At 39.4% G+C, this 57,671-nt stretch carries 53 protein-coding genes, 11 tRNA genes and 1 pseudogene (1 of these 65 only partly in view); 21 read left to right on the top strand and 44 right to left on the bottom strand.

Annotation, left to right across the window (positions count from 1 at the left end):
• The 6 genes from H5161_RS00615 to H5161_RS00640 all read right to left on the bottom strand — a co-directional run bounded on the left by H5161_RS00615 (position 1) and on the right by H5161_RS00640 (position 869).
• A tRNA-Thr gene (locus tag H5161_RS00615) sits at positions 1-76 on the bottom strand.
• Positions 77-178: 102 nt separating this feature from the next.
• A tRNA-Phe gene (locus H5161_RS00620) sits at positions 179-254 on the bottom strand.
• 132 nt (positions 255-386) lie between these two features.
• A tRNA-Thr gene (locus H5161_RS00625) sits at positions 387-462 on the bottom strand.
• A 57-nt stretch (positions 463-519) separates the two neighbouring features.
• A tRNA-Phe gene (locus H5161_RS00630) sits at positions 520-595 on the bottom strand.
• Positions 596-646: 51 nt separating this feature from the next.
• Positions 647-722, bottom strand: a tRNA-Thr gene (locus H5161_RS00635).
• 71 nt (positions 723-793) lie between these two features.
• Positions 794-869 (bottom strand) — tRNA-Phe (locus H5161_RS00640).
• Positions 870-1,200: 331 nt separating this feature from the next.
• Here H5161_RS00640 and H5161_RS00645 point away from each other — a divergent pair.
• Positions 1,201-3,954: a hybrid sensor histidine kinase/response regulator gene (locus H5161_RS00645; protein WP_182768505.1), complete on the top strand. Its 2,754-nt coding sequence runs from the start codon at positions 1,201-1,203 to the stop codon at positions 3,952-3,954.
• Between the two features lie 70 nt (positions 3,955-4,024).
• Here the strand turns inward: H5161_RS00645 and H5161_RS00650 are convergent, their stop codons facing one another.
• Both H5161_RS00650 and mutY read right to left on the bottom strand, forming a co-directional pair.
• Positions 4,025-4,297, bottom strand: a complete 273-nt coding sequence (locus tag H5161_RS00650) for an oxidative damage protection protein (protein WP_002962543.1) — start codon at positions 4,295-4,297, stop codon at positions 4,025-4,027.
• A gap of 35 nt (positions 4,298-4,332) precedes the next feature.
• Positions 4,333-5,394, bottom strand: coding sequence for an A/G-specific adenine glycosylase (gene mutY / locus H5161_RS00655; RefSeq protein WP_182768506.1), 1,062 nt, complete (start codon positions 5,392-5,394; stop codon positions 4,333-4,335).
• A 161-nt stretch (positions 5,395-5,555) separates the two neighbouring features.
• Between mutY and trmB the strand changes: the two genes are divergently transcribed.
• From trmB to arcA, 4 genes are all read left to right on the top strand, one after another.
• Positions 5,556-6,281: a tRNA (guanosine(46)-N7)-methyltransferase TrmB gene (gene trmB, locus H5161_RS00660; RefSeq protein WP_007582957.1), complete on the top strand. Its 726-nt coding sequence runs from the start codon at positions 5,556-5,558 to the stop codon at positions 6,279-6,281.
• 62 nt (positions 6,282-6,343) lie between these two features.
• On the top strand, positions 6,344-7,369 hold the full coding sequence (gene rsmC / locus H5161_RS00665) for a 16S rRNA (guanine(1207)-N(2))-methyltransferase RsmC (protein WP_024605357.1): 1,026 nt from the start codon (positions 6,344-6,346) through the stop codon (positions 7,367-7,369).
• A 151-nt stretch (positions 7,370-7,520) separates the two neighbouring features.
• A complete protein-coding gene (locus tag H5161_RS00670; protein WP_182671521.1) occupies positions 7,521-9,125 on the top strand; it encodes a sensor histidine kinase in 1,605 nt (534 codons plus the stop codon).
• A gap of 499 nt (positions 9,126-9,624) precedes the next feature.
• Positions 9,625-10,341: a two-component system response regulator ArcA gene (gene arcA / locus H5161_RS00675; protein ID WP_002962549.1), complete on the top strand. Its 717-nt coding sequence runs from the start codon at positions 9,625-9,627 to the stop codon at positions 10,339-10,341.
• Between the two features lie 16 nt (positions 10,342-10,357).
• Here arcA and arcB read toward each other — a convergent pair whose 3' ends face one another.
• Positions 10,358-12,676, bottom strand: coding sequence for an aerobic respiration two-component sensor histidine kinase ArcB (gene arcB / locus H5161_RS00680; RefSeq protein WP_182768507.1), 2,319 nt, complete (start codon positions 12,674-12,676; stop codon positions 10,358-10,360).
• Between the two features lie 231 nt (positions 12,677-12,907).
• Between arcB and folE2 the strand changes: the two genes are divergently transcribed.
• From folE2 to H5161_RS00700, 4 genes are all read left to right on the top strand, one after another.
• Positions 12,908-13,828: a GTP cyclohydrolase FolE2 gene (gene folE2, locus H5161_RS00685; protein WP_002962551.1), complete on the top strand. Its 921-nt coding sequence runs from the start codon at positions 12,908-12,910 to the stop codon at positions 13,826-13,828.
• 115 nt (positions 13,829-13,943) lie between these two features.
• Positions 13,944-14,540, top strand: a complete 597-nt coding sequence (locus H5161_RS00690) for a DUF2726 domain-containing protein (RefSeq protein ID WP_002962552.1) — start codon at positions 13,944-13,946, stop codon at positions 14,538-14,540.
• Between the two features lie 122 nt (positions 14,541-14,662).
• Positions 14,663-15,370, top strand: a complete 708-nt coding sequence (mtnN, locus tag H5161_RS00695; RefSeq protein ID WP_024597687.1) for a 5'-methylthioadenosine/S-adenosylhomocysteine nucleosidase — start codon at positions 14,663-14,665, stop codon at positions 15,368-15,370.
• Positions 15,371-16,315 (top strand): regulatory signaling modulator protein AmpE, encoded by a 945-nt coding sequence (locus H5161_RS00700; RefSeq protein WP_182768508.1) that lies wholly within the window; start codon positions 15,371-15,373, stop codon positions 16,313-16,315.
• Positions 16,316-16,379: 64 nt separating this feature from the next.
• On the opposite strand, the gene tyrS is transcribed toward H5161_RS00700, so the two are convergent.
• Positions 16,380-17,579, bottom strand: coding sequence for a tyrosine--tRNA ligase (tyrS, locus tag H5161_RS00705; protein ID WP_007585427.1), 1,200 nt, complete (start codon positions 17,577-17,579; stop codon positions 16,380-16,382).
• A gap of 323 nt (positions 17,580-17,902) precedes the next feature.
• On the opposite strand from tyrS, the gene H5161_RS00710 reads away from it, so the two are divergent.
• Positions 17,903-19,216, top strand: coding sequence for a peptidoglycan DD-metalloendopeptidase family protein (locus tag H5161_RS00710; RefSeq protein WP_024597684.1), 1,314 nt, complete (start codon positions 17,903-17,905; stop codon positions 19,214-19,216).
• A 90-nt stretch (positions 19,217-19,306) separates the two neighbouring features.
• Here the strand turns inward: H5161_RS00710 and H5161_RS00715 are convergent, their stop codons facing one another.
• From H5161_RS00715 to H5161_RS00735, 5 genes are all read right to left on the bottom strand, one after another.
• Positions 19,307-19,483 (bottom strand): hypothetical protein, encoded by a 177-nt coding sequence (locus H5161_RS00715; RefSeq protein WP_007583822.1) that lies wholly within the window; start codon positions 19,481-19,483, stop codon positions 19,307-19,309.
• 13 nt (positions 19,484-19,496) lie between these two features.
• Positions 19,497-20,468: an aldo/keto reductase family oxidoreductase gene (locus H5161_RS00720; RefSeq protein ID WP_182768509.1), complete on the bottom strand. Its 972-nt coding sequence runs from the start codon at positions 20,466-20,468 to the stop codon at positions 19,497-19,499.
• A gap of 142 nt (positions 20,469-20,610) precedes the next feature.
• On the bottom strand, positions 20,611-21,741 hold the full coding sequence (locus H5161_RS00725) for a sodium ion-translocating decarboxylase subunit beta (RefSeq protein ID WP_002961942.1): 1,131 nt from the start codon (positions 21,739-21,741) through the stop codon (positions 20,611-20,613).
• Between the two features lie 13 nt (positions 21,742-21,754).
• Positions 21,755-23,536: a sodium-extruding oxaloacetate decarboxylase subunit alpha gene (gene oadA, locus H5161_RS00730; protein WP_149603191.1), complete on the bottom strand. Its 1,782-nt coding sequence runs from the start codon at positions 23,534-23,536 to the stop codon at positions 21,755-21,757.
• An 11-nt stretch (positions 23,537-23,547) separates the two neighbouring features.
• A complete protein-coding gene (locus H5161_RS00735; protein WP_002961940.1) occupies positions 23,548-23,793 on the bottom strand; it encodes an OadG family protein in 246 nt (81 codons plus the stop codon).
• Positions 23,794-24,312: 519 nt separating this feature from the next.
• Between H5161_RS00735 and H5161_RS00740 the strand changes: the two genes are divergently transcribed.
• The 3 genes from H5161_RS00740 to H5161_RS00750 all read left to right on the top strand — a co-directional run bounded on the left by H5161_RS00740 (position 24,313) and on the right by H5161_RS00750 (position 25,337).
• Entirely contained in the window at positions 24,313-24,486 is a 174-nt protein-coding gene (locus H5161_RS00740; protein ID WP_002961939.1) for a DUF1328 domain-containing protein, read from the top strand.
• A gap of 58 nt (positions 24,487-24,544) precedes the next feature.
• Complete coding sequence (locus H5161_RS00745) at positions 24,545-24,736, top strand: hypothetical protein (protein WP_002961938.1); 192 nt, start codon at positions 24,545-24,547, stop codon at positions 24,734-24,736.
• A gap of 133 nt (positions 24,737-24,869) precedes the next feature.
• On the top strand, positions 24,870-25,337 hold the full coding sequence (locus H5161_RS00750) for a YcxB family protein (RefSeq protein WP_165744115.1): 468 nt from the start codon (positions 24,870-24,872) through the stop codon (positions 25,335-25,337).
• A gap of 50 nt (positions 25,338-25,387) precedes the next feature.
• Here H5161_RS00750 and csrA read toward each other — a convergent pair whose 3' ends face one another.
• The 8 genes from csrA to H5161_RS00790 form a co-directional block, all read right to left on the bottom strand.
• Complete coding sequence (gene csrA, locus H5161_RS00755) at positions 25,388-25,579, bottom strand: carbon storage regulator CsrA (protein ID WP_004587515.1); 192 nt, start codon at positions 25,577-25,579, stop codon at positions 25,388-25,390.
• 91 nt (positions 25,580-25,670) lie between these two features.
• On the bottom strand, positions 25,671-26,888 hold the full coding sequence (locus tag H5161_RS00760; RefSeq protein WP_024597680.1) for an aspartate kinase: 1,218 nt from the start codon (positions 26,886-26,888) through the stop codon (positions 25,671-25,673).
• A 6-nt stretch (positions 26,889-26,894) separates the two neighbouring features.
• The gene (gene alaS / locus H5161_RS00765; RefSeq protein WP_182768510.1) at positions 26,895-29,495 is read right to left on the bottom strand and encodes an alanine--tRNA ligase; all 2,601 of its coding nucleotides are present in this window, start codon (positions 29,493-29,495) and stop codon (positions 26,895-26,897) included.
• Between the two features lie 19 nt (positions 29,496-29,514).
• Entirely contained in the window at positions 29,515-29,967 is a 453-nt protein-coding gene (locus tag H5161_RS00770) for a regulatory protein RecX (protein ID WP_182768511.1), read from the bottom strand.
• Positions 29,967-30,755, bottom strand: a complete 789-nt coding sequence (locus tag H5161_RS00775) for a BPSS1780 family membrane protein (protein WP_024595741.1) — start codon at positions 30,753-30,755, stop codon at positions 29,967-29,969. Before H5161_RS00775 ends, H5161_RS00770 begins: the two co-directional genes overlap by 1 nt.
• An 81-nt stretch (positions 30,756-30,836) precedes the next feature.
• Entirely contained in the window at positions 30,837-31,460 is a 624-nt protein-coding gene (ribA, locus tag H5161_RS00780) for a GTP cyclohydrolase II (protein ID WP_007583803.1), read from the bottom strand.
• A gap of 326 nt (positions 31,461-31,786) precedes the next feature.
• The gene (locus tag H5161_RS00785; RefSeq protein ID WP_182768512.1) at positions 31,787-32,236 is read right to left on the bottom strand and encodes a low molecular weight protein-tyrosine-phosphatase; all 450 of its coding nucleotides are present in this window, start codon (positions 32,234-32,236) and stop codon (positions 31,787-31,789) included.
• Between the two features lie 34 nt (positions 32,237-32,270).
• Positions 32,271-32,777 carry a DUF3087 domain-containing protein gene (locus H5161_RS00790; RefSeq protein WP_024606258.1) on the bottom strand — a complete coding sequence of 169 codons (507 nt, stop codon included), beginning with the start codon at positions 32,775-32,777 and terminating at the stop codon, positions 32,271-32,273.
• A gap of 156 nt (positions 32,778-32,933) precedes the next feature.
• On the opposite strand from H5161_RS00790, the gene H5161_RS00795 reads away from it, so the two are divergent.
• From H5161_RS00795 to H5161_RS00810, 4 genes are all read left to right on the top strand, one after another.
• Positions 32,934-33,569, top strand: a complete 636-nt coding sequence (locus H5161_RS00795) for an energy transducer TonB (protein ID WP_182768513.1) — start codon at positions 32,934-32,936, stop codon at positions 33,567-33,569.
• 14 nt (positions 33,570-33,583) lie between these two features.
• On the top strand, positions 33,584-34,192 hold the full coding sequence (locus tag H5161_RS00800) for a sigma-70 family RNA polymerase sigma factor (RefSeq protein WP_259398662.1): 609 nt from the start codon (positions 33,584-33,586) through the stop codon (positions 34,190-34,192).
• Positions 34,179-34,802 carry a hypothetical protein gene (locus H5161_RS00805; protein ID WP_182768514.1) on the top strand — a complete coding sequence of 208 codons (624 nt, stop codon included), beginning with the start codon at positions 34,179-34,181 and terminating at the stop codon, positions 34,800-34,802. Before H5161_RS00800 ends, H5161_RS00805 begins: the two co-directional genes overlap by 14 nt.
• A 61-nt stretch (positions 34,803-34,863) precedes the next feature.
• Positions 34,864-35,334 (top strand): DUF4760 domain-containing protein, encoded by a 471-nt coding sequence (locus tag H5161_RS00810; RefSeq protein WP_182724689.1) that lies wholly within the window; start codon positions 34,864-34,866, stop codon positions 35,332-35,334.
• A 70-nt stretch (positions 35,335-35,404) separates the two neighbouring features.
• On the opposite strand, the gene H5161_RS00815 is transcribed toward H5161_RS00810, so the two are convergent.
• Both H5161_RS00815 and H5161_RS20280 read right to left on the bottom strand, forming a co-directional pair.
• A complete protein-coding gene (locus H5161_RS00815; protein WP_182738657.1) occupies positions 35,405-35,713 on the bottom strand; it encodes a DNA-binding transcriptional regulator in 309 nt (102 codons plus the stop codon).
• Positions 35,706-36,079, bottom strand: a pseudogene (locus H5161_RS20280) (type II toxin-antitoxin system RelE/ParE family toxin). The gene H5161_RS00815 and the pseudogene H5161_RS20280 overlap by 8 nt, the downstream one beginning before the upstream one ends.
• Before the next feature lie 185 nt (positions 36,080-36,264).
• Between H5161_RS20280 and H5161_RS00825 the strand changes: the two are divergent.
• Positions 36,265-36,774, top strand: a complete 510-nt coding sequence (locus H5161_RS00825; protein ID WP_182694113.1) for a hypothetical protein — start codon at positions 36,265-36,267, stop codon at positions 36,772-36,774.
• Between the two features lie 282 nt (positions 36,775-37,056).
• Here H5161_RS00825 and H5161_RS00830 read toward each other — a convergent pair whose 3' ends face one another.
• The 15 genes from H5161_RS00830 to xerD all read right to left on the bottom strand — a co-directional run bounded on the left by H5161_RS00830 (position 37,057) and on the right by xerD (position 51,295).
• Positions 37,057-38,799: a potassium/proton antiporter gene (locus tag H5161_RS00830; protein ID WP_182768515.1), complete on the bottom strand. Its 1,743-nt coding sequence runs from the start codon at positions 38,797-38,799 to the stop codon at positions 37,057-37,059.
• Between the two features lie 237 nt (positions 38,800-39,036).
• Positions 39,037-40,413, bottom strand: coding sequence for a Na+/H+ antiporter NhaC family protein (locus H5161_RS00835; RefSeq protein WP_182768516.1), 1,377 nt, complete (start codon positions 40,411-40,413; stop codon positions 39,037-39,039).
• 191 nt (positions 40,414-40,604) lie between these two features.
• Positions 40,605-42,263, bottom strand: a complete 1,659-nt coding sequence (pbp4b, locus tag H5161_RS00840; RefSeq protein WP_182768517.1) for a penicillin binding protein PBP4B — start codon at positions 42,261-42,263, stop codon at positions 40,605-40,607.
• Between the two features lie 9 nt (positions 42,264-42,272).
• Positions 42,273-43,448: an exo-beta-N-acetylmuramidase NamZ domain-containing protein gene (locus tag H5161_RS00845; RefSeq protein ID WP_182768518.1), complete on the bottom strand. Its 1,176-nt coding sequence runs from the start codon at positions 43,446-43,448 to the stop codon at positions 42,273-42,275.
• Between the two features lie 212 nt (positions 43,449-43,660).
• Positions 43,661-43,737, bottom strand: a tRNA-Arg gene (locus H5161_RS00850).
• A gap of 115 nt (positions 43,738-43,852) precedes the next feature.
• Positions 43,853-43,929: transfer RNA gene (locus H5161_RS00855), tRNA-Arg, on the bottom strand.
• A 51-nt stretch (positions 43,930-43,980) separates the two neighbouring features.
• Positions 43,981-44,057: transfer RNA gene (locus H5161_RS00860), tRNA-Arg, on the bottom strand.
• Between the two features lie 73 nt (positions 44,058-44,130).
• Positions 44,131-44,207: transfer RNA gene (locus H5161_RS00865), tRNA-Arg, on the bottom strand.
• Positions 44,208-44,245: 38 nt separating this feature from the next.
• Positions 44,246-44,338 (bottom strand) — tRNA-Ser (locus H5161_RS00870).
• A 128-nt stretch (positions 44,339-44,466) separates the two neighbouring features.
• A complete protein-coding gene (locus H5161_RS00875; protein WP_010553261.1) occupies positions 44,467-44,649 on the bottom strand; it encodes a hypothetical protein in 183 nt (60 codons plus the stop codon).
• Between the two features lie 322 nt (positions 44,650-44,971).
• A complete protein-coding gene (lysS, locus tag H5161_RS00880) occupies positions 44,972-46,507 on the bottom strand; it encodes a lysine--tRNA ligase (protein WP_002961420.1) in 1,536 nt (511 codons plus the stop codon).
• A gap of 26 nt (positions 46,508-46,533) precedes the next feature.
• A protein-coding gene (gene prfB, locus H5161_RS00885) for a peptide chain release factor 2 (protein ID WP_100218355.1) occupies positions 46,534-47,632 on the bottom strand; the annotation gives its coding sequence in 2 pieces (ribosomal slippage) (positions 46,534-47,556 and positions 47,558-47,632; 1,098 coding nt in all).
• Between the two features lie 144 nt (positions 47,633-47,776).
• A complete protein-coding gene (recJ, locus tag H5161_RS00890) occupies positions 47,777-49,498 on the bottom strand; it encodes a single-stranded-DNA-specific exonuclease RecJ (RefSeq protein WP_182695430.1) in 1,722 nt (573 codons plus the stop codon).
• Between the two features lie 78 nt (positions 49,499-49,576).
• Positions 49,577-50,305, bottom strand: coding sequence for a bifunctional protein-disulfide isomerase/oxidoreductase DsbC (gene dsbC / locus H5161_RS00895; protein ID WP_002961417.1), 729 nt, complete (start codon positions 50,303-50,305; stop codon positions 49,577-49,579).
• Positions 50,306-50,368: 63 nt separating this feature from the next.
• Entirely contained in the window at positions 50,369-51,295 is a 927-nt protein-coding gene (gene xerD, locus H5161_RS00900) for a site-specific tyrosine recombinase XerD (protein ID WP_182768519.1), read from the bottom strand.
• A gap of 94 nt (positions 51,296-51,389) precedes the next feature.
• On the opposite strand from xerD, the gene fldB reads away from it, so the two are divergent.
• Positions 51,390-51,911 (top strand): flavodoxin FldB, encoded by a 522-nt coding sequence (gene fldB, locus H5161_RS00905; RefSeq protein ID WP_182768598.1) that lies wholly within the window; start codon positions 51,390-51,392, stop codon positions 51,909-51,911.
• 333 nt (positions 51,912-52,244) lie between these two features.
• Here fldB and H5161_RS00910 read toward each other — a convergent pair whose 3' ends face one another.
• From H5161_RS00910 to H5161_RS00925, 4 genes are all read right to left on the bottom strand, one after another.
• Positions 52,245-52,712: a YHS domain-containing (seleno)protein gene (locus H5161_RS00910; RefSeq protein ID WP_002961413.1), complete on the bottom strand. Its 468-nt coding sequence runs from the start codon at positions 52,710-52,712 to the stop codon at positions 52,245-52,247.
• 137 nt (positions 52,713-52,849) lie between these two features.
• A complete protein-coding gene (locus tag H5161_RS00915) occupies positions 52,850-53,296 on the bottom strand; it encodes a DUF2147 domain-containing protein (RefSeq protein ID WP_182711816.1) in 447 nt (148 codons plus the stop codon).
• Between the two features lie 155 nt (positions 53,297-53,451).
• On the bottom strand, positions 53,452-55,161 hold the full coding sequence (locus H5161_RS00920) for a DUF4153 domain-containing protein (RefSeq protein WP_182724696.1): 1,710 nt from the start codon (positions 55,159-55,161) through the stop codon (positions 53,452-53,454).
• A gap of 61 nt (positions 55,162-55,222) precedes the next feature.
• On the bottom strand, positions 55,223-55,921 hold the full coding sequence (locus H5161_RS00925) for a tRNA1(Val) (adenine(37)-N6)-methyltransferase (RefSeq protein ID WP_182768520.1): 699 nt from the start codon (positions 55,919-55,921) through the stop codon (positions 55,223-55,225).
• 75 nt (positions 55,922-55,996) lie between these two features.
• On the opposite strand from H5161_RS00925, the gene srmB reads away from it, so the two are divergent.
• Together srmB and H5161_RS00935 are read left to right on the top strand one after the other, a co-directional pair.
• On the top strand, positions 55,997-57,223 hold the full coding sequence (gene srmB / locus H5161_RS00930) for an ATP-dependent RNA helicase SrmB (RefSeq protein WP_002961405.1): 1,227 nt from the start codon (positions 55,997-55,999) through the stop codon (positions 57,221-57,223).
• Positions 57,224-57,496: 273 nt separating this feature from the next.
• Positions 57,497-57,671 carry the 5' portion of a BON domain-containing protein gene (locus tag H5161_RS00935; protein ID WP_010553266.1) on the top strand. The gene runs 146 nt beyond the window's last position, so 175 of the gene's 321 nt are visible here — the first part of the coding sequence; its start codon is at positions 57,497-57,499; its stop codon lies beyond the right edge, outside the window.

Here is a 57,671-nt window from a genome sequence, read left to right on the forward strand (position 1 = left end):
TGGTGCCGACTAACCGAGTCGAACGGTTGACCTACTGATTACAAGTCAGTTGCTCTACCAGCTGAGCTAAGTCGGCACACAAAACTGTGTGCTAAGGCACGTTCAATTTTAAAGATTGAGAACTTTTATAAAGCACTTAAAATAAAAAAACCTTGCATAAGCAAGGCTTTTCAATAAATGGTGCCTCGACGCGGAATCGAACCACGGACACGAGGATTTTCAATCCTCTGCTCTACCGACTGAGCTATCGAGGCACATAAACTGTGCTAGTTACAGATTAACGAAATTAACCTTTAACTTAATAAATGGTGCCGACTAACCGAGTCGACGGGTAATTTGAACAGACTACTGATTACAGTTTTTCTTTTCAAACTACTTTAAATAAATGGTGCCGACTAACCGAGTCGAACGGTTGACCTACTGATTACAAGTCAGTTGCTCTACCAGCTGAGCTAAGTCGGCACACAAAACTGTGTGCTAAGGCACGTTCAATTTTAAAGATTGAGAACTTAAAGTAAATGGTGCCTCGACGCGGAATCGAACCACGGACACGAGGATTTTCAATCCTCTGCTCTACCGACTGAGCTATCGAGGCACATAAACTGTGCTAATTAATTGTGATACTTTACAATTAACTTTATATAAATGGTGCCGACTAACCGAGTCGAACGGTTGACCTACTGATTACAAGTCAGTTGCTCTACCAGCTGAGCTAAGTCGGCACACAAAACTGTGTGCTAAGGCACGCGTAATAATGTTTAAACTGTTGATTAAACACCACTACTTTAATAAATGGTGCCTCGACCCGGAATCGAACCAGGGACACGAGGATTTTCAATCCTCTGCTCTACCAACTGAGCTATCGAGGCACTTAAACAGTGCTAATTAAAAATCTTAAAAGATTTTCAATGCAATTCCCACTCATCTCTACCGACTGAGCTATCTGGGCGTGCGGCGTATTAAACGAGTTTTGCCCTTACAAGTCAACTTTTTTTTTATTCTTTATAACTGTTTGAACGGTTTTCAGACAACTCAGTGTGTTTTTTATTAATAACGTTCATTTTTACCACAAATCGAACTATAAATATAAATAAATCAGACTAAAACCGTAGTGAATTATTTTTTGTAAATGTTACGATTAGCTTAGATACGTACGATAGGGACTTATCGTAGTAAAATCACATCAATTGGAAACAATCAATGCAGAGTAAATTTTCATCGCCAGTCAAAGGCTTATTACCTCTTTTTTTAATCATAAATATTGCAGTAACAGCGCTTGCTATTATTGCCCACTCATTTTATTCACAAACTGAAGTTAAGACAGCCCAACCTGCATCATCTGTTAATATTGTAACGCTTGCCGATAGATTAGACTTACCTATGGTTGATGCATTAACTATGTATGGTCAAGGTAAAGTAAGGCAGTTACTTGATTTAACGTCGTTATTAGATGATGACTTTGAATATACTCTATATCGCTTCAATGCTACATCAGATACTCAGTTGGTATATAGCAGCAGTAAACCTGCTATCGCTTCAATTAAAACTGAAAAGCATCTAGTAGAAGAAGGCATCCTACATCACTTACTGCTGTTAAACGATCAACCTATTGGCGAGCTTATTATTAAGCAAAACCTACCAACCGCTCCTTTAAGCGCTCAAAACTCTCAAGTTATTGCCTACATTATTGCGATAGCAAGCGTAGCTGCATTATTTATATTTACTTTAATGTTTAATATGTACATTAATAGTCGCTTACGAAAAAGTACTGACACTCTTACACAAGAGCTGCAGGCAATCACCGAAAATGCTAATTACAATAGTAGTGTTGATGAGCAGCTTGATATTGGTTTAGGTGTAGTGGCAAAAAACATTAACTTACTGCTACAAAAAGTACAGACTGCGATGAGTGAGAATGACGCCGCACAAAAAGAGCTTTATAAATTACAAAATGGCCTAGAAGCCGAAGTGCAAAATCGTACTATAGCGCTTGAGCAAGCCACATTAAAAGCAGAGCGAGCAAGCGAAACCAAAACGACCTTTTTAGCCACAATGAGCCACGAAATAAGAACACCGATGAATGGTGTTATAGGCACTATTGATTTACTGCGCCAGACCGAACTTGATGGCGCTCAACATCGTTTAAGTACAATTATTCGTGAATCAGCATTTTCTTTATTGAGCATTTTAGATGATATCTTAGATTTTTCTAAAATTGAAGCTGGAAAGCTAAATATTGACCCGATCCCATTTTCGGTAACCGATACCATTGAAGAAGTTGCTCGAGTGCTCTCATCAGTTGCTAAAAAACGTGAGCTTGATTTAGAACTAGCAATAGCACCAGATATTCCAGTCAACCTTACCGGTGATAGTGTGCGTGTACGTCAGGTGCTTTATAACCTATGTAGCAACGCAATTAAATTCACTAGCACTGATGAAAAAACCCAAGGCCATGTAAAAATATCAGTAGAGGTGGTTCATAATACCACTGATCACTTTACCTTACGCTTTTGCGTCACTGATAACGGTAAAGGCATGTCGCAGGCGCAATTACGCGAAATATTTAATCCATTTATTCAAGCCGAAAACTCAATTACCCGAGAATATGGTGGCACCGGTTTAGGTCTTTCTATTTGTAAAAGCTTAACTGAGCTTATGCTAGGTACTATTCATGTAACTAGTCATACCGGAATTGGCAGTGAATTTACAGTAGAGCTGCCCTTTAGCACATCGGGTAAAATTAAGTACGCACATAAAGGTGCATTAAATGGTAAGCAAATTGTTGTAGTTAGTAATCACCTAGAACGTGAAAAAACAATGTACCGTTATTTATCGTTCATGGGCGCTAAAATAATTTATGCACACACAGAAGAAGAAATTGAAGAGCACCAGCATTCACAAGATATTATTTGGGTGGCTGATGGCATAGACAATATGGATAAAACTAATGCGCTGCTAAGACGTTTATTTTATTCATTAGAGGACTATAACCAACAAGTTGTTGTACTAAGTAAGCTTGATGAAGCAGCTATAAATCATAAAAACATTTTTTATATTAATGCTTCTCCTCTATGTAAATCTAACTTTATGCTTTCTATATTGGTGGCTGCAGGGTTACATACACCTAAGCAAATTAAAAAAACCAAAACACTTAATAACTATTTAAATGTTGAGCAGGCACGTAATTCAAACAAATTGGTTCTACTTGTTGAAGATAACCTTCTAAACCAACAAGTCCTCACCGATCAACTACATATACTGGGCTTTGGCGTTGAAATAGCGAACAACGGTGAAGAAGGCCTAGATATGTGGAGAAAAGGTGATTACTCACTTATTTTAACCGACTTACACATGCCTAAAATGTCGGGTTACGATATGGTCGAAAAAATCCGTAATGAAGCAGAGCTATTAGAATCGATTGATGCACAGCCTTACATTATTGCAGTAACAGCAAACGCACTTAAAGGCGAAAAAGAGCGCTGTTTAGCAGTAGGTATTAACGACTTCATTACCAAACCTATAGAGCTAAACGCGTTAGAAGAAACTCTAAAACGTTGGAGCGATAAACAAAGCCAAAACCCAAATGTAGTTATTCATCAAACTATGGCACTACCTATTGATATGGAAGCTGTTGCTAAATATGTAAACGGTGATAACGCTAAGCAAATTCGTTTTTTCAAAATGTATTTAGAACAAAGCCAAGGCTTAATTAAGAGTATTAATTCCGGCGTTATGGTTAACGATTTAAATGAGATTATTGAAGGGTGTCATCAATTAAAATCGATCTCCAAGACAATTGGTGCCCAAACGGTGGCAGAACTTTCAAGTGCATTTGAAGATAAATGTAAAGAAGGTGAACTCACAACCGATGAATTAATAGAGTTAAGAGATAAGCTGGAAATTGAATACTCTAAAGCTGCTCAATTTTTAAAGGAACAAATTAAAATATCTTAGCAAGAAGATGAGTTAAATGAATAAATAAACATAAAAAAAGGGCTTAATAGCCCTTTTTTTATTTAAAACATTACTTTTCAGGCGGTCGATAACCTTCAATTTCTACATCTTTATTTTCAAACAAAAAACCAACCATTTGCTCTTCTAAAAATGTGCGGTGTTCTGGGTCCATCATATTTAAATGCTTTTCGTTAATAAGCATTGTTTGTTTATGTTGCCACTGAGCCCACGCTTCTTTAGAGATGTTATTAAAAATCTTTTCACCAATTTCACCAGGGTATAACTGAAAGCCAAGCCCTTCGGCTTCTTTTTGTAACTTTTGACAAAATACTGTACGTGCCATGATTGATTCTCTCTAACGCTAAATATGGGGCTATTCTATACTATTGCTGTAATTTGTTTAACCAACTTTTTAGTTGGTGCTGCTAGGCCAACCTCTATTGATTGATCAAGCGGATACCAGATTAATTGCTTATCGTTTACCACATCAGGAGTTTTCTTAACATTGAGCACATGCGGGTTAATCCTCAGCTCAAAATGTGAAAACACATGAATAAACGCTTCAAGCTCTACTAAGTCGGCTTCTAGGCCTTGCTGAGCTAAAAACATTTGAAGCTCTTCGTACTCATAAAATTCAAAAAAGCCAAACAATCCGCCCCAAATACCGCTGTTAGGACGTTTTTCCATAAGCACTTTATCACCACACTGAATAATTAACTGATGACAACTCTTTTTAGGAACTGCTTTTTTAGGTTTTGAATGTGGAAACTCTTTTACTTTACCTGTATTAAAAGCACCACAGCCTGAGTTTAATGGGCAAGCCTCGCAATCAAACCGGCTGCGTGAGCAAACACTAGACCCTAAATCCATCATAGCTTGATTAAACTCAGTAACATTATCTTTAGGCGTTAACTGCTCTGATAAATGCCAAAGCTGGTTTTCGACTTTTTTAACGCCGTACCAGCCCTCAATCATAAAATAGCGCGCTAAAACTCGCTTCACGTTCCCATCTAAAATAGGGTGATGCTGTCCAAGCGACAATGATAAAACAGCCCCTGCAGTAGAGCGCCCTATTCCAGGTAAATCCATTACTTCCTCAAGTGTTTTCGGAAACTCACCTTGGTATTTGTCACGCACTATTTTAGCTGTTTTGTGTAAGTTACGCGCACGAGCGTAATACCCTAAGCCGGTCCAGTGATGCAGTACTAAGTCTTCATCCGCATCAGCTAAAGCGATAATATCTGGAAAGCTTTGCATAAACTTTTCAAAGTATGGAATAACAGTAATAACTTGGGTTTGCTGCAGCATCACTTCAGACACCCACACTTTATAAGGTGTTTTACCTAGCTGCCACGGGAGTGTTTTACGCCCATGAAGGTGATACCAATCAACAACTTGATTAGAAAACCAGTGTGACTGTTCTTTATTTAAATCCAACATTTTTAACTTTTACTGATGCCCAATGGCGGCTCAGTCTATTGCAGTTAACAAAAAGATCAAGCTATACGGGGTGTAAAACCAGCTAATACTTGTGATTGCGGCCTCGGTCAGGGATAATATGCAACCATTTTTAAACACATTGTTTTTGTCAGGCCAATAATATGAGTGAATCAAGCAACACTAACCTTGAGCAAGCTAAGCAAGAAGGTAAATACATCCGCACCATTCGCAGTTTTGTAAAACGCGAAGGTCGATTAACCAAAGGCCAAGCCGCTGCAATCGAAAAATGCTGGCCAACAATGGGCCTAGAGCATAAAAACGGTATGCTTGATTTAAGCGAAGTTTTTGGTAACAACAACGATGTAGTAGTAGAAATTGGTTTTGGTATGGGTAAGTCGCTTGTCGAAATGGCAACAAATGCCCCTCACCTAAACTTTATCGGTATTGAAGTACACCGCCCAGGCGTTGGTGCTTGTTTAATGGATGCCGATGAAGCAGGCATTACCAACTTACGTATTTTTGAACACGATGCAGTTGAAGTACTTGCAGATTGCATACCTAATGAAAGCTTAACAACACTACAACTATTTTTCCCTGACCCTTGGCATAAAAAGCGTCACCACAAACGCCGTATTGTACAAACTGAGTTTGTTGAAAAGCTAAGAGCCCAACTTAAAATGGGTGGCGTTTTTCATATGGCAACAGACTGGGAAAACTATGCAGAGCACATGCTCGAAGTAATGAACGTAGCTCCTGGTTTTAAAAACCAATCAGAAACAAATGATTATGTTCCACGTCCAGATTTACGCCCGCTTACTAAGTTTGAGCAGCGCGGACACCGCCTAGGTCATGGCGTGTGGGATTTAATGTTTGAGCGCACAGAATAATTAAATTTAATTACTCACTTTTACTTTTATAAAACTAAATATACTGTAAGGCAAAGCCATTTATGAGCGTACTAACCAACCCAAGTTTACTGTTACTTCGTAATAGCGAGGCACTAACGGGAAAATCTATCTTGGTGGTCAACTTTGTTCAAGATGGCTTTTTAACAGAGCTTAAAAGACTTAATCCGCAAAGCAAAGTAACTGCGTTTAGCTACAACCATGCTAACGGAGAGTTTGCTAAAAACACCAAAGATGTTGATGTTCATGTAAGCCACACAATACCTGGTAACGACTACGATTTAGTTATTCTTTACTACCCTAAATCAAAACCAGAGTTATTAATGGCACTTGATAATATTCGATCTGCCATTACTGATGATGCCGAACTATTAGTAGTAGGTGAAAACAAAAGTGGTGTTAAGTCAATTGAAAAGCAATTAGCTGGTAAAGCTGAGTTTAGTAACAAGATTGATTCAGCTAAGCACTGCGTTCTTTACTCATTTGCTGAAATTTCTAAGCACCCTCACTTTGATATTACGACTTACCATAAAAAGTTTGTTGTTAATGTTGCCGACACTGAATTTACAGCTATTAGTGTTCCTGGAGTGTTTAATCACGGTAGTTTAGATATAGGAACGAAAGTTCTACTGGAAAACGCACCGACAATTAAGCAAGGCAAAGTTCTCGACTTTGGTTGTGGCGCTGGTTTAATAGCAACTTTTTTAGGGCTTCATAATCCAGCACTTGAGTTTGTGTGTAGTGATGTAAGTGCGCTGGCAACTTATGCAACACAGCAAACCCTAAAGCTTAACAACATCAATGGTGAGGCTATATTAAGTGACGGCCTTAAAAGCATTAATGGCAAGTTTGATTTAATTATTAGCAATCCACCTTTTCATACTGGTATTGCAACCGACTACACAGTAGCAGAAACATTTTTAGCTAATGCAAAACAGCATTTAACTAAATTAGGGAAGCTAAATATTGTTGCTAACAGCTTTTTAAAGTACCCGCCTATTTTAGAAACTCAGTTTGAAAGCTATCAAACTGTATTTAAGAACAATAAATTTGCTGTATATAGCAGCTAATTTAAACTTGTAAAATGATTGAGCACAAACGTGCTCAAGCTAACTTTCGAATAAATATAAGAATTAATTTAGTTTTTTTCCTTCATTTTTCCACGTCTTTGCTAAACTAAAACTCTAAATAATTAAATTTAACTCAGGCGATAATGAAATAATGCCTAAAAAAGTTCATCAAAGTAGCATTCGAAAAGCACTCATTAATTTGATCATGCTTATTACAGCGATTTGCTTATCGTTATCTATTTCTATCTCTACGTATTTAAGCGTGAAAGAACAAAAGCAATTAATAGTTAATAAGCTTGTTATTCTTTCTGAAATTGTAGCTTTTGATGCTGGGCAATCGGTAATTGAAGATGATCGTAAAACAGAAGAAAAACGCCTCAAGTCATTTGAAAAGATCCCTCTTGTAAAAAACATACATATTTACTCAATAGAAAAAGCATCCCAAAAGCCTGTTTTCTTTATTAGTTTTAATGCTAAAAAAACACCTCCTGTGCCACTGAGAATAGACAGTGTAGAAGAGCTAAAAACACCACGAATTACCAGTGACCATATTGAGCTAACCCGCCCTATTTACGATAACGAACAAGTAGTAGGTTATGTGTATATGCGAGGAAGCCTCGAGAGTTTAGAGGTTTATATTGAGAGAAAAATATTAATAGACGTGTTATTAACATTATTAATTCTGGCGGTTGTTTACTTTATTGCTATTAAAGTTCAACGACGTATAGCTAAGCCAATAGAGCAATTAAGCATGTTATTGCAGGATGTGTCTAAAAATCATAACTACGATGCACGCGCACCAGTAACTGATGTAAAAGAAATAAGTGCTCTTTCAAATAGTTTAAATATCATGCTTACGCGTACAAAAAAACAACTTGAACGCCACGAAAAAGATAAGCAAGAAATCAAACAACTAAACCTAAGCCTTGAAGAAAAAGTAAACCAACGAACAATCGCCCTTAGAGAGGCAAATCAAGAGCTTTTATCAACTCTTGAGCGGATGCATCAATACCAAACACAAATTGTTGAAAACGAAAAAATGGCATCTTTAGGGCAAATGGTTGCAGGTGTTGCCCATGAAGTTAACACACCAATAGGGCTAGGTATTACCGGTTCTACGTTACTTAGAGATAAACTAGCAGACATACAGCAAAGCTTTGATGACAAAAAACTGACCTCAAGCCATCTAAAACGCTTTATAGATGAAGGTATTGAAAACTTAGATTTAATTTACCGCAACTTAAATCGTGCAGCTGACCTTATATCTAACTTTAAAAAAGTAGCGGTTATTCAAGATGACGGTGTAAATACCTATATTAATGTGCACAAATTAATAAGTGATGTTTTAACGTCGATTCAATCTGAATTATTGCCCAAAAAGCCTGTTGTCACTATCAACTGTCCGACCGACTTGGCTATTCATAGTAAATCTGAACCTCTACAACAAGTTTTTCAGCAGTTACTTATGAACTCTGTAATTCATGGATTTATAGGTAAAGAAAACAATGAAATTCGCTTTGACGTAGAACTCGTCGGGAAAAAATTAACAATCGTTTATTCTGACAATGGTCAGGGCGTTGACAAAAATATTAAAAATAGAATTTTTGACCCATTTGTAACTTCAAAGCGCGGGCAAGGTGCAAGTGGCTTAGGCATGCACTTAGTTTATAACCTAGTAACACAAGCACTTGGCGGAAGAGTGATGTTTGATCTTGAAGAAAAACGCGGTGCTCGCTTTATAATTACTATTCCTTAAATAAAGATCATTAAAAAGTGCATATATTTAAAATTTATCCTTGAATTAGCATTTAATGACCTCATTAATGAGGCATGTGATAAGTGCGTAACATTATTTAATTGCTTTAAATAAATATTACCAAGCGATTTATGAACTTTTTTATCTTTGCTGTATCACATACATTGATGAAAGGTTAAAAGGTTAAAAAGTGATATAGTTTTGCTTTGAATTAGTCTGATTATTTTAAGTACCTTATTTAATTGAATGATATGTCAATTATCAAAGGAAAATGGCTTCGACTTTATGATTCAAATAGCTACATCCATGTATATATCAATTAAACAGTAGTTTTTGCACTGCCCTTTTTTAGTAGACTTTGGACACCCTACTGTTTTATTTTTATCCAATTTGTTTTTTCCTTGTTAACAAATGGGTATAATCCTATAATCTCTAGTAATCGGTTATAAATTAGTCACCGATTTTTTATAAATAATATATTCCAAAAGGTTAATTAATAATGCAAACGCCAGTCATTCTAATCGTAGAAGATGAAGACGTAACTCGACTGAACCTAGTTAGTTTATTTGAAGCTGAAGGGTACAAAGTTATTGAAGCCATTGATGGCGATGATATGCATGACAAGCTTACAAATAACGATGACGTTAATCTTGTAGTTATGGATATCAACCTTCCTGGTAAAAACGGTCTTATTTTAGCCCGTGAATTACGCCAAAAGCGTAAAGTAGGTCTTATATTCCTAACTGGTCGTGACAACGATGTTGACCGTATTTTAGGTCTTGAAATTGGCGCAGATGACTACGTTACTAAACCGTTCAACCCGCGTGAATTAACTATCAGAGCTCGCAACCTTATTACTCGTACTGCCTTAGGTGGTGAAGAGTCAGCTCTAGAAACAAATGGTGTTATTACGTTTAATGGTTGGGAACTTGATGAAAACAGCCGTTGTCTTACTTCTCCAAATGGCGACGCTAAGCGTTTACCTAAAGGTGAGTACAGAGCACTTCGTTTAATGCTTGATTCTCCAGGTCGCATTTTCAGCCGTGAGCAATTAATTAAGCATATGACAGGCCGTGAGCTTCGCGCAAATGACCGTACTGTTGACGTTACTATTCGTCGCATTCGTAAGCATTTTGAAAGTGATAACTCAACGTCTGAGTTAATCAGCACCATCCATGGTGAAGGTTACCGTTTCATTGGTAAAATTGACGCTTAATTAGAGCTAATTAGTTTCACTCTAATTGCTGTAAAAATAAATGAAGGGCTTTTTGTCCTTCATTTATTTTATCTGCCAGAATATCTAACCACTGCTTTAACACCTCATCAGATTCATCAATCGCACCATGTTCCATTATTTTGGCATGAAGCTGCACATCATTAAGACCTACTGAGCCAGCCGCACCTTTGAGTTTATGCGCTACTGATTCATACTCTTCTCTATCACCAGTATTTAATGAAGTAAGTAACTCTTGCTGATATTGTGGACTTAGCTTTTCGAATAGCTGACTACTGCGGCTAAACACAACTAAGCCCATCGAATTGACAAAGTCTTCTATTGTTTCCATATCTAATAAGTGTGCATCAATGCCTTTAAGGGCTTCTTCACTTACTTTTAACAGCGGCTCTGTGCATTCACTTTGCTTAATTCCAAATAAATCAGCCAGCATTTTATCAAGCTTCACCGTGTTAATTGGTTTAGCAAGCGCCCCTTGTATTGATATGCCTTCAAGCTCTTCCTCAGCACTACGAACATTGGCCGTAAGTGCCACGATAGGTAATTTATCAAAATGACTATCTGAGCGTATTTGCTTGGCAACTACGTCACCATTTATATCAGGCAATTGCATATCAAGTAATACTAAATCTAAGTCATCTTCAGTTTCGACAAACGAGAGTGCATCTTCACCGGTTTCAGCCCACAACACCTCATGCCCGCGTTGCTCTAATAAGTTTGTAGCAATTTCGGCGTTAAGAGGTACATCTTCTACTAGTAAAATATACAAACCACGACCAACATAACTTTGCTCTGTTGGTGCTACACATAAACTAAGCGGTATTTGAACTGTAAAGCAACTTCCTTCGCCCTCAGTACTATTTACTGTAATTATCCCTTTCATCGCACTTACAAGTGCCTTAGTTACAGCCAAACCAATACCGGAACCTATTGCGTTAGTCCCTTTTAAATCTGGCGCTTTGTAATACATATCAAATATATGAGCAAGCTGCTCTGGCGGAATACCTTGGCCGGTATCCGATACTTTCATAACTAACCATGGGCCTTCAACTCTGTTTTCTCGGCTACATTCAAGTGTTACCTTTCCTTGCTGTGTAAACTTAACGGCATTATTAATTAAGTTCCAAACAACTTGGCGTAAGCGAGTTGGGTCGAGCTGTGCGTAAATATCCAGCACCCCATTGCGCTTAATATCAAACTCTAGCTCTTTTTGCTCCGCGATTAAGCCCGCAAAGTTAACAACGTCATTTATAAAGTCTGATACGTTAATAGAGTTGGTCACTATATCGAGCTGATCTCTATCTATTTTGTCTAAATCAATAATATCGTTAAAAATATTGCCGAGCGTTTCAGCACTCGAAAATATAGTATTACCCCAACTACGCTGCTGTTTGTTTAAGTCAGTATCAAGCAGCATTCGTGTTAAACCAACAATACCATTGAGCGGTGTACGTAGTTCATGGCTTAATGTGGCAATAAACTTACCTTTGTCTTTATAGGCCGTTTCGAGCGCTTGAGCGGCCTCCTTACGACTTGTGATATCACGACCAAAGCCCAGTAGACCAATGTAATCACCTTCATCATTTATAAAAGGTAATTTACGCAGCTCAAACCAACGCGTTTCGCCATTTACCTCATAACCCACATCAATGGTTAGTGCTTTATGGCTTTGCTCTACTTCTTTATCGGTTTTCAAAACTTCAGATAAAAACTGACTAGGGAATATTTGCTCAACCGTTTTGCCAATTAGTTCGCTACTTGATTTGCCCATTACTTCTTCAAACATTTTATTACAACCAGCAAACACGCCATTGTTATCGCGGTAATAAAATAAATCAGGAGATGAATCAACTATTGAGCGCTGCAGCATGCTTTGTTGAGCAAGTTCTTGTTGTGTTTTTTTACGCTCAGCAATTTCTCGTCGTAGTTCTTCAATAGCGCGGTGCTTGGCATGAAATGCCATTTTACGCTCATCAATTTCGATGTTTAGACGGTTAATGTTATCTTTTAGGGTTTGATTTAAAAGCTTTTCTTGCTTGGTGGCGCTATCTAAATAAGCATATGAGGCATCTAGTTGTCGAATTGAATTAAGCAACACACTTATTATTAAAGGAGACACTACAGCCGTAAAAAATACCACGGCTAAAATATCAACAAGGTGTAATTCGCCTATCGCCACATAATAAAACATGCTCGATAAAATAAGAGATACAGTTAAAAATAAAGTGTAACAAATAGCAGCGGTTTTAAATTCACCAAATCGCGTTATTGAGCTGGAAAGTACCCGAGCCCAAGGGCTCAAAGAATAATCGGTCATACGTAATTTTATCTCTTAGCTGTGTACTTAATATAAAGAAGGCAATGCGTATGTATAAACATACCATTTTCCCAGATTTTAGCATTTTTCTCCTACCACTACTCACGTTGTGCGATAAAAACAGAATTTTTCATGTTTGATTTAGCTCATCTATTAAACTCATCATTTCAGCAATAAATTATTTAGTGTAAAATGCCCCGCTTTATTATCCCCAAAATACGAGTAGCGCACATGCAAACCAATATGCCAGATATAGCAGACACTGCACCCGCTTTACAAACAGGTAAATTAGACTGGGTTGGCATGGGCGAAATAGAACTGCCATTTATTTTTGAATCCCGAGACTTATCTCCAGTTACAGTAAACGCCAAAGCGCGTGCATTTGTAAATTTACATAAAGAAGATGCCAAAGGCATTCATATGTCACGTCTATTTTTGGCACTTGATCTGCTTTCAACCGAGCAGCAAGTCAATCCGCAAACGATAGCGCAGGCACTCGATACCTTTATAACTAGCCACGAAGGGCTGAGCGATAAAGCACAAATTGAATTTAAATTTGAATTACCGCTACGCCGTAAGTCACTATTAAGTGGTAAAGCGGGCTGGAAAAGCTACCCAGTTGTACTTACCAGTACAATTGAAAATAACGTTATTAGCTACGAGCTAACCGTAGATGTTACTTATTCTTCAACGTGCCCATGCTCTGCTGCACTTGCGCGCCAGCTTATACAAAACGCGTTTAACGAAAAGTTTAACCAAGAAACGTTAAGCCAAAAAGATGTGCACGAATGGCTAGGCACTACACAAGGCATTGTAGCTACTCCCCACTCGCAGCGCTCTATTGCCAACGTAAAAGTAAAGCTTGATAGCAACATTCAAGAATTTGACGTAGTTACGCTAATTAACACTCTTGAAGCTGAGCTTAAAACACCAGTACAAGCGGCAGTAAAACGTGAAGATGAGCAAGAATTTGCCCGTTTGAATGGTCAAAACCTTATGTTTTGTGAAGATGCAGCGCGTAAAATTAAAGCATTGCTAGAGGCAAACAATTACAGTGATTATTGGCTGCAAATAAACCACTATGAATCACTGCATGCACACGATGCTGTAGCTATTGCAGTAAAAGGTATTAAAGGAGGCTACAAAGCTTAATCGCTGTGTAGCTATTGCTTGTAAACCAGTCGGTAATTATTTTATAACCCATATTTTTTAGGCACGTAAATTGCTTTGTTTGAGCAGTGTCAATTTGTTGTTATGGAGTTACCGTATGGAATTCGCTTTATTATTAATCCTAGTATTAGTTGTCGGGGCCTCTGTTGTTGCGTCAAAGTTTAATGACGATGGCGGAAACCCGTATCCTTTTACTCGCAAGCAAACTGTTTTTACGCAGGTTGAAGGCGCTTTTTTAAATCTTCTCGAGCGTGCTGTTGGCGATCAATATAAAATTGTTAGTCGCGTTAAGTTAATCGACGTTATTGACTGTAAGCAAGGCCTTTCAGTAAAGTCTAAACGTGCTGCTTTAGCTAAAGCTAAAAATAAGCAACTCGACTTTGTATTAATCGATAAAGAAAAACTAACAATCATTGCTGCTGTTGACCTAGTTAACAATGCCAACAAAGATGGCCACAAAGCTCAACGCGACTGGTTTGTAAACGGTGCACTAGAGTCTGCGGGCATTCCACATATTCGTATGAAAGTTAAATCGGGCTACCGCCCTTCTGAAGTACGCGATGCAATTATGTTTAAACTTGGTAAGCCTGCAGCAACACAAACTCAGCGCCCTGTTCGTAATCGCTCACATAAGCCAGCGGTACTTTCACCTTCTCAAGCTAAAGCGCAAACCACCGCGTTAGCTGAAATTTAAAAAACGAATTAAATACTCTCCTAAAAAGTATTTAAAGCGAGCTCATAAACAAGCTCGCTTTTTTGTTTTTTATTGTTAACTTCACGTATAATCAAGTGATTCAAACTCAGGAATTAAACTTTATGAATGTTGGTATTATTGGCGCAATGGAGCCAGAAGTTAAAATTTTACGTGAAGCTATGCAAAACCCACAAATTTTAACTAAAGCAGGTTTCACTTTTTATACTGGCGAGTTGGCTGGTAACACGGTGACACTTGTTCAATCTGGTATTGGTAAAGTCGCATCAACTATTGCAACTACCTTACTTATCGATAACTTCAAACCTGATTGCATAATTAACACAGGCTCAGCCGGTGGATTCGATCCTTCTCTTAGTGTTGGCGATGTCGTAATTTCGTCAGAAGTACGTCACCACGATGTAGACGTAACTGCTTTTGGCTACGAAATTGGCCAAGTACCACAAATGCCGGCAGGCTTTGCAGCACACCCTAAATTAGTTGAAGCAGCACAGCAAACTATCGAACAAATCAGTGATGTTAAAACACTCGTTGGCTTAATTTGTACTGGTGACACATTTATGTGTGACCCTATACGCATTGATAAAGCACGTAGTGATTTTCCTACAATGCTTGCTGTTGAAATGGAAGGCGCTTCAATTGCACAAACGTGTTTTACGCTAAACACACCATTTGTTGTAATTCGCTCAATGTCTGATATTGCTGGTAAAGAGTCACCACAATCATTTGAAGAATACCTAGAAACAGCATCAATCAACTCATCTAAAATGGTTGTTGCACTTTTAGAAAAGCTTACAGCAGTATCTCTGTAAATGCTTAGCAATATTGTTCAAAATCACTTGGACTTTATTGCCTTTATACTAGCGCTCCTTGCTGAGCGCTTTATTCCCCTTATTAGCTGGTATCATCCTAATACCGCGTTAAATGCTGTTTTTAGTGCTATTGGCAAACGTATATACAAAAGCAAAGAACCTAAAAGCTATCAATATTTGGCAGCTATACTCGCAAGCTCACTTATTTTAAGTGTTATTCTCATTATTATAGTGTTACTACTCGAGTTTGCTTTTTACCCTGAATTACTCGCAGGTCTTATTTTATATTTATGCCTAGAAAGTAAGAGCATTGATAAAAAAGCACTTCGCATTGCAAAGCTAACTAAACAAAATCAAAAATCCACAGCGCGCGAATTACTAAAGCCACTGCTTGCCCGTGAAGTTAATAGACTTTCATCTGCTGGTATTATCAAAGCATTAATTGAAAGCTTAATACTGCGCACCGCTCGATACTATTTCGTAGTCATATTTATATTTTTAGCATTTGGCCCTATAGCTGCCCTTGCCTATCGGTTACTTACCTTAATACAACAAGCCTGGCGTAGTGATATCCCCCCAAATAGTTACTTTTTAAAGCCGCTTAAAACACTCTTGTTTATTATTGAATATATTCCCATGCGCTTACTCGCTTTAACTATTGCAGCAAGTCGAGCAAGCAAACAAAGCATGCATTATATAAAGCATTATGGCAGGCATTTTTATCAAACAAATACAGGCTGGCTCTTAAGCACATGTTCTGCATCGCTTGGCGTGCAGCTGGGCGGGCCTGCAGTTTATTTAGGTACTCGCTTTAATAAAATGCGTATTGGTACTGATAGACTACCTACACCCGAGGATGTACCTGTAATAATTAATAGGTTAAATCAGGCCCGTGTATTTTGGTTGTTAGTAATAGCCAGCATTGAAATATTAAAATTGATTTAAAGGGCTCAAAATACGAGCACAAAAAAAACCAGCCGAGGCTGGTTTTTTAGTTTTTAAACTGTGCTTAAGCTACAGTGATGTTTGCAAACTTACGTTTACCTACTTGGTAAATAGCCGTTGTGCCTTTTGCTATCTCAAGTTTGGTATCAGTGATTTTATCTTCACCGTTAAGTTTAACTGCACCTTGCTTAATCATACGCATTGCTTCTGATGTACTTACTACTAAATTTGCTTCTTTAAGCAAGTTAGCAATTAAAATAGTATCTTCTGCAATAGTGATTGTTAGCTCTGGGATTTCATCTGGTAACGCTTTTTTCTGAAAACGCTGAATAAAATCATCATGTGCACCTTGTGCATCAGCTTCACTATGAAAACGAGCAATTAGCTCTTTAGCTAGTTCAATTTTAATATCGCGCGGATTCGTACCTTGCTCAACACGTTCTTTTTGAGCTGCAATTTCTTCAATAGAAAGCGCACTTAATAAGTCGTAGTAACGCCACATTAGCACATCACTAATTGACATTATTTTACCAAACATATCGTTAGGTGCATCAGTAATACCAATGTAGTTACCAAGCGACTTAGACATTTTTTGAACGCCGTCAGTACCTTCAAGTAATGGCATCATTAATACTGTTTGCGGCTTTTGACCTTCTACTTTTTGTAGCTCACGGCCCATTAACAAGTTAAAGCGCTGATCAGTACCACCTAGTTCAACATCTGACTCTAGTGCAACCGAATCCCAACCTTGTACCAGTGGATATAAAAACTCATGAATTGCAATTGGTTGGCCGCTTCCATAACGCTTTTTAAAGTCATCACGTTCAAGCATACGTGCTACGGTTTGGTTTGCAGCAAGTTTAATCATGCCTGCAGCGCCTAACTTTTCCATCCAAGTAGAGTTAAATGCAACAGTGGTTTTAGCAGGATCTAGAATTTTGAATACTTGTTCTTTATATGTTTCAGCATTGGCTAGTACGTCTTCACGAGTAAGTGGTTTACGCGTTACGTTTTTCCCCGTTGGGTCACCAATCATGCCAGTAAAGTCACCAATTAAGAAAATAACCTCATGACCTAAATCCTGAAAGGTTTTCATTTTATTAATTAGTACAGTGTGTCCTAAGTGTAAATCAGGCGCTGTAGGATCAAAGCCTGCTTTTATTTTTAGCTTCTTGCCCGACTTTAGTTTTTCAACTAGTTCGTCTTCAATTAATATTTCTTCTGCACCGCGTTTTATCTCTGCTAGAGCGGTTTGTAAATCCACTGTGTATTACTCCAAAATTCTGCCGACGAAGGGGCGACTAGTTACTTGCGTAGTCACGGTTTAATAAAGGTTTAAACCGAATAAATAGATGTAGCTAACATAACAAATTTCTACCTAATTAAAACAACTTTTTAAGTGATTCATGCAACTAAACTAAATCAATTGAGTCTTAGCTAGGTAGAGCGTTAAAAAAGGCTTTCTAAGCCCGATTTTAGCGTAGTTTAAGGTCAGTTTAAATCTACAAAACACTAGTATTCGTACATTATTAAGTATATCCTGCAATATTATGTATTTATTATCTTGACAGCAGAAAAAGGCACGTTATGGTTCACGTGGTTCACACGCTCCCCAAAAAACACAAATTGCTTATTCTAGGTTTGGTTTCTGCTATTGTTGGCTTAGCCTTTCTTCCTTCTGAAAAAGCCACTGCATCCAAAGACAATAGTGCAAATGCACTAGAAATTGGTAAGCGCTATGAGTTACAAGTTAAAGTTGATAACAACGAAAAATTAACTGAGTTAAATTCAGAGCAAGCAGCAGAAAAGTTACCAGAATACGACTTTGTCGATCATAAAGTTAAAAATGGCGACAATTTAGCAATTATCTTTAAGCGTGCTGGTTTTTCGGCTCAAACGCTTCATAAACTAATTAACACTAATGCGGAGACTCGCAAACTGACTAAAATTCACCCAGGTGAAATACTTAGTTTTGCGACAGCTGAAGATGGCTCCTTAGCTCAACTGCGCTATGTGATTTCAAAAACAGATACTTTATTTGTTACCTTAAACGAAGAAGGTAACTACGATACAGCTATTGATAGCAAAGAAATTGAAACGCTAACCAAAACCGCTGGCGGCGAAATATCTAATAACTTTTGGACTTCAGCAATTGCAGCAGGTTTAAGCGAACGCCAAATAATGAACTTTGCTGACATATTTGGTTGGGATGTTGATTTTGCAAACGACATTCGTAAAGGCGATGTATTTGGCTTAATTTACGAGTCTCACTATGTTGATGGCGAGTTTATTGGTACCGGTAAGATTATTGCAGCTGAATTTGTAAACCAAGGTCAGCGCTTTGCAGCTATTCGCCATACCGACGGCAATTTTTATACGCCTGAAGGGCGTAGCATGAAAAAAGCATTTTTACGTGCGCCTGTAAGCTTTAAGTATATTAGTTCGAGCTTTAATCCTCGCCGCTTACACCCTGTTACTGGGCAAGTTAGAGCGCACCGTGGTATCGACTTTGCTGCACGCACTGGCACACCTGTTGTTGCATCTGGTAACGGTAAAGTAATTAAAGCCGGTTACAGCAAGTACAACGGTAACTACGTATTTATTAGCCATGGCACGCAATATGTAACTAAGTACTTACACCTAAATAAGAAGCTAGTTAAAACGGGCCAAAAAGTTAAACAGGGCCAACAAATTGGTACTGTAGGTTCTACAGGTCGTGTTACTGGTGCACATTTACACTATGAATTTTTAGTAAATGGCGTTCACCGTAATCCTAAAACTGTAAAACTCCCTAAGTCAGAGCCATTACCTCGCTCAGAACTTGCCAAGTTTAAACCTATTGCTGATAACTTTATTGCCCAGCTTGAGCGCAATCGCGAGCTACAGTTAGCACTTAAATAAAGTTTATCAATAAACATTAAAAAAGCCTTTGCAGGTTTAACCTGCAAAGGCTTTTTTGTATACGCTATAAACCATTAGTACATCAGTACATCAGTACATCAGTACATAAATGAGCTGAATAACTAAAGACACCATCACTAATGGCCAAATATATTTACTGTATTTGGTTGCGCCGTTGAGCCCTATTTTACTTTGATACTTTTCAAGCAAGGGTATAAGTATCGCCAGCGCAACAAACAAACCAATTAAAATAACGAATATGTTCATATTAACGCCCTACTTATGGTAATTCGTGGCCTTTAGCGCTTACATAAAGTGCATACCAATGCTCCCGAGTTAGCTCTACGTTTACAGCATCACAAGAGGCTTTAATCCGTTTAGCACTAGTTGTTCCAATAATTGGCTGAATAGATGCGGGATGGCGAAGCAACCATGCAAGTACAATTGCCTCAGCAGAGGTTTCATAAAGTGCAGCCAGCTTATTAACTAAAAGACTGGTGTTGATATCTGCCTGAGATGCGTTTGATAAATCACTACCGCTGTACAAGCCTTGGCATAAACTACCCCAGCTTTGAATTTGGATTTCAAAATGACGACAGTACTCAATACTACCTGGCGTAAAATTAAGATCTTTACCGTCACTGTTACCGGCATATACACCTTCATCAACAAACTGATGTTTTTGCAAACTAGCCTCAATTTGATTAGCAACAATTGGCATATCAAGTGCGTTTTGTAAAAAGTTCATTTGGTGCTGCTGCATATTAGACACTGCAAAATTGCGCACTTTACCGCTTTCTTTTAAGCAACTAAATATGCGAGCAATTTCGTTAACTTCCATGAGTGGATCAGGGCGATGCAGCATAAGTACGTCTAAATAATCTGTATTTAATCGTTTTAATGATGCTTCAACTGACTGCTCAATCCACTTTGGGGAAAAGTCATAACGCTTTGGCCCTAAGTCATCTTCAAATCGAATCCCACACTTAGATTGAATATACATGTGCTCTCTAAGCTCTGGCCGCTCACTTAATGCTTTACCAAAAACCTGCTCTGCTTTACCAAAAGTATAAATATCAGCATGGTCAAAAAAATTAATACCACCTTCAATGGCGTTATCTATACATTCATGAGCTTGCTTAACATGTGCATCAGTGATTGCGTCTTTATTCCAACCGCCTCCCAGACCCATACATCCAAATACAAGTTTACTAACGTGAGGCAAGTGCTTTGCTAAAGGCGTGTGAAGCATGATAACTATCCTTAAAATGTTGAAGAGCTGTTACTGTAAACAAAAAGTGCTGAACAAGAAACCATTTAGCGGTGAAGAAATTAAGAACAAAAAAAAGCGCAGTAAACTGCGCTTAATGGTTAATCTATTTTAAATTACATTTTTAGCCAACAAGTGCTAATAAAATACCCGCTGCAACTGCACTACCAAGTACACCCGCTACGTTGGGTCCCATTGCATGCATAAGTAAAAAGTTATGTGGGTTACTTTCAAGGCCAACTTTATTAACTACTCGTGCCGCCATTGGCACAGCCGATACACCTGCCGCCCCAATTAATGGATTTATAGGCGTTTTAGATATTCGGTTAAGTCCTTTTGCCATAAATACGCCAGATGCCGTACCAATTGCAAAAGCCAGTGCGCCAAGCACTAAAATACCAATCGTCTCAACAGTTAAAAACTTATCTGCAGCAAGCTTTGAACCTACAGCTAAGCCTAAAAATATAGTTGTAACATTAATGATTTCGTTTTGAGCACTGTTACTTAATCTATCAACAACACCCGACTCTCGCATTAAGTTACCTAAACAAAACATACCTACCAGCGGTATAGCAGCCGGTAAAAACATAGCCGTTAAACTAAGCACCATAAGTGGAAAAATAATCTTTTCCTTTTTAGATACTTTGCGAAGCTCTGGCATTTTTATTTTACGCTCTTCTGGGGTTGTTAGTGCACGCATAATTGGCGGCTGAATAATTGGCACAAGTGCCATATATGAATACGCAGCTACTGCTATTGCGCCTAGTAAATCAGGTGCCAGTTTTGATGCTAAAAATATTGCCGTTGGCCCATCGGCACCACCTATAATGGCTATAGCCGATGCGTCCTGTAGAGTAAATTCAAAACCTGGCACATAGTTAAGTAATATAGCGCCAAACAATGTAGCAAAAATACCAAACTGTGCAGCCGCGCCTAATAACAACATACGTGGGTTTGCAATAAGCGCGCTAAAGTCGGTCAGCGCCCCTACTCCCATAAATATCAACAGCGGAAAAATCCCCGTATCAATACCCACATAATAAACGTAGTACAAAAGCCCACCTGGGTCTGACAAACCTGCCACTGGTACATTTGTTAAAATTGCACCAAAACCAATAGGTAGTAATAATAGTGGTTCAAAGCCTTTAGCTATCGCTAAAAACAGTAATAAACACCCTACCGCAATCATTATTAACGATGGGATTGTAAAGTTAGCAATGCCTGTCGCATTCCAGAGGTTTAAAATACCTTCCATCCTCTATTTACTCCTAAGCTAATGCAATCATAGCGTCGCCGGTAGTTACAGCATCGCCTTCACTAACTAACACTTCAGCAATTGTTCCGGTATGCGTAGCGCGTATTTCAGTTTCCATTTTCATGGCTTCCATAATAATCACTACATCGCCTTCGTTAACAACTTGCCCAGCTTTTACTTTAATCTTAAAAATATTACCGGCTAGAGGCGCGTTAAGTGTTTCACCTGATGCAACCGAAGCAGATTGAGGAATGTGCTCAGAGTCTTTTAATGTTACTTCCTTAAGTTCACCACCTTGCGCTACGACTACGTCATAAACTTTACCATCTACTTTTACGCTGTATTGCTCAGCCTTCACTTTGTTATTGTTTGAAACTGATTTAGAAGGTGCTTTACTGCTTTTATCTTCAACAGAAGGTACTGGCTCAAATGCATCTGGGTTGTTGCGGTTTTTAATAAACTTCAAACCAACTTGTGGGAATAATGCATAAGTTAATACGTCATCAATTTGATCATCAGCAAGTGTTAAACCTTGCTCTTGTGCTTCTTTTAATAACTCAGCTTCAAGCGTTGCAAGCTCAGGTGCAATGTTATCAGCAGGGCGACAAGTAATAACTTCCGCTCCATCAAGCACGCGCTCTTGTAGCTCTTTATTCATTGGTGCTGGTGTTAAGCCATATTCACCTTTTAATACGCCAGCAGTTTCTTTAGTAATTGTTTTATAACGCTCACCCGTTAGCACATTAAGTACCGCTTGAGTGCCAACAATTTGCGACGTTGGTGTTACTAAAGGTAAAAAGCCAAGATCTTCACGTACACGTGGGATCTCAAGTAAAACCTCATTAAGCTTATCGGCTGCGCCTTGCTCTTTAAGTTGGTTTTCCATGTTTGTAAGCATGCCACCAGGTACTTGAGCTAATAAAATGCGCCCATCAACCCCTTTTAAGCTACCTTCAAATGCCGCATATTTTTTACGTACATCTCTAAAGTAAGCAGCAATTTCTTCTAGGTGGTTTAAATCAAGCTCAGTATCACGCTCAGTCCCTTCAACTATCGATACAATAGTTTCAGTTGCGGAATGTCCATAAGTCATACTCATTGATGAAATAGCGGTATCGAGCATATCAATACCAGCATCAATTGCTTTTTGGTAAGTAGCAGTACTTAAACCTGTTGTAGCGTGGCACTGCATAGCAATTGGAATAGATACAGTTTCTTTAAGTGCTTTAATTAGTTTTTCAGCATCGTACGGCTTTAATAAACCCGCCATATCTTTAATACAAATTGAGTGACAACCCATATCTTCAAGCTGCTTTGCAAGAGTTAACCACATATCAAGTGTATGAACTGGGCTAACTGTGTACGAAATAGTACCTTGAGCGTGAGCGCCTACTTTTACAGCCGCTTTAATAGCTGTTTCTAGGTTACGTACATCGTTCATTGCATCAAATATACGAAATACATCAACGCCATTTTTATGTGCACGTTCTACAAACTTTTCAACTACGTCATCAGCGTAATGGCGGTAACCTAATAAGTTTTGTCCGCGTAATAGCATTTGCTGTTTAGTATTAGGCATCGCTTTTTTAAGTGCACGAATACGCTCCCAAGGATCTTCGCCTAGATAACGAATACACGAGTCAAATGTAGCACCGCCCCACGATTCAATAGACCAATAACCCGCATCGTCTAATTTGCTAGCAATCGGTAGCATATCGTCTAGGCGCATACGCGTTGCTAATAATGATTGGTGAGCATCGCGTAATACCAATTCTGTTAATTTTAATTTAGCCATGTGTTTGCCCCTTATTTATTATTTGATTTGTACTGAGCAATGGCAGCACTAATAGCAGCGATGTGCTCATTAGGCACACCTTGAGATTTAAAAGATGGTGATTTAACTGGTGTCGCCACGTCAGGTTCGCTAAAGCGCGTCACCAAATTAGACATAAGCGTTACTGCACCAATTAATATCGACAGAAATACAAACACCCCAACCATGCCAGTAAGCATTAAGTTACCAGCCGTTGTGAGTAGAGCACCTATATCCATTTTTCTCCCCTTGAAACCCATATCGAAAATAAAAAATCGATTTAATTAAATATTTATTCACTGGATAATAACAAAACTAATCGCTTTGTCTACATCTTGTAAATTGGTAAAACCAATTAAACAATAAATAACATAACACTCAATTAATTTACATGCCATAACTCAGCAATCACGCGCTCTACAATACATACAAGAAATAACGACTATAGCTAATAGTTATATGGAAGTTGTTAATTAACTATCAAGCTAAGTAAAAATAAACACTAATTCTTAATATAAAATGCAAAGCCACACACCAATTGTTAATTGGTCTTACCAAAATAAGTTTATTTAGTGAACATTTAGCAGTTATTTGCAACAGTGTGAATAACTTACATAACAAAGCGTAAAAGTTACTAACCAACTAATAGCTAGAATAACAGCAAAAACCAATAACTAATTGATATTTATGCCAAATAAATTTTGGCATATAACTGGCATTAGTTATTATGAGCAAATTTGATAACCAAGGAGAAAACAATGTTACGCTGGACAATTACATTTTTAGTTATTGCTTTAATCGCTGCAGTGTTAGGTTTTGGTGGCATCGCAGGTGCCGCAGCTGGTATAGCAAAAATTATATTTTTTATCTTTTTAGTACTTTTAGTGATTTCATTAGTTTCAGGTGCACTACGTGGTAAATCACCCAGGTAGATAAAGCATTCATCTAACAAACACTAAAATTTAATTAATACTTACAAGGAATTACACTATGAACTCTACAACTTTAAAAGCAGCACTAATCGCAGTATTTGCAGGTTTTTTCATGATGGGTTGTGAAGACAACCATGCAGAAGATGCTGGCGAACGTATCGACGAAGCAGTAACTGATGTGCAAAACTCTGTTGAAGATGCATGTGAAAATGTTAAAGAAGGCGTGAACGCTGAAGAAACTAACTGTTAATTCTTCTTGTACCGCTAAAAAAACGGCTTTCGAGCCGTTTTTTTGTGCCAGTAATAAAATCACTGACTATAAAGCTGCTCATTTAGCAGTTAGCTTGTTAAAATAAAAAAAACGATATTTAAAGCAAGGCAAAATGGCATTCACAACCACCTACACATTAGATAAACCCTACTTTTACGAGTGTTTTGATGAGTCACTCCCTTATAGTAAGCGTGCAAAACCTAAATACTTTTTACTTGTGTTGTTAGTTGCGCTTGGTCTATTTGGCATTTATGTTTTAGACGATCATTACTTAGGATCGTTTATGATCATGTTAGCGGTACTCGAGTGCGTCGCTTTTTACTATCGCAGACCATGGTGGGTAACCAGACAAATGCTCAGCAGAGCATCAGGCTCTGAGGTAACACTTACCTTTGATGAAGAAGGTATTAAATCTGCTAATCATTACAAAAGCTATCAATTAGAATGGCAAAATATAAGCGAAGTAATAGACACCCAACAAGGTATTATTATTAAAAACAAAAGCGGCATGCAGTACATATCAAAACAAATACTTAGTCCTGAAACACTCGCTTTTATAAACAAAAAAGCCACTCAGTGAGTGGCTTTTAGTCTAGTTGAGTTAATTACTCAACTACGTATACGTGTTGATTAAGCATTGCCCGGATTAGGGTTCGACTTTTCAGCTTGTATGCGCATGTAAATCTCTTCACGATGCACTGATACGTCTTTTGGTGCATTAACACCGATTCGAACTTGATTTCCTTTAACACCTAGAACAGTAACTGTTACTTCGTCACCAATCATTAGGGTTTCACCTACTCTACGAGTTAGTATTAGCATTCTCTTGCTCCCATGTTCCAATAAAAATTATAAGATTCCGCTTAAACATACTAATGAAAATTAGACTGAAAAGTAAGTAAAAACTCGCAATCTATCCATTTTCTGTTAAAAATGCCTTGTGTAATGCACGAACAGCCAACTCTAAGTACTTTTCATCTATTAAAACTGAAATTTTAATCTCTGAAGTCGAGACTAAAACCACATTAATATTTTCCTGTGCTAATGCATCAAAAAATAAACTAGCGACACCAGAATGTGATTTCATACCCATGCCAACAGCAGAAACTTTAGCTACTGCTTGCAACCCGCTTATATTTTGAGCACTGAGCTGAGCTTGATCTTCACTCAATAATTCAAGTGCTTGCAGATAATCATTCGAGTGCACAGTAAAAGCATAGTCTATTTTTTCAAAGTTATGATTAACTTGATTAATCATATCTATTTCGATGCCATTTTCGGCAAAAAGTTTCAATATTTTTGAAAGATATTGCGTGCCCGTTGGCACACCTTGTACCTTAATTAAACATTCGTCACGATTAAACGCAATCCCCGATACAACCTTGCTTGGCATATCGTTCTCCTCAAAACTTATTAATGTACCTTCATCGGGATTAAAGCTCGAAAGCACCCTAAGTGGCACATTATGTTTTCCTGCGGCTTCTACTGAGCGAATATGCAAAACTTTCGCCCCTAAACTTGCCAGTTCTAGCATTTCGGCAAAGGTAACTTGGCTCATTCTGCGCGCGTTAGGTTCAACACGAGGATCTGTAGTATATACGCCGTCAACGTCTGTATAGATCTGGCATTCGTCAGCTTTTATAGCCGCAGCTATTTCTACAGCCGATGTATCAGTGCCGCCGCGCCCAAGCGTTGTAATATTGCCCTCAACATCACGCCCCTGAAACCCAGCAATAATAGCAATACGATTATGCTCAAGCTCATGCTTTAAACGCGTAGCAGCAACCTCTGCAATACGAGCTTTACCAAACATGTTATCGGTTAAAATATTGACTTGATCGGCTAATAAGCTCACAGCAGAGTGGCCACGTTTTATAATAGCCATAGCAAGTAGTGATACAGAAACCTGCTCTCCGGTACTAATAAGTACATCTAGTTCACGGCTACTCGGGCGAGTATCAATTTGTTTGGCGAGATTAATTAAGCGGTTGGTTTCTCCCGACATAGCCGAGAGCACCACAACCACTTGATGTCCTTGTTGTCTGGTTTTTACAACAAGGTCGGCGACCGCTTCAATTCGCTCTATTGAGCCGACCGAAGTGCCACCGAATTTTTGAACAATAAGCGCCACTTAGGCTTAAGTACGCTCAGTTAACCAAGCTGTAACGCTATCTAGTGCAGCAGCAAGGTTTTGTGGCTCACTACCACCAGCTTGTGCCATATCTGGACGGCCGCCACCTTTACCACCTACTTGGCCTGCCATGTGGTTAACTAACTCACCGGCTTTTACTTTGCCTGTTAAGTCTTTAGTTACACCAGCAATTAGGCTTACTTTGTCGCCACTGGCAACACCAAGAGCAATAACACCTGAGCCAATCTTGTTTTTAAGGTCGTCAACCATACCGCGAAGCGCTTTAGATTCAGTACCTTCAACATTTGCTACAAGTAGCTTAACGCCGTTAATTTCAACAATCGAATCAAGTAAAGATGCACCCGCTGCACTTGCTAACTTATCGTTAAGTTGCGCAATTTGCTTTTCAAGACCTTTAGACTTTTCAAGCAACGCAGTTACTTTTTCAAGTACCGATGCGCTATCGCCTTTAACTAAAGCAGCTACATCATGTAATTGTTGCTCTTGCTCGCTAACATAAGCAACTGCATCAGCACCGGTTACCGCTTCAATTCGGCGAACACCTGCGGCAATACCACTTTCAGATACAATTTTGAATAAACCAATATCGCCTGCGCGCTCAACGTGAGTACCACCACAAAGCTCAATAGAGTAGTCGCCAATAGTAACTACACGTACTTCGTCATCATACTTTTCGCCAAACAACGCCATAGCACCTTTCGCTTTAGCATCATCAATAGCCATAAGCTCAGTATTAAGTGCGAAGTTACGACGAATTTCGTCATTAACTACACGCTCAATTTCACGTAGCTCATCTTTAGTAACCGCTTCAAAGTGCGAAAAGTCAAAACGTAAACGATCAGGCTGAACAAGTGAGCCTTTTTGGCCTACATGGTCGCCTAATAATTGGCGTAGTGCTTCGTGTAAAATATGTGTAGCTGTGTGGTTTTTCTTAATGCTATCGCGGCGTGCATCATCAATAGTCGCATCCACTTTATCGTTAACACCAATGCGACCTTGCACAGTACCGTGGTGAGCAAAAGCACTACCAAGTTTAGTGGTATTAGTAACATTAAATTCGCCACCAGCAACTGTAATAGTACCCGTGTCGCCCGTTTGGCCGCCTGATTCAGCGTAAAACGGTGTGCGGTCTAATACTACAATACCTTGTTGACCATCTTCTAATAACTGAACAGCTTCGCCACCGGCAAAAATTTCTACCACTGTCGCGCTATGGTGCGTGCTGTCGTAGCCTTTAAACTCAGTAAGCTTTTCTGATTTTAATTGCTCATTGTAATCAGCACCAAACTTACCCGCTTGTTGCGCTGTTTTACGTTGTACAGCCATGCACTCTTCAAAACCTTGATGATCAATCGTCATCTGGCGCTCACGCGCAACATCGGCCGTTAAATCAGCTGGAAAGCCATACGTATCGTAAAGTTTAAATACTAAGTCGCCCGGTATAATATCGCCTTTAAGGTCACTTAAGCTTTCTTCTAAAATAGCTAAGCCACGCTCAAGTGTTTTACCAAACTGTTCTTCTTCAATGCGTAATACTTTTTCGATAATTTCTTGTTGCTTAGCAAGCTCTGGGTACGCTTGACCCATTTGCTCAATTAGCGCAGCAACTAACTTATAGAAAAACGAACCTTGCGCACCTAACTTATTACCGTGGCGCACAGCACGACGAATAATACGACGTAGTACATAACCACGACCTTCGTTAGATGGCATAACACCGTCAGAGATTAAAAACGCACACGAACGAATATGATCCGCCACTACGCGTAGTGACTTATCGTCCATATCTTGCGCGTTAGTTACACTTGCAGCTGCTGCAATTAAGCCTTGGAATAAATCGATTTCGTAGTTTGAATGCACACCCTGCAAAATTGCAGAAATACGCTCAAGGCCCATTCCCGTATCAACAGACTGCTTAGGTAGAGGCAACATTGTACCGTCGCTTTGACGGTTGTATTGCATAAATACAAGGTTCCAAATTTCGATGAAACGGTCGCCGTCTTCCTCTGGAGTGCCCGGAGGTCCGCCCCAAATATGCTCACCATGGTCATAAAATATTTCAGAACACGGACCACATGGACCAGTATCGCCCATAGACCAAAAGTTGTCAGAGGTCGCAATACGAATAATACGATCTTCACTTAAGCCAATATCTTTTGACCAGTACTCAAACGCTTCTTCATCATCGTGATAAATAGTAACAAGCAGTTTTTCTTGAGGTAATTTAACAACCTCAGTTAAAAACTCCCACGCAAACTTAATCGCGTCTTGCTTAAAGTAATCGCCAAAGCTGAAGTTACCTAACATTTCAAAAAATGTATGGTGGCGAGCAGTGTAGCCTACGTTTTCTAAATCGTTATGCTTACCGCCAGCACGTACACAGCGCTGCGAGCTTGTCGCACGTGTATAAGGGCGGCTTTCTGCGCCTAAAAATACATCTTTAAATTGCACCATGCCGGCATTGTTAAATAACAACGTGGCATCGTTACCCGGTATAAGCGAGCTAGAAGGTACTATTTGATGTTGCTTGCTGGCAAAAAAGTCTAAAAACTGTTGCCTAATTTGTGCGGTAGTCATGTGCTGCATTTGAAAGTCTCACCTGTATTTACTGTGCTTGCATTGCAAAATTAATTTCATCGTAGCTAAAACCCCGATACATTAAGTAGCGCACGCGCTTAGCTCTATCTTTGTAATCGAGATCTGGCGGTGTATTCGAATATTTTTTATTGTACGCATCCTGCGCAAGCTCAAACCAATCTATTTCAAGCTCTTCAACTACCATTTCAAGTAGCGAACGATCAATCCCTTTGCCCATAGCTTCGCTTTGTATTCGCTTAAGCCCGTGGCATTTAAATATGTGTTTTCTTACAAAGCCTTCACAGTATCGCTGCTCGTTAATAAAATTGTGCTTTTCGCACCAATCAAGCAGCGTTTCAATAAACTCTTCTGTCGCTTCTTTTTGCTGTAATTTGAGCGTTAACTCACGACGCGAATATTCTTGGCGCCCTAGTAACCAAAGTACATAGTTTTTTAGTTTTTGCTTTAATTTATCATCCATTAAGCGTCAAAACGTCCGCTTGTTTCACTGCTAAGTGGCTTAACATTAATGTCGTCACTTAATGGTACAACAGGCATAAAAATGGCTTGATAAGATACAAAAAAGCTAATGTAGCAAATCGGCATTAAAATCAACAGTGGTAAGAACGATAAGAACATCGAAAGCGCCATAAATAATGCGCAAATAAGGCCAAAAACGCCAAGTGGCAAAATATTATGATAAAACACCATTAACGACTTTTTAAGCGCCGTTAAAATGCGTGTTTCTTTACTAAAATAAACAAGTGGCACAGCGTACGCAAATGCCGTTAAATAAATTAGCATTGCCATAAAAAATAAAATTACATTCGCGCCCGAAATACTCTCAAGCATTTGCTCAAGTGCTACGTTTGGATCAAGTCCTGGTTGGCTCATAACAGCCACTGCATCGGCAAATAAGCCATTAGCAAGTAACGCCATTAAAATACCCGCACCCATTTGATAAAGTGCTAAACGTAATAACCCTAAACGATTTCCCTTAGCCGTAAATGGCTTGAGAATATCGGCTAGCATAATTTTTCCGCCCTGTTGCTTACTAAGCACCGCTTGGTAAAACCCTGCAGTTAAAAATGGCGTAGCGAGTGCTGCTACTACTTGCAGTAGCGGTAAAAATAAAGACAGCAGCCCTACAATGCCAATAAATAAATGCATAAAAATAAAGGTTGCTGGCTGGGTTTTAAAAATAAGCCATCCGGCTTTTAACCACTTTAGCCCTGCATCGGCTTTAAAAATTCGTAATTGTGTAGACATACTTGCTCTTAATTTAAAACGAAACACGCCAAGTATAACTTGGCGTGAGGGGGTATTAATAGACGAAACGTAATTAAATGATTAAGGTTTTTTAATTTTCTTAATATCTAACATATGCGCGCCATGCTTAATTTTTGTTTCTAGGTACGATTTATTACCCGCAACACCCGCTTTAATGTGCGCATGCGTGCCCACAACCGAGTCAACATTAATACCGGCATCTTTTAATGCGTTAAGCTTTTTAGGATTATTGGTCATTAATTTAACGTGGCTTAAATTAAGCGCATTGAGCATTAATACTGCATCCGAAAAGTCACGTAAATCATCAGCAAAGCCTAAATGATTATTAGCTTCGTAGGTGTTCATACCTTGCGATTGCAATACGTAAGCGTCTATTTTGTTGTATAAACCAATGCCACGGCCTTCTTGGCGTAAATACAATAAAATACCGCCTTGCTCGTGCATCATTTCAATACATTCATTTAGCTGCTCACCACAATCACAGCGCGATGAGTAAAATACATCGCCCGTTAAGCATTCTGAATGCATACGAATTAGCGGTACATCTTGCTCTGTATCAGCGTTGTTAAACACCATAGCAATATGTTCTTTACCATCTTTTAAATCAGTAAATGAGATTATTTCTGCAGGGATATCACTATTTCTGCCAACATTAAGCTGGACTCTTGCTCTTACTTGCGCCACGACAAATCCAAATATTTAAATAACTACGACACGACAATAAAGTGATAATATCACAAAATAGGATAAATACACCGTAGTACAAGACTGTTTATGGCAAATATATGGCGACGACAGGCGTTATTTTCAAGAGAAGTGAAAGAATTGTTGTAGCCTCTAACGTCTAATGTAGGCGGGAGTTTACCTCGCGCTTTATAAAGTTAATTTAAGCTTCCAACTCAACGCCATCACGTAGAGCGAGCGAAGCGACACCCAACAAAATGGTTATAACTCAAGTGCAGCTCCACTTTAAAATTAATAGCTACCAAAAGCTTGTTAAAGCTTATGCCTTAAATTTTAGCGAGTATTTTATCGCTAGCCGCTTCTATTAAATCGAGCACATTTTCAAAGCCATCATCGCCGCCGTAATAGGGATCGGGAATAGCGCTTTGGGCTTGCTCGCCATATTCTAAAAACAGCGCTAATTTGTACTGTAGATGCTCAGGGCACTGGGCTTTTAAATCAGCTAAGTTTTGCGTATCGGCCGCTAAAATTAAATCAAACTCAGTAAAGTCGCTTGTACGCACTTTACGTGAATAAATACCTTTAAAGCTGTAACCGCGCTTCTCCCCTGCTGCCATTGAGCGACTATCAGGCGCTTTACCTTCGTGATAGCCAATAGTGCCCGCCGAATCAACTTTAACGTTAACACCTAGCTTTTTAGCGCGGGCTTTTAATACCGCCTCTGCGGTTGGCGAGCGGCAAATATTACCTAAACACACTATGAGTACTTTTTTCATTGAGGCTCCTCTAACTAATTTAAAAACCTAAGCTTTAAAACTGTTTTAAAATGCTTTCATCGTAATCTTCAACGTTAAGCGTTACGTTATGTTGCGCTGCAACAGATTCGAGCTCAGCTTGTTTAATGGCTAAATCGTCCATGGTGATTAGGTTATCGTCTAGTTGCCACAATAACCGAGAGCCCGCGTAGCTATAATGAATCGCTAATAACGCATCGGCATTACCTTCACGGCCAGCGGCTTTTAACTTAGCCATTTTACGGGTTATTTTATTAAGTGCTTTTTTAAGCTCCCACACATAAACAACTTCAGTCATAAAGCTATGTGTACGGTATTTATTAAGTAACCACGCAAGCCCAACGCTTGTAATAGCAACGCCTATTAAGTTCCAATGAAAGTGGCTACCACTTTCATCAGGAAATAAAGCAATCAGCGTTTGCGATATAGCCAAGCTGCCTACAGCTAAACCAATACCGCATCCTGCAATAACACGGTTTAAATGTTTACGGTAACGCGCTTTATTTATTTCAATGAGTTGCATAACAGCCTAAAAAGTTAATAAGTAAAAGAATGCGAATGGCTATTGTAACTAAACCCCACATTTTTTATAAAATTATTTCACCCCTTTTTGATTTGCCACCCGTTATAGCTTTGAAAACACCCTAATTGTAGTGGTCAATAAAATTTGGAGCTGCTTATGCACACACTTGAAATACCCAACAACCCAGTATTTATTAAAACATCGACTGCCGTTATCGGCGGCGCCGCAATGACCTTTGCAGCTTTTGCGTTTATGCAATATTTAATAAGTGGCGAGCAACGCGCACCGGTTAAACCAGGGGACGATATTATAGTAGAGATTTTTCAGGCGCCTGAGGATTCAAAGCTAAGGCATATACAAAAAATACAGCCGCCACCGCCAATGCCTAAAGTGCCGCAAAAAGCTCCACCGCTTGATACATCAGCCGATCCTGTGTTGGCAATTAGCGACCTTACGCCAGTTACAATTGATGATTTTGGTGGCGACATTAACAATACCATTAATCGCCCTACAGGGGATGCAACACCCATAGTGCGCATAAACCCTAAATACCCAACCACAGCCGCGCGCGATGGTATTGAAGGTTGGGTGCAACTAAGCTTTAGTATTTCGCCCACCGGTGAAGTAATCGACCCAGTAGTTATTAACGCCGAGCCAAAACGCACCTTTGACCGCGAAGCAATAAGAGCTATTAAACGCTGGAAATATCGCCCCAAAGTAATAGAAGGTGTGGCACAATTACAAACAGATCAAACTGTACAGCTCGATTTTAAATTAGATAACTCTATTTAACGGACTAAACGCCTATGCTACTCAGTATTAAGTCATGGTTATTTGAAACGCCAAGCAAGGATTGCATGGCAAGTTACGCAAAAAGTGGCGACAACCGCCACTTAGAGCAACTTATTGCCTTATACAGTAACGATTTATATCATTTCCTAGTGACGCAATCTAATACGCATTTAGCATACGACGTAAGCCAACAAACCTGGCTAAAAGTAATCGAAAAACGCCACCTTTACCAAGCGCAAACCACGCCAAAAGCATGGTTGTTTAAACTTGCCCGCAACACACTCATTGACGAATACCGCAGGCAACAGCACTTTGTAGAGCTTGACGAAAACACGCATTTAGCAGCACAAAATGATAAAAGCGAAAACGACTTAACTAGTGGTGACTTAACTAGTGGAGACTCGCATATAGGCAGCTCAAACATTAGTTATGACGCGTTCGATGCCGCGCTAAAACAACTCAGCTTTGTACAGCGTGAAGCCATAACATTACAACAAGAAGGCTTTTCGCTCACCGACATAGAACTTATAACGCAAAGCAGCCTTGAGACCATTAAAACAAGGCTGCGCTATGCCAAGCAAAACCTTAAACGTTTATTAGGAGCAAACAATGAACAAGCCTGATGAGCCGTTTGATCAAAAGCTCACACAACACTTTAAAGAGCGAAAAGCGCGCACTACACTTACAAGTGATCAGCAAAAAGTGCTACTTAATAAAGCCACGCACACAAAGCCTAAAAAGTTCGGCTTTACGCTGCAGCTAACCAGCCTTGCCTGCGCACTGGGTGTATTTTCTTTTATTGTGTTTGATAATAACGATAGCATTAACCACGCGCCAAAAACCGTGCTTAACAGCGTATTTAACACTATAGACATTCACGACTATTCAATTATTAAAACACACGAAATAAACCAAGCTGGTAGCTACGCAAGCACCTTTACAGAGCAAAAACACGCCCTAGATAGTCAATTAGCTAACGATTTACGCCGCCACCAACAACGCCACATAGAATACGGCACTCTAGTGAAGGTAGATAACGACTGGTACATAGCCAGCTGTAATGACGAGGTGCTCGTGCAAATTAAGCATTCACTGTTAAGTGATTTAAAAGGTAAACACGCGGTCGAAAGTAATATAAATACCGGTGATATGCTCGCTATGGCGCATAACGGCAAAGGGCAAATTATTGCGCTTAAACATGCGGGTGCTGGGGTTAGGCAGTGTGGGGCTTAGATATATTTTAGTCTAACCTAAATTTTAGCTAAGATTAAACTAATTACACGGAGTAATCGAAATGGAATTAAATTACATAATAGAAATAAGTAAAGTAGTCGCTGTACTGTTTACTGGATGCTCATTTCTTTTTGGTATTTATATTTATATAGTTAACTCAAGAAAAGAGAGAATCAAATCAACCTTAGAGTATTGGGGGAAGTTTCATCAAGAAGTTATCCCGTATCTTGTTAAGTTTAATAATAAATACCCAGGTAAGCTCCATGCTAATGAGGTCAGGGAAGTCGTAAATTTATCCGATACTAAAGAAACTCTTCACCATATCCTGAATAAATATGAGCAGCTAGCTACAGGAGTGGATTTAAAGGCATATGAAATAAAAGCATTAAACTCACTATCAGGTCAGGAGATAATTAATAGTTACCATAGGTACGAAGCATATATTTTCTATCGTCGAGCTCACAAAGAGAACCCTGAAATATGGTTACAATATGAGAAATTAGTAAAACTACTGATTAAACTAAGGAGATAGGATAAGGCTTTAGAGCAATATCGTGGAATTGGATTTCGTATCACTCAACCTTAGCTACCGGCCGCTTAGATTAATAAACAAGTATATCTAAGCCTTTATTGGCGACCAAATTTAACAGCTTTAAGGAAGCACCTTTTGGGGACTTGCCACCTTGCTCCCAAGCTCTAACTGTTGAAGCACTGGTATTTAAATAAGCGGCGAATACCGCTTGGCTAACATGAGCGTGCTCACGAATTGCTTTAATATGCGCGGCATCATATTGCTCGACTTCAGGCAGACACATTGCATCAAACTTCCGCATAGTTTGTCTATCCATAACACCGGCATCATTTAGCCCTTTAGCTGTATCATGCATTACGCCTAAAATACTATTACTCATGATTTTTTACCTCTATTAGCTCGCCTTCATTAATAGCTATTTTGAGTTGCTGCTGTGAATAACTTAGTAACTCTTTCGCCATTAACTTTAGTGCCTTTAATTCTTTTTTATCGATATTGTCTCGTTGGTTTTTAGAAAAGCCAAACATAAAAAATGCTTTATCCGCAACTTTAAAAGCAACTATGGTTCTATAGCCACCTCGTTTACCCTGTCTTTCGCTGGTGCTCGCTTTTTATAAACATGAGCACCTAAGTCCCCATCGTTAAGTCCGTTTTCTAAATCTCTAACAGCATCAATTAACACCTTGTCAGGTAAGCCCTCTTTTGCAGCCCACTTGTTAAACCATTTTGATTTAAATATACCCATAAATATCACACCACCAACTATGACACTTAGTATTATAGTTCACCAGAATTAATGTACTAAAAACTTGAAAGCAACTCTCAGCACATTTAGAAATACACAATATTAGTTCTTTAAGGCTCAGCCCTATAAAGCTATAATTTAACTTAATTTTCATAGAGCTATTAGTTTAAATTTAAGGAAGAAATATGACAAAACTACTTATATTCGTTTTTGCTATTTATACATTTTGCTGCTCATTTGTGCAGGCTGAGACTTTAGTAAATAACGAATTTGTAGTACCGATTGAAAAGCACTTTGAAAATTTCACCTTAGTTAAGGTAAACCCTAAGTACACAAAACTTGATTACAAAGCGCTTATGTCTGCTCGCGAGTTTATTCAAATTAGCTTAGGCACCACATGGCCTGCTGATGACTTTACTTTGCAAGAAAACACGCAATCATTGGAAAGTGACTTAATCGCATTTAATAATAAAGAATCTTTTACTTTTCATGTAATGAATAACGATAAAACGAAGGTGATTGGCTGTATTTATATTACAGGTACGGTTGATAGTGAATTTGATGCCACTGTATTTAGCTGGGTTGCTAAAGAGCACCTTTCTACACCGCTTTTTGATGAGCTTAAAACAAACGTTAAAACATGGGTTAAAAACGAATGGCCTTTTACAAACGTTGATTACCCGTTTAACAGTTAAATAGCATATTAAATCATTCACTTCCAAACAAAAGGCCTGCGATTAAGCAGGCTTTTGAGTGTTTAAAAAATATACGTACAAAACAATAATTCTTGAAATAAAGTAAGCAAAAAATAAAGCTAACACCCGACGCGCTAACAAGCTAAGCGCCTACAAAAACAATGCATATATTTAACGTTAAAGCTGCAAAGTGGATTGGAGATCCGCTGGGTTTCGTGTCACTCAACCTAACCTACGCAGCTATGAACATGAGCCTAGCGCTAAATAAATCACTGTTAATGATTACTGCTTTAAAAGTCGCTTTTCTGGATTATTTAAGTACTTTAAGCCAATGGTCACTATGCGTGTATGTACCATTGTTATAACGCGCATTTGCACATTACCAATAACAACAATATCGCCTTTACTGACTTCTCCTGAAAGCTTTTGGTTGATCACTTCTTCCAAGCTTATCTCTTCTGGGGCGTCTATGTGCATGTGGTAAGAGTAAAATATATCGCCTACCAACGTTACCCCTTTCACTTTAAGTTCGTTGTGCGCTAAGTGGCTATCTTGGTGGTTTGTTTTATCGGTTGCTGTAAAAACTAAATCAACAAAAGGTCTGTTATCTGGTTTTAAAACAACAAATAAATGGTCATTTGCTTTTAACTTAGTTGAGCCTCGTGGCGGTATGATTGACGGACCCCGTGTAATCATAGCAACAACTACACTTTCAGGAAGTGCAGCATGTGACAAGCTGCGCCCAGAAACCCGAGAAACGTCACTTAAGGTGTATTCTACAATTTCTATATCAATATCGTTTAACGCTGTGATTTCGAGTGTTGCAGCAGCCAAATCAGGTGGCGGCTCTACTAAATTTAGTTTTTTAGCCATCCACGGCATTGTTGAGCCCTGTAACGTGGCTGAAATTAATACCACGAAAAAAACGACATTAAAAATAAGCTCAGCCCCTGAAAGGCCAAATAGTAATGGGAATATAGCTAAAATAATGGGTACTGAGCCCCTAAGGCCAACCCAAGATACAAACAGGGTTTCGCGATTATTAAAGCCAAACAGTTTTAAAATAGGCGCTACCGCTAATGGGCGAGCAACAAAAATGAGTGCCAGTGCAATAAGCAGTCCTTCTAACCATACATCAACCAATGACGACGGATTAATAAGGAGGCCTAATACAACAAACATGGTTATTTGCCCAAGCCATGCTAAGCCGTCATGAAACAGAAAAATACCGCGTTTATATACAAATTTGCTGTTACCTAAAATAACACCCGTTATAAATACAGCTAAAAATCCACTGCCGCCGAGCGTTGCAGAAAGGCCAAAAGAAAGCAGCCCAAATGCGGTTACCATCACTAAATACAAACCCGATGCATTTAGTTTAATTCGATTAATAAACCAAACCGATACCTTACCAATTAAAAGACCACAAATAGCGCCAACACCCATCTGTTGAGCAAATAACTGTAGTAAATCCAGCCCTATTGGCATGTCGTTAACGAGCATTTCGAGCAATCCAACCGTTAGAAAAATAGCCATTGGATCGTTCGATGCACTTTCTATTTCAAGGGTCGATTTAAGCTTTTTGTTTAAGTGAATACCCGCACTTCGTAAAAGTGCAAACACGGCTGCGGCATCTGTAGAGCCAACAATGGCGCCCAGTAATACACCTTGTAATATGGGTAGGTCTAAAATATAAGTGGCCACAAGGCCTGTAATTACAGCGGTAAATAACACCCCGATGGTTGCTAAAGCAGACGCGGGTTTCCACACTTGTTTAATTGAACTGGTGGGCGTTTGTAAGCCACCATCAAATAGAATAATAGCAAGCGCTAGAGTACCCAGAGCATGTGCGGCCTCTGCGTTGTCGAATGAAATACCTGCAATACCATCTTCACCTGCGAGCATACCTACAAGTAAAAATAGCACCAGCACCGGTAAGCCAACGCGTGCAGATAACTTGCTCGAGATCACTCCAAGTAAAATTAAAATGGCACTAACGAGAATGATATTATCAATTACAAACATAGTGTGGGTTTACAGCCTTATATGAGTTAAAAAGTAAGAATTTATAGCTACCAAAAAGCTTAAAGCTCATGCTATACAATAACCTAAAAAATATAAATACGGGTACTTAAGTCAATATTTAAATTGTTTATTTAATAGCTAGAGCGTCGTTAAGCTTGGTATTACTAGCCTCGGTCTTAATTTAAAAACAAAAAAGCCTGCAATAAGCAGGCTTTTGACTATTTAAGCAATCGTATTTTATAAAACAATAATGCTTGTTATTAAGTACGCTATAAACGTAAGGCCGCCACCAAATAAGGCATATGGTAGCTGCGTTTTAACGTGGGTGAGTAAGTCACATCCAGATGCAATAGCCGATACAGCGCTGGTGTCGGATATAGGCGAGCAGTGATCGCCAAATATACCACCACCTAAAATAGCACCTACCACAAGCGATGGCGGTAAACCTAGCGCTTGAATAAGTGGCACGCCAATTGGGATTAATATGGCAAACGTGCCCCACGATGTACCCGTAGTAAACGACATAACTGCGCCGGTTAAAAACAGCACCGGTACTATTAAGTAAATAGGTAGGTAGTCGCCAACAAGCGATGCTACAAATACACCAGTACCCAACTCTTTTAAGCTTGCGCCAAGTGTAAGCGAAAGCAGTACAATGGCGACTAATGGCATTAATTCGCCCATACCTTTAAAACCGGTATCAACTAATTGATGATGCGTAAATTTACGTGAGCCAATCATTAAAAAGTAAGCGACAACAATGGCTAAAACCGTTGCATATAATACTGATTTAGAGCCGCTGCCCTCGGCTAGTACACCATTTCCGGTGTAATACATAAAGCCAACCATGCTGGTAATAAGCGTAATAAGCGGGATTAACATGTAACGCGCTTTAGAGCCTTTTACTTCTTCTTTTAAGTCAGTTGTTTGAAGCTCTAGTTTTTCTTCGGCTTCTTTCATTGGGCCATGCACTTTATCAAACGCGATGGTATAAAAAACAATGGTAAGGGTAATTATGGCGTAAAAGTTATACCCAACGCTGCCCCACAACACCGATACAGCCGACTCACCTAGCTCGTAGTTACCTAACAAACCAAGTACAAATGCACCCCAGCCATTAAGTAGTATTAAAATACACACTGGCGCACTGGTGCTATCAATAATGTACGCTAGGCGCGCTCGGCTCATTTTAAATTTGTCGAATAAGCCACGCGATAAAATCCCTGAGGTGAGTACGCTCAAGTTAGATTCTATAAACACCGCAATGCCGGTAAACATGGTTAAAAATCCCACTTGGCGCTTACTTTTTGCAATACCTTTGTTCATTAGCATATTAACCGTTGCTGCAACGCCGCCAGATTCGCGAATGTAGGCAAGCAAGGCACCTATTAAAATACTAAATATTAATATGCGTGTATTACCTGGCGAGCTGGCAACCGAAATAATACGTTCAATGGTATTTAAAAAAGTGTCAAACAAGCTATTACCTTCGCCCTGAAGGGCGAGTAAAAACTCAGAAGAAGCAACAGCAACAAGTAGCGCCATAATCACTTCTTTTCGCCAAAACACGATAGCAATCGCAATTAGCGGCGGTAAAATAGAATACCAATGCATAAAAAGTTAACCTTAATTATTAGCGAGCCACTCTCGCTTTGTACGCGTTTTATCGCTTATTTGTTAAGCCTAGCAGCATAAACTGGCTTAGATTTGTAAACCGCTTAGCTTAATGGATTGCCTTACTCAAGTCACCTGTAAATAAATCACTTAGAGTAATGCTGTTAGTACGTTTTAACCTATACGATAGCTTATTGATTTAGTAGCGCTTCATAAATAAGCGACACTACCGATCCGTACTGCGCGGTTTCAAATTGTTTACCTGTAAATTCGTAACGTTTTAGCGAGCCTTTAATTGCACTATGGCGAGCATTGGTAAGTAAAACAATAGCTAAATCGTAAGCGGGGTCAACTACGGTCACTGTCCCCGTCCAACCTGTGTGGCCATAAGCCTGCGCGCTTGCATAAGGGCCAAAGTGCCAGCGCCTTGCTTGGTTGTTACCAGCAAGCCTAAAGCCAAGCCCGTAGGTTTCATCGCTTGATTGCGGCGTTAAAAATTGCGCTAAGGCGCTTGCACTAAATAATTGTTGGTCGCCGTAGCCACCATTATTTAGTAATAGCTGGCAAAGCACGGCTAAGTCGTGAGCATTACTAAATAATCCTGCATGCCCTGCTACGCCATCAAGAGAATAGTAAGCGCGCTCATCATGCACTTGGCCTTGTAAAACAGTGGTACGAACATTATCAAACTTAATGCGCCCGTCTCGTGTGTTGCCGCTAAGCTCAGTGGCTGCAAATTGCTGCGGCTTAAAGCCTTTTTTAAGTGGATTAAATAACGTGTTAGTTAATTTTAGTGGCGCGTACACTTGCTGCTCTAGGTATTCGTCAAGGGGCTGCCCAGTTATGCGCTCAATGAGTACGCCTAAAATCATGTAATCAATATCTGAGTAAACATGCTGCCCAGATGATTTACTACTAAAAGGCACGCTGGTAAGTAATAGCTGTTTGGTAGTTTTACTGTTTTGCGAATAAAACGCGTCACCGTAGCTGCCATCTTTACGATGAAAGTCAAATACTGGCGGGTATCCGGCGCTGTGTGTGAGTAAGTCTTTTACTGTGCGCTTTGCTCGCCCTTCACCTTTATATTCGCTTAGGTAGCTTTGTACGGGTTTATTAATATTTAATAACCCTTCGCTTACTAATTTCATAAGTGCAAAGTTTGTGGCAAATATTTTGGTGTTTGAGGCAAGATCAAACAAAGTATTAGTTTGCATGGGCTCTGGGCGTAGTAGCATTAAATCACTTTGCTGGTATTGCTTTGCATCGCCATAGGCGGTTAATTTTATTAGCTCGCCATTTTTAACAACTGCCAATACAGCACCAGGAAAACCTGCTTTTACATCGCGTTCAATTAATGCGTCTACTTCATTAAAATCTATATGCTTTTTTGGTTCATCGCTTAAAGTAGGAAATGCAAAACGCAGCGTTAAACTTGCGCCAGCAGGGAGAATATTTTCAACTTTAAAGGTATTAACACCGTTGTGAGTATTTTTTGCCAAACTGTAATTGTATAAGGTGTTGGCGCTTAGTTGGTTAACGTCGAGCTTTTTATTATTAATGTAAATATCGGCGCTTTGTGCGTTATGGTTTTGTATTAATAATTGCCCGCGCCCTTTGTAAGCTTTAAACGTTCCTCGGTTATTTACATAAAACCGGCTACTTGGCTTTACCTCAGGAAACGTTACAACCACTTGTGCATTAGGCAGCTCTACAAGTTGGCTCTTTGTAAGTGGTAGCACCGAGCTAATAGGCTCCGGTGGTGTACTACAACCCACAATAATAAAGCTCAATGCCGCTATAAATGCTTGTTTGATATAACCACACCTTTGATTTTTTACAGCAATAAACATGCTTAGCCCTTATTTATATAACAAGTAAGGCGCTCTTTGCGCTTTAAATTGCGCAAGCCCCGCCTGCCAGCTTTGTTTTATTTGCGCTTCTGATTGCCCTGCTTCAATAGCTAAGCGCAATTTATTAGTACCCGCTAGTTTATCCATAAAGTCAGCGCGCTCAAAAAGCGAGATGTTATTTTTAGTAAGCTTCGTGTACGCATTTATTAAGTAAGTTAAATTTAAACCTGTGATATTTGCTTGTCTTAAATCGAGCCCTTGCACGGTTTGGTTTTTAAATTTAGGGTTTAAAGCAGCGCCTTTAATTGCGCGCGGTGTAAAATTAAAATCACCTAATGCTACTGGCGAATAGCCAATTACTTGAAATGCAAAGTCGGTGCCTCTACCAATGCTAATAGGCGTTGCTTCAAAAAAGCAAAGTGATGGGTAAAGCGCAATGGCTTGATCGTTAGGTAAGTTAGGGCTGGGTTTTACAGGCAAGCTGTAAGTACTTTTGCGAGTGTAATGATCAACAGGGATCACCGTTAATTTTAAATCGGCCGCTTTATTGATCCAACCCTCGCCCTTGATCATTTTGGCAAGTTCGCCAACGGTCATGCCGTGTAAAACAGGAATTGGGTGCATGCCTACAAACGATTTAAATTCTGACTCTAATATTGGCCCATCAACGTAGGCAATATTTGGATTGGGCCTATCGAGTACTAAAAATTCTATCCCCTGCTCTGCAGCGGCTTCCATCATGTAGTGCATAGAGCTTATGTAGGTATAAAAACGCACTCCCACATCTTGAATGTCAAAAATAATGACATCAACATCGGCTAAAGCAGCTTGGCTTGGTTTTTTATTTTTACCGTAAATAGAAATAAGCGGAATACCAGTTTTACCATCAACAGCATTTTTCACATGGGCGCCCGCATCGTGATCGCCACGAAAGCCATGCTCAGGTGCAAAAATTTTAGTTATGTTTATGTTTTTAGTCAGTAGAGTATCTACTAAGTGAGTTTCCCCTACGCTTGATGTTTGATTAACGACTAGCCCTACACGTTTATTTTTTAACTGCGGTAAATATTTAGCATATTGCTGCGCACCTACTACAAGTGAGTTATTAGCTACGTTGGCTTGCACGCTTGCAATAAAAATGGCGCTAAAAATAAAAAACAACGTAATAAATAGGGTTTTAAACATACTGCAATATCCTTTTAAACAAGGCGTTTAAAATAACATAGGTAATAATAAAGAGCAGCTTTAGAAAAGGGTTAAGTGGGCTTGATTAGATAACTGATTAGAAGCTGGCGCTTCTCACGCGAGCAAGCTCTGCGGCTACGGGAGTGGTAGCTTACATTTCACTTTATTTTAGGCACAAAAAAACCGACTTAATGTCGGCTTGTTTATGAAAGTGGTGGGCGCAGGAGGATTCGAACCTCCGACCGCTCGGTTCGTAGCCGAGTACTCTATCCAGCTGAGCTATGCACCCACTTTCATAGATTGCTTATTTAAACTCTAAGCAGAGCGTATTAATTCAGGCATAAAAAAACCGATTTCCATCGGTTTATTTTTCTTACACTTAAAAGTGTATGAAAACATGAAAGTGGTGGGCGCAGGAGGATTCGAACCTCCGACCGCTCGGTTCGTAGCCGAGTACTCTATCCAGCTGAGCTATGCACCCGCTTTCATTTTTACTATTACTTGTTTTTACTCTAAGTGAGAGTCTATAAAGTGGTGGGCGCAGGAGGATTCGAACCTCCGACCGCTCGGTTCGTAGCCGAGTACTCTATCCAGCTGAGCTATGCACCCACTTTATAGTTTACTTATTTTAACTCTAAGTAGAGCTTTTGCTTATTTAGACTCTAAGCGAGTTATTAAAGTATGGTGGGCGCAGGAGGATTCGAACCTCCGACCGCTCGGTTCGTAGCCGAGTACTCTATCCAGCTGAGCTATGCACCCATACTTTAAAATTGTACAAAACACGCCATTAAAAGAAATGGTGGAGAGGGAGGGATTCGAACCCTCGATAGAGCTACAAACTCTATACTCCCTTAGCAGGGGAGCTCCTTCGGCCACTCGGACACCTCTCCGTCTTGTGGGGCGTATAATAAAGATTTCAGAAAATATGTCAAACACTTTTCTACCAAAAACGACTATATGGTTACAGATTGCACATATGCTTGGTTTAAAAGTGTAATTAGTTTGAAATTTAAGCGGGTTACGTATTTTTATTTGAAGGATTAACACCTAGCACGGGAACTAAGTCATCAGTTAACTGAGCCAAATACTGTTCTTGGTAACCTAATTGTTGAAATTCAGCGATACAAGCACGGTAGTAAGCGTTTCGTTCTTGCTCTGATGTGCATTCTTCTGATAAATCATCTACTCGTTTGTCTTTCATACTATTATTCTAAGTCCTTTAAGAATCTATATTTAACTGCTAAATACCAGCAGTGTAAATTTCGTGCGTATTCTAGCTAAAACCTTTGTACAAACACAACATATGTTTAAAAAAGAATCATACTAAAAAGTTATAGCACTGTTAGTTTTAATATTAAAAACTTCCAATAACAATAAGTTAGTGAAGCTGAATTGCACATTAATCAGCACTAATAATTACCTTTAATTTTTAGTGTAGTACTTATTAATTAAAACACTAATTATAAGTAAAAAAAACGCCGCTATTAAGCGGCGTTTATTAACTTACTTTGTTCTACTAAAGCTTAGTCAGCTTGTGGACGCATATGCGGGAACAAAATAACGTCTTTAATTGTTGATGAATCAGTAAACAACATTACTAAACGGTCAATACCAATACCTTCACCAGCCGTTGGCGGTAAGCCGTACTCTAGTGCGCGTATGTAGTCTTCGTCGTAGTGCATTGCTTCATCATCGCCTGCGTCTTTCTCTTCAACTTGACGAGTGAAGCGCTCAGCTTGGTCCTGTGCATCGTTAAGCTCAGAGAAACCATTTGCAAGTTCACGGCCGCCAACAAAAAACTCAAAACGGTCGGTAACAAATGGGTTTTCGTCGTTACGGCGTGCAAGTGGTGATACTTCCCACGGGTAACCAGTAATAAACGTAGGTTGAATAAGCATGTGCTCTGCTGTTTCTTCAAATATTTCACAAAGAAACTTACCTGGGCCCCAAACACAGTTTTCAGGAATTTTAACGTGCACTTGTTTAGCGTACGCTTTTAACTCTTCAAAATGGTTTTCTGGGTCGTTAAATACCGCAGCATCAAACTCAGGGTTATATTTTAAGATAGCATCCGCCATACTTAAACGTGTAAACGGTTGACCAAAGTCGTATTCAACTGAATCGATAACTTCGCCGTTTTCGTCCTTAGTTGTATTAACTACAATTGCACTACCTAGTACGTTTTCTGCAACAGTACGTAGCATATCTTCGGTGATGTTCATCAGGTCGATGTAATCAGCGTATGCTTGGTAAAATTCAATCATTGTAAATTCTGGGTTGTGACGTGTAGATAACCCTTCGTTACGGAAGTTACGGTTAATTTCAAATACACGATCAAAACCACCTACCACTAAGCGCTTTAAGTAAAGCTCTGGCGCTATACGTAGGTACATGTCGATATCAAGCGCGTTATGGTGAGTTACAAACGGACGCGCAGATGCACCACCAGGTATAACCTGTAGCATAGGTGTTTCTACTTCCATAAAGTCACGGTCTGCTAAAAAGCGACGAATGCCTTCAACTACTTGTGAGCGAATGCGGAATGTTTCGCGCGTTGCTTCGTTAGTAATTAAGTCAACATAACGTTGGCGGTACTTTGTTTCTTGATCTGATAAGCCATGGAATTTTTCAGGTAACGGGCGAAGTGACTTAGTTAGTAATTGATACTCAGTCATTTCTACGTATAAATCGCCTTTGCCCGATTTATTTAGCGCGCCTTTAACACCTATAATATCGCCAGTGTCTAGCTGACCATATTTTTCTTTAAGGTCTTTTTGAACATCTTTAGATGCATACGCTTGTACGCGACCTTTCATGTCTTGAATTACAAAAAACGGTCCACGCTTTGCTAAAATACGTCCAGCAATAGACACAACTTCTTGTAGTTCAACTAATTCTTCTTTGCTCTTATCACCAAACTGGGCTTGCAAATCAGCCGTGTAATGCTCACGACGGAATTGGTTTGGATGACCGTTGGCTGGGCAATTTTCGCGTATCGCGTCTAACTTGCCACGACGCTCAGCGATTAACTTGTTTTCGTCTTGGATTTTATCAGTCATTTTTTAGCTCTTTATTAGCTTGGTGGTTATAGGCCAGATTTAAGGCTGGCTTCAATAAATTTATCTAAGTTACCGTCAAGTACCGATTGGGTATTGCGGTTTTCAACGCCTGTGCGTAAATCTTTAATACGTGCGTCATCAAGTACGTATGAACGTATTTGGCTACCCCAACCTATATCAGATTTAGCGTCTTCTTGCGTTTGTTTCTCAGCATTTTGCTGCTGTAGCTCAAGCTCAAATAATTTAGCTTTTAACTGCTTCATCGCTTGGGCTTTATTTTTATGCTGTGAACGCTCGTTTTGACACTGCACTACGGTATTTGTTGGTACGTGAGTAATACGAACCGCCGATTCGGTGGTATTAACGTGCTGACCACCCGCGCCTGATGCACGGTAAACGTCTATACGTAGATCTGACGGATTAATATCAATTTCAATATTATCGTCAATCTCTGGGTATACAAACGCAGAAGCAAATGAGGTATGACGACGACCACTTGAGTCAAACGGGCTTTTACGCACTAAACGGTGAACGCCTGTTTCTGTACGTAACCAACCGTAAGCGTATTCGCCAACAAAGCGAACTGTTGCGCCTTTAATACCGGCAACATCACCGTCGGTTGCTTCAACTAGCTCAACTTTAAAGCCTTTAGCCTCGCCCCAACGTAAATACATACGAAGTAGAATGTTACACCAGTCTTGTGCTTCAGTGCCGCCAGAACCCGATTGTAAATCAAGGTACGCATCGTTTGAGTCATGAGGACCTGAAAACATACGACGAAACTCTAAACCTTCTAACTGCTCGTTTAGATCGCTAAGTTCGCTTTGTGCTTCATCAAAGGTATCTTGATCTTCGGCTTCTACAGCAAGTTCAAGTAGACCTTCAACGTCGTCAGTACCGGCTACAAGGTTATCGATTGTTTCAACAACAGCCTCTAATGCTGATTTTTCACGGCCAAGCGCTTGTGCGCGTTCAGGCTCATTCCATACGGCTGAATCTTCAAGTTCGGCGTTAACTTCTTCTAGGCGTTCTTGTTTAAGAGCGTAGTCAAAGGTACCCCCGAAGCAATTCAGTACGTTCGCGAATTTCCTTGATTTGGTTAATCACAGGATTCACTTCAAACATGTACATCACTCCAAAATGGCTAGGTAATTGCGCCCCTTTACATGGGATTTTCGCAACAAATTATCGTCAAATGATAAAAACGCCCGATTTTAACAAAAAACCGCGCGCTTTATTAGCCTTTTATGCATGATTTGTGCATATTTTTTAGTGCACTTTTTCAAGCTCTCTAACTATTAATTGCAGCGTAAATTTACCTCTAAACTCATTTATATCGAGTTGATAGGCTACTTTTACAAACTTCGCTTCTGTGTCGGGCCATTCTTTTACATCAATACCAAAGGCAATGGCGTCAACTAATCGCCCTGATTGATGCTTTAGCACCAGCTTTAAATGCTTTTCGCCGACTATGCGCTGCTGTATTACTTCAAAGGTGTGCTCAAACACCGGCTCAGGAAATTGCTGCCCCCACGGGCCCGATTGCTTTAATAGCTGAGCAAACTCCATCGTAAAGCAGTCGTTTGGCAGCTCACCGTCGGTAAATACAATGCAGCGTTTACTTTCTTCACTCAGTTGCGCACTCACGGCAGCATCAAATGCTTTTTTAAAGTCATTAAAGTGTTGCTCATTAATACTTAAACCAGCGGCCATTGCATGGCCACCAAATTTATTAATTAAGTGTGGCTCAGCAGTATTAAGCCCTTCGAGTAAGTCGCGCATGTGCAACCCTTCTATAGAGCGGCACGAACCTTTTATTTCACCATTTTCGCCACCAGCAAATATAACGGTTGGTCGGTGGTATTTTTCTTTTAAGCGACCAGCCAAAATGCCAATAACACCTTGATGCCAATCGTCTTGAAACAAGCAGATTGCATCAGGGACGTTATCGTCGCTAAATGCGAGTCTATCAAGCACGGCTTGCGCCTCGGCTTGCATGCCTTGTTCTATTTCGCGCCTTGCAAAGTTTAAACTATCGAGCTCGCTGGCAATACTACGTGCTTGATTTATATCGGTGCTAAGTAAGCATGCTATACCCAAACTCATGTCGTCTAATCGCCCTGCTGCATTTAAACGCGGCGCAAGTGAAAAGCCAAAGTCGCTTGCGCTTAAGCGGGCAGCATTGCGGTTAGCCACTTCAATAAGCGCGGTGATGCCAGGGCGTGTTTTACCACTGCGAATACGTGCTAAACCTTGATGTACTAAGGTGCGGTTATTTGCATCAAGTGCGACCACGTCAGCAACCGTACCAAGCGCTACAATGTCGAGCAAGTTAGCTAAATTAGGCGGCGGTTGCTGCTCAAAATAACCAAGGTCTCGCATTACGCTTCTCAGTGCTATTAGTAAGTAAAAAGCAACGCCAACGCCTGCTATAGATTTAGACGGGAAGTTACATTCGTGCCTATTTGGATTTACTATTGCATCGGCATTTGGCAGCTGCTCACCTTGTAAGTGATGATCTGTTACCAGCACTTTAATACCAACCGCTTTTAAAATATCAATACCAGCAATACACGATATGCCGTTATCTACGGTGATCACTAAATCAGGCTTTATTTGTACTATTTGCTCTGCAAGTGCGGGGCTTAAACCATAACCTAAGCTAAACCGGTCAGGAATTAAGTAATCTAAATGCTTAAAGCCAAACATCTCAAGGCCTTGCATTAATGTTGCAGTACTTGTTGCGCCATCAGCATCAAAATCGCCGACTATTAATATTTGGCTTTGCGCTTTTAATGCTTCAATTAATAAATCGCTGGCTTTGTCGATATCTTTAAACAATTTAAAATCGTGAAGCGTAGCTACGCTGTTATTTAGCTCGTCGGCATTAAATACATTGCGGTTAGCATAAATTTGTTTAATTACAGGGTGTAAATTACTCGGTAGATGCGAGTCGTCAACGTTTTCACGCGCAATGATTAGTTTTTTCATGCAGAGTTTTAACTTATTGGGTCGTATTAAAAAGACAAAAAAAGGCCATTAAGGCCTTTTTATTAGCTATAAAACGTATTACGACGCTTTGTTAGCATCTAATGCTGCTTTTAGTGCTGCTGCTGGCTGGTAACCTGGGATCATCGTACCATCTTCTAAAATAATGGCAGGTGTGCCGCTAATACCAAAGCTTTGACCAAGCTGGTAATGCTCTGCAACCGGTGCGCTACAGCCTGCAACTACTTTAGTGCTTGTACCCGACTTAGCTTCTGTTAGTGCTTCTTGCTGATCGCGTGCACACCATACGTTCATTAAATCGGCGTAGCCTGAACCTTGTAAGCCACCACGTGGAAACGCAAGGTACTTAACGGTAATACCCGCATCAAGTAAATCGTCTAACTCGCGATGTAATTTACGACAGTAACCACAGCTAATGTCGGTAAATACGGTAATACTGTGTTTTTCGTTTGGTGCTTTGTACACAATCATCGAATCTTCGTATTCTTTAATGCCCTCAACACGCACGCCGTTTAATGCTTGCTCTGTTAAGTTGTTACGATTATTTAAATCGATTAACGTACCTTGCATTAAAAATTGACCATCTGGACTTGCGTAAAGCACGCCCTTATTAGTGATCAACTCTTTTAAACCCGCTACTGGGCTTGGGTTAATTTGCTTTACAGTTACACCAAGCTCGGCAAATTTAGTAATAATAGGATCATTAGCATCTGGTGTTACAGCAACGCCATTTGCAAATGCACTAATACTTGTGCACAACATGGCACCTGCTAACATTAATTTTTTCATAACTTCTCTCTATCCTAAAAATACTTAATATATTGACCGGCTTAATAATATTTACTTTCAAACTTACGCTCGCGGATGATGCTCTGCGTGTACCGACTTTAACCGTTCATTGGCAACATGGGTATAAATTTGCGTCGTTGATAAATCGCTATGGCCCAACATCATTTGTACCACACGTAAATCTGCCCCATGATTTAATAAGTGCGTAGCAAAAGCATGGCGCATGGTATGGGGCGATAATGGAGACTCAACTGATGCCAAAATAGCATAGTGTTTAATTCTATGCCAAAAGGTTTGTCGCGTCATGCCTACTCCGCGCTTAGATGGGAACACAAAATCGGTGGCGTGTTTTATCATTTGTGCACGCCCACCCTTTAAAAACTGCTCCAGCCAATACATGGCTTCTTCACCCAATGGCACTAAGCGCTCTTTGTTACCCTTGCCTTTTATAAACACAACCGCTTGGCGCAAATTAATTTGCTCCATACGAAGCCCAACAAGCTCACTTACACGCAACCCCGTTGCATAAAGTAGCTCTAGCATGGCTTTGTCGCGCAGTCCCATCGCTTCTTCTGTGTTGGGCGCATTTAACAATGCCTCAACTTCAGCTTCTGAGAGTGTTTTAGGTAACGACTGTCCGGCTTTTGGTTGAGCTATGTTTAGCATGGGCGAATCACTAATTATTTTTTCGCGTACAAAGTACTGATAAAAACGCTTTAGCGCACTAATGCTACGTGCTGTACTGCGTGGTTTTAAACCTAAATCAACTCGATGCGCTAAGTAGCTTTCTATGTCTAGCCCCGTTACCGTCATTAAATTTTCGCCTTTTAAAAATAGGCAAAACTTATCTAAATCACTGCGATAAGCGCTTAATGTATTTTCGCTTACGCCTTGTTCTAAGTACAGGCTATCTAAAAAGGTTTCTAGGTAGTCGCTATTACTGCTCATACTGCTGTTATTTTCAAAAGAATCGTCAGATAGCGTTGTCACATTATGCTCTCATGCTTTGCTAAGGTATCAATTAAAAATACCTTACGGTAAACTTGAGCCTATCATATCAGGCAATTACACAGTGATAAATACGATGCAAATTGGTTTATTTTTTGGTTCTACTACGTGCTACACCGAAATGGCAGCAGAAAAGATTCGCAACATTATTGGTGCCGATATAGTTACCCTGCACAATATTAAAGACGAGCCACTAAAAAATGCAGAGCAGTACGACTTTATCATCTTTGGTATTTCAACATGGGATTTTGGTGAAATACAAGAAGACTGGGAGTCAAAGTGGGACGACATAGCCGACGTAAACCTAAATGGTAAAACCATTGCTTTATTTGGCATGGGCGATCAACAAGGTTACGGGCAGTGGTTTCAAGATGCACTAGGCATGCTACACGATGAAATAAATACGCAAACATTTACTCAACTTGGTTTTTGGCCAAATGACAGTAGCTACGAGTTTGAAGCTTCAAAAGCATTAACGCCTGATGGTAAACAGTTTGTAGGACTCGCGCTCGACGAAGACAGTCAATACGAGCTAAGCGATGAGCGTATTGCAACATGGGTTGAACAGGTAATGACTGAATATAGCGAAACGCTTTAATTAGCTAATAAGTAAAAAGCCCGCAACTAGTTTAGTTGCGGGCTTTTTAACTAGGGTCTGTTGATCTTTTAAGGTTAAATTTGCAGCAGTCTGTTTGGTATTTAGGCAAGGCAGAGCCTATGCAGTGTGATTATTCCCCATAAATGGGCGATAACGTAGCATTTATGCCAAACAGGCGCTGCCCAAAGGGTTCTTCCTAGGGGCTACTTACTCTTTGTTGCTCGGTTTTTACTTAGCCCACTAGGTTACAAATCTCGCGCCGCGATTAAATAGCCCCTAGTTTGAACAAATTTTAATCCGCACAGTTCAACAGACCCTAATAATATGAGTAATTTATTGAAACGTCATAACATTGGTCGTTTGTGGGTAATATCCATCAGCCATTACAATGTACGGCAATAAATTACTTAACCATTTTTGTTGTACGCTTTGGCTGTAATTTAAGTAAAGCTTACCTTCGTGAATATAAAATGCTTCTGGATCTATCCCTACGGCATTCCCCTCATCAGCCATTGCATAAGCGCACCAGCCACCGTATTGCGGTGCATAACGCTTTGGGTTTTCTGCAAATGCCGTTTTGTTTTCTTCACTCGAAAAATGCCAGTCGGCACCTAAATAACTAAACGTATATTTGTCGCTGCCTTTAACGGCTTTATTTTGGGTAAAATAAGCAACACTGTCATACCCTTTAATAGCCGTGTTATTAAACCAGCCCGTGTTTACCGCATCATCCTTTGCGTTTGCCCCACCGCTTATTAACAGTGTGCTAAGCATTATTAAAGCAACTATGTACTTAATCATATTTTACCCTCTTATTTACTCAAAATTTTATGCCAATTAAATATGGCAGGCTTAGTGAGTAAGAAAGGCAAAGCGCAAAAATGATTTCAGTTAATGCTTAATTATTTAACGTTTAGTAATTAAGTAAGTAGTTAAACTTACTCAACTCTTAGCCAATATTGGTTTCGGTAAAAAAAGCCAATGTAACCGCGCACTTCGAGCTTTTTACCTTCATCTTGCGGGGTTAATTGTAAGGTGTAGGTTTTACCATTTGTTGGGTCGAGTATTTCACCGTCTCCCCATACGCCATCATCTTGTGCTTTTACATCGGTGATTATGGTCATTCCTAAAATAGGCTGATCTTTTAGCTCATCATCACACTTACTGCATATATCATTTTGTTTTGCAGGGTTAAGAATGGTTTCAACTTTGCCGCTTAATACACCGTTGGTTTGGGTAATACGTACATACGACTTAGCTTGGTTTGTATCCTCATCAATCGTTTTCCAAAGGCCTACTGGCGTAATAGCAGCAAGCACACTTTGGCTTGCAAAAATGGTGGCTGCTAACGTGCTAAGTAATGCTATTTTATTTAACTTTTTCATTGTGTTGTCTTTAAATCAAGTGACTAATGACTTAATCATAACAGGTGATTTATAAACACACTACCAAAGCGCCCCACCTAAAATAACAACAAACCTAAACTAATAATCATTAGTTTAGGTTTAAGGATCTGTAGCATAAAAAACAAAGCAACGTATTACCTTACTTTAAAAACAACATCCCCTATTTTTAGATTTGAATATTCAGGCTCAACTAAAGATAATTCGTTATTATCAATCATGCTTTTAAGGTATCTAATCTCTTCAGGATTTTCGACATTCATATACTTTGAGCGCCACTTACCCATGTCGAATAACCAGAAATATGCGGATATATTTTCATTACTTTCGTCAATCACTATAAAATCGAGTTCATCATCTTTGTTTAAATCCATGCCAATGAAATAGTAAGTATGTTCTTTTAAAGAGTTACGATCGTAAAAATGTTGTTCAGAAAATACTGCCTCTATTAAACCTTGAGGTATTAGCACTTGTGATGGCCAAAATACACTGCGCTCAATAAAATCATCGACTGTGTGTTCAAGCGTTAAAGCAAACTCATTATTTACATACATCCTATCGATGATAGCGTATTGCTCTGGGTGACTCGTTTCAATTTTCTGTTTTAATAACTGCATAGCTAAATAACCTTGGCGACCTAAGCTGTGCTCAAAATAGTAATAGTCAAACTTTTCTATTGTTACTTTATCTGCATCTAAACGCGCTATTTGGCTGTTTGTAGATAAGCTTTGAAAATTTAATAAAGGGGAGTTAACAGCAAGCATACTAACGAGCACCACCCACCCCATCACAATATTTATTTTGCTAAGCGGCTCTAGCCAATTGTCTCGCTTTGTTATAATTCCAACAAGATAACTAAACGAAAAACACGCCAATAAAAACCAAATCAAAATGCCCCAACAACGATCTACTGTTAGCCCATGCTGCTCTACCCGTAAGTAAATTCCATAGGCAGAAATAACACTATAAACTGGAAGTAACGCAACGCTTATAAAAACGAGTCGGTGCAAGAGCATGTGATAAGGGCGAACTGATGAGTCATCTTTATAAACAGTGTTAACAAAAAACAACGTGAGCACCTGCAGCCACATTACTAATAAACTGCCGCTTCCGGTCTCCCATAATTTATTGAGTCCGGTAAAAGGAAGTGTTGCTAAAAAACCGAGAGAAATAACTGATAAAACAGGCAATAAAAACTTAATTAAAGTTTGTAGTAAAAAAGCGATATTATCTTCTATGTTCAAAAGCTTTCTAAATATGACACTCGCAAAGGCAAATGCGAGCGTTAAGGTTGGGATCCAAAACCATTCATTTCTTAGTAGCTCAGAGAAAAATTCTATATCTAAAATATCAAATAAAGCCGCACCTAAATTTAGAATTCCCCAAAAAATAAGTACAAACAGCCAGCATTCTCCAAATATTATAAAATTACGCCAAGAGAGCTTAAATAAACGACTGTAACTAACATTTTCTGAGCTACCAAATTGTTGTATGTACATAAGGCCTTTAAAGCCAGCTATTAAACTAGTAAAAATAAAAACTGACATTAAAGTGTTATTACTTACGTACTCTTGAGGCTCTTGCTGAAAGCCAACATACGCCCCCAATAAAGATAACAACAAGGAAAAAGGAAGGATTAAAAGCAACGACGTTTTTATATTATTTTTATTAACGGTCATTAGCATTAATAAAGGAAAGCTCATAGAAAATGTAATAAGTGAGACTAACAATGTAGGGCTTGTTGCTGGCCACACATTATTTTCTATACTGCTATACAAAAGGGTAAGAGCAATAGCCTGTAATACGGCAAGTATAATTATAAAAGATTTTGGTAACTGACTATCCATATCTGTTCTCAACAATAGGTTTTAGTCAGTTTGCGTTATTCGTTCCTATTTTACAATTGCTTTACATTTTCAAATAAAATGCTTTGCATAGGGCTATATAATCAGCGGTGTAGGTATTATCTAAGTTTCTAATACACAGAATTGACGTTTCTAAATCGCTTTTTACGTAGCTAAATGCCATTAAACTGCGGCTAATATCTTTATTGGGCGTGGCTTTTACTTGGCAATGAGTATTTAAATAAAGCCCATTTTGAGTAGCAAGCTCAATAAATAATGCACCTTCAACGCTTGGGAGTATTAAGCTAAAGCGAGAGCGGCTATGGCTTAAACGTTTAAACGCATTTATTAACTCTTCAAAACTTAAGCCGTCGGTATGGCGTGCGGTATTACGCGCAGCATTATCGCCTTTTAAACTGTGATTAAAATACGGTGGATTAGAGATAACAACATCAAATTTAACTTCACTACTAAAGCTTTGAATAGTTTGGTGCGTAATACTTATAGTTGGCCACGGGCTATTAGCTACATTTTGTAATGCTTGGGTATAGGCGCTTTCGTCAATTTCTACCGCAGTTGTACCAAGCTCATTACTGCGCTGCTTACACATTAGTGCTAGTAAGCCGGTGCCTGTGCCTATATCAAGTAATGACTTTGCACCGCTTAAATTAGCCCATGCGCCAAGCAAAATGCCATCGGTAGAAACTTTCATTGCACAGTGGTCGTGTTCAACTTTAAATTGTTTAAATACAAAACCAGACATTTTTTCACCTTTTCATTCACCAAGCGCAGCATAGCGCGTATAATCAGGGTAATTGTCCCTTATTTTAGACACTCTATGCAATTTTCTGAATTTGATCTTGATAACAAGCTACTCGATGCCATTAATAAAATGGGCTACGAGACGCCAACCAGCATTCAACAACAAGCTATTCCTGAAGCACTTCAGGGGCGCGATATTTTAGCATCTGCGCCTACTGGTACAGGTAAAACAGCGGCATTTTTAATTCCGGCTATTCAGTACTTACTGGATTTCCCACGTCGTGATCCTGGTTTTGCGCGCGTCCTCGTTATGACCCCGACTCGTGAGTTGGCTTATCAAATTCATGAACAATGTGAACTGCTAGCTAAACGCACACACCTAAAAATTGGTGTAGTAACAGGCGGTATTAACTACGGCACGCATAAAGAAATTTTTGAAAAAAATAACGATATTTTAATCGCCACACCAGGTCGATTAATGGAATACCTAGAAACCGAAAACTTTCATGCTGAACACGTAGAAATGCTTATTATTGATGAAGCAGATCGCATGTTAGATATGGGTTTCAAAAAAGAAATGAGCCGTATTTGTGACGAAGCTAAAAATCGTCGCCAATGTTTTTTATTCTCAGCAACACTCGAAGGTGACAGCGTAGAAAGGTTTGCTGAAAAAACATTAAACGACCCAGCTCTATTAGAAGCTGAATCGTCACGTAAAGAAAAAGCTAAAATTCACCAGTGGGTACATTTAGCCGATGACTATCATCATAAACTAGAGCTTTTAGTAAATACCTTAAATGGTCCAGACGTGACTAAAGCAATTGTGTTTGTTAAAACCCGTGAGCGTTTAGAAACACTGATTGGCGAGCTAACCAATAACGGCGTTAAAGCAGCTTGGTTACGCGGCGAAATGCCACAAGACAAACGTATGAAAGCCATGGAAAACTTCCACAGTGGCAAAACACGTATCTTAATTGCTACCGACGTAGCTGCACGTGGTATTGACGTATCTGACATTAGCCACGTTATTAACTTTGATATGCCGCGCACTGCCGACGTATACGTACACCGTATTGGTCGTACTGGCCGTGCTGGTAAAAAAGGGATTGCAATATCATTAGTTGAAGCACACGACATTGGTATTTTGTATAAAGTAGAGCGCTACGTTGAACAAAAACTAAAACGCCGTGTAATTAAAGGTGTTGAGCCACAGCATAAAGAAGCTAAGCCGCCGGCTAAAAAGCGTAAAGATCCAGTAAAAATGAAAGCCAAGAAAAAGGCCAAGGTTAAAAAGAAAAAGTAACCTAACATATTTTTATTCTAAGCCGACTTTTGTCGGCTTTTTTAATGCAAGCCTTACAGGCTCTGCTGTTTGTACCTGTTACATATGTAACCCAAGCATGTAACTCATACTCATTTAAATGTAATTTTTGCCCACCTGAATTCCCACTTAATAAAATTCCCTTATATTTCATGGCGTTAATATTGGCACCGAAATTGTAACTACAAAGATAACCTAGCCGATGGAATTTCCATATTGTGGCTGCACTATTCACCGTAATGTAAGGATTAAGTTATGAACCGCTTCAAGTTAACTATCGCTTTAGTATCATTTTGTTGTTTATTTTTATTAGCTTGCGCTACAAAAGTAAGTGCAGCAACCAATATGGCCGTAGTAAGCAGTGTAGCCACTCAACCTAACTTACAACAAGCTATCACCAACACCCTACGAACTAATCCTAACCTAGCGT

Origin of the sequence: Pseudoalteromonas sp. SG43-5 (assembly GCF_014164345.1) — a bacterium.
GTDB classification, from domain to species: domain Bacteria; phylum Pseudomonadota; class Gammaproteobacteria; order Enterobacterales; family Alteromonadaceae; genus Pseudoalteromonas; species Pseudoalteromonas distincta.

Excerpts from the sequence above, each read along its gene's own strand:
- H5161_RS00670 (WP_182671521.1), top strand. The coding sequence starts at position 7,521 with ATGCCTAAAAAAGTTCATCAAAGTAGCATTCGAAAAGCACTCATTAAT.
- H5161_RS00745 (WP_002961938.1), top strand. The coding sequence starts at position 24,545 with ATGAACTCTACAACTTTAAAAGCAGCACTAATCGCAGTATTTGCAGGT.
- H5161_RS00785 (WP_182768512.1), bottom strand. The coding sequence starts at position 32,236 with ATGAAAAAAGTACTCATAGTGTGTTTAGGTAATATTTGCCGCTCGCCA.
- H5161_RS00650 (WP_002962543.1), bottom strand. The coding sequence starts at position 4,297 with ATGGCACGTACAGTATTTTGTCAAAAGTTACAAAAAGAAGCCGAAGGG.
- H5161_RS00915 (WP_182711816.1), bottom strand. The coding sequence starts at position 53,296 with ATGAAAAAGTTAAATAAAATAGCATTACTTAGCACGTTAGCAGCCACC.
- H5161_RS00735 (WP_002961940.1), bottom strand. The coding sequence starts at position 23,793 with ATGGATATAGGTGCTCTACTCACAACGGCTGGTAACTTAATGCTTACT.
- H5161_RS00770 (WP_182768511.1), bottom strand. The coding sequence starts at position 29,967 with ATGGATGATAAATTAAAGCAAAAACTAAAAAACTATGTACTTTGGTTA.
- H5161_RS00740 (WP_002961939.1), top strand. The coding sequence starts at position 24,313 with ATGTTACGCTGGACAATTACATTTTTAGTTATTGCTTTAATCGCTGCA.
- H5161_RS00800 (WP_259398662.1), top strand. The coding sequence starts at position 33,584 with ATGCTACTCAGTATTAAGTCATGGTTATTTGAAACGCCAAGCAAGGAT.
- srmB (WP_002961405.1), top strand. The coding sequence starts at position 55,997 with ATGCAATTTTCTGAATTTGATCTTGATAACAAGCTACTCGATGCCATT.
- lysS (WP_002961420.1), bottom strand. The coding sequence starts at position 46,507 with ATGACTGATAAAATCCAAGACGAAAACAAGTTAATCGCTGAGCGTCGT.
- trmB (WP_007582957.1), top strand. The coding sequence starts at position 5,556 with ATGAGTGAATCAAGCAACACTAACCTTGAGCAAGCTAAGCAAGAAGGT.
- H5161_RS00790 (WP_024606258.1), bottom strand. The coding sequence starts at position 32,777 with ATGCAACTCATTGAAATAAATAAAGCGCGTTACCGTAAACATTTAAAC.
- rsmC (WP_024605357.1), top strand. The coding sequence starts at position 6,344 with ATGAGCGTACTAACCAACCCAAGTTTACTGTTACTTCGTAATAGCGAG.
- H5161_RS00750 (WP_165744115.1), top strand. The coding sequence starts at position 24,870 with ATGGCATTCACAACCACCTACACATTAGATAAACCCTACTTTTACGAG.
- H5161_RS00920 (WP_182724696.1), bottom strand. The coding sequence starts at position 55,161 with ATGGATAGTCAGTTACCAAAATCTTTTATAATTATACTTGCCGTATTA.
- H5161_RS00805 (WP_182768514.1), top strand. The coding sequence starts at position 34,179 with ATGAACAAGCCTGATGAGCCGTTTGATCAAAAGCTCACACAACACTTT.
- H5161_RS00875 (WP_010553261.1), bottom strand. The coding sequence starts at position 44,649 with ATGAAAGACAAACGAGTAGATGATTTATCAGAAGAATGCACATCAGAG.
- H5161_RS00700 (WP_182768508.1), top strand. The coding sequence starts at position 15,371 with ATGCTTAGCAATATTGTTCAAAATCACTTGGACTTTATTGCCTTTATA.
- H5161_RS00845 (WP_182768518.1), bottom strand. The coding sequence starts at position 43,448 with ATGTTTAAAACCCTATTTATTACGTTGTTTTTTATTTTTAGCGCCATT.
- arcB (WP_182768507.1), bottom strand. The coding sequence starts at position 12,676 with ATGACCGATTATTCTTTGAGCCCTTGGGCTCGGGTACTTTCCAGCTCA.
- pbp4b (WP_182768517.1), bottom strand. The coding sequence starts at position 42,263 with ATGTTTATTGCTGTAAAAAATCAAAGGTGTGGTTATATCAAACAAGCA.
- oadA (WP_149603191.1), bottom strand. The coding sequence starts at position 23,536 with ATGGCTAAATTAAAATTAACAGAATTGGTATTACGCGATGCTCACCAA.
- H5161_RS00720 (WP_182768509.1), bottom strand. The coding sequence starts at position 20,468 with ATGCTTCACACGCCTTTAGCAAAGCACTTGCCTCACGTTAGTAAACTT.
- H5161_RS00910 (WP_002961413.1), bottom strand. The coding sequence starts at position 52,712 with ATGATTAAGTACATAGTTGCTTTAATAATGCTTAGCACACTGTTAATA.
- H5161_RS00710 (WP_024597684.1), top strand. The coding sequence starts at position 17,903 with ATGGTTCACGTGGTTCACACGCTCCCCAAAAAACACAAATTGCTTATT.
- H5161_RS00715 (WP_007583822.1), bottom strand. The coding sequence starts at position 19,483 with ATGAACATATTCGTTATTTTAATTGGTTTGTTTGTTGCGCTGGCGATA.
- H5161_RS00645 (WP_182768505.1), top strand. The coding sequence starts at position 1,201 with ATGCAGAGTAAATTTTCATCGCCAGTCAAAGGCTTATTACCTCTTTTT.
- H5161_RS00690 (WP_002962552.1), top strand. The coding sequence starts at position 13,944 with ATGGAATTCGCTTTATTATTAATCCTAGTATTAGTTGTCGGGGCCTCT.
- H5161_RS00815 (WP_182738657.1), bottom strand. The coding sequence starts at position 35,713 with ATGAGTAATAGTATTTTAGGCGTAATGCATGATACAGCTAAAGGGCTA.
- H5161_RS00795 (WP_182768513.1), top strand. The coding sequence starts at position 32,934 with ATGCACACACTTGAAATACCCAACAACCCAGTATTTATTAAAACATCG.
- H5161_RS00830 (WP_182768515.1), bottom strand. The coding sequence starts at position 38,799 with ATGTTTGTAATTGATAATATCATTCTCGTTAGTGCCATTTTAATTTTA.
- H5161_RS00835 (WP_182768516.1), bottom strand. The coding sequence starts at position 40,413 with ATGCATTGGTATTCTATTTTACCGCCGCTAATTGCGATTGCTATCGTG.
- mtnN (WP_024597687.1), top strand. The coding sequence starts at position 14,663 with ATGAATGTTGGTATTATTGGCGCAATGGAGCCAGAAGTTAAAATTTTA.
- arcA (WP_002962549.1), top strand. The coding sequence starts at position 9,625 with ATGCAAACGCCAGTCATTCTAATCGTAGAAGATGAAGACGTAACTCGA.
- folE2 (WP_002962551.1), top strand. The coding sequence starts at position 12,908 with ATGCAAACCAATATGCCAGATATAGCAGACACTGCACCCGCTTTACAA.
- H5161_RS00775 (WP_024595741.1), bottom strand. The coding sequence starts at position 30,755 with ATGTCTACACAATTACGAATTTTTAAAGCCGATGCAGGGCTAAAGTGG.
- mutY (WP_182768506.1), bottom strand. The coding sequence starts at position 5,394 with ATGTTGGATTTAAATAAAGAACAGTCACACTGGTTTTCTAATCAAGTT.
- recJ (WP_182695430.1), bottom strand. The coding sequence starts at position 49,498 with ATGAAAAAACTAATCATTGCGCGTGAAAACGTTGACGACTCGCATCTA.
- csrA (WP_004587515.1), bottom strand. The coding sequence starts at position 25,579 with ATGCTAATACTAACTCGTAGAGTAGGTGAAACCCTAATGATTGGTGAC.
- H5161_RS00810 (WP_182724689.1), top strand. The coding sequence starts at position 34,864 with ATGGAATTAAATTACATAATAGAAATAAGTAAAGTAGTCGCTGTACTG.
- alaS (WP_182768510.1), bottom strand. The coding sequence starts at position 29,495 with ATGCAGCACATGACTACCGCACAAATTAGGCAACAGTTTTTAGACTTT.
- H5161_RS00825 (WP_182694113.1), top strand. The coding sequence starts at position 36,265 with ATGACAAAACTACTTATATTCGTTTTTGCTATTTATACATTTTGCTGC.
- dsbC (WP_002961417.1), bottom strand. The coding sequence starts at position 50,305 with ATGAAAAAATTAATGTTAGCAGGTGCCATGTTGTGCACAAGTATTAGT.
- H5161_RS00925 (WP_182768520.1), bottom strand. The coding sequence starts at position 55,921 with ATGTCTGGTTTTGTATTTAAACAATTTAAAGTTGAACACGACCACTGT.
- fldB (WP_182768598.1), top strand. The coding sequence starts at position 51,390 with ATGCAAATTGGTTTATTTTTTGGTTCTACTACGTGCTACACCGAAATG.
- H5161_RS00725 (WP_002961942.1), bottom strand. The coding sequence starts at position 21,741 with ATGGAAGGTATTTTAAACCTCTGGAATGCGACAGGCATTGCTAACTTT.